Annotated in this window: 53 protein-coding genes and 1 pseudogene (2 of these 54 only partly in view); 39 read left to right on the forward strand and 15 right to left on the reverse strand. The window is 70.8% G+C overall.

The features are described from left to right. The 9 genes from ACIRP7_RS22190 to ACIRP7_RS22230 form a co-directional block, all read left to right on the forward strand. Window positions 1-785: the 3' portion of an aldehyde dehydrogenase family protein gene (locus tag ACIRP7_RS22190; protein WP_403662100.1), read on the forward strand. The gene continues 706 nt to the left of window position 1, outside the view; only the last 785 of its 1,491 coding nucleotides appear in the window; the start codon falls outside the window, past its left edge; its stop codon occupies window positions 783-785. 21 nt (window positions 786-806) lie between these two features. Then, window positions 807-2,381 (forward strand): AMP-binding protein, encoded by a 1,575-nt coding sequence (locus ACIRP7_RS22195; RefSeq protein WP_403662103.1) that lies wholly within the window; start codon window positions 807-809, stop codon window positions 2,379-2,381. A gap of 4 nt (window positions 2,382-2,385) precedes the next feature. Then, complete coding sequence (locus tag ACIRP7_RS22200; protein WP_403662106.1) at window positions 2,386-3,537, forward strand: thiolase family protein; 1,152 nt, start codon at window positions 2,386-2,388, stop codon at window positions 3,535-3,537. Further along, on the forward strand, window positions 3,534-3,929 hold the full coding sequence (locus tag ACIRP7_RS22205; RefSeq protein ID WP_403662110.1) for a Zn-ribbon domain-containing OB-fold protein: 396 nt from the start codon (window positions 3,534-3,536) through the stop codon (window positions 3,927-3,929). Before ACIRP7_RS22200 ends, ACIRP7_RS22205 begins: the two co-directional genes overlap by 4 nt. Window positions 3,930-4,165: 236 nt before the next feature. Next, the gene (locus ACIRP7_RS22210) at window positions 4,166-6,529 is read left to right on the forward strand and encodes a nitrate- and nitrite sensing domain-containing protein (RefSeq protein ID WP_403662113.1); all 2,364 of its coding nucleotides are present in this window, start codon (window positions 4,166-4,168) and stop codon (window positions 6,527-6,529) included. An 8-nt stretch (window positions 6,530-6,537) separates the two neighbouring features. Further along, the gene (locus tag ACIRP7_RS22215; RefSeq protein ID WP_393598879.1) at window positions 6,538-6,966 is read left to right on the forward strand and encodes a roadblock/LC7 domain-containing protein; all 429 of its coding nucleotides are present in this window, start codon (window positions 6,538-6,540) and stop codon (window positions 6,964-6,966) included. Between the two features lie 17 nt (window positions 6,967-6,983). Then, window positions 6,984-7,352 (forward strand): DUF742 domain-containing protein, encoded by a 369-nt coding sequence (locus ACIRP7_RS22220; RefSeq protein WP_403662699.1) that lies wholly within the window; start codon window positions 6,984-6,986, stop codon window positions 7,350-7,352. Continuing rightward, the gene (locus ACIRP7_RS22225) at window positions 7,333-7,929 is read left to right on the forward strand and encodes an ATP/GTP-binding protein (RefSeq protein WP_062039416.1); all 597 of its coding nucleotides are present in this window, start codon (window positions 7,333-7,335) and stop codon (window positions 7,927-7,929) included. Before ACIRP7_RS22220 ends, ACIRP7_RS22225 begins: the two co-directional genes overlap by 20 nt. 85 nt (window positions 7,930-8,014) lie before the next feature. Continuing rightward, window positions 8,015-8,806, forward strand: a complete 792-nt coding sequence (locus tag ACIRP7_RS22230) for a FadR/GntR family transcriptional regulator (protein ID WP_403662116.1) — start codon at window positions 8,015-8,017, stop codon at window positions 8,804-8,806. Between the two features lie 25 nt (window positions 8,807-8,831). Here the strand turns inward: ACIRP7_RS22230 and ACIRP7_RS22235 are convergent, their stop codons facing one another. From ACIRP7_RS22235 to ACIRP7_RS22245, 3 genes are read right to left on the reverse strand one after another with little or no spacing between them, the layout of a single operon-like run. Beyond that, complete coding sequence (locus ACIRP7_RS22235; protein ID WP_403662119.1) at window positions 8,832-9,857, reverse strand: TIGR03617 family F420-dependent LLM class oxidoreductase; 1,026 nt, start codon at window positions 9,855-9,857, stop codon at window positions 8,832-8,834. Continuing rightward, window positions 9,854-11,032, reverse strand: a complete 1,179-nt coding sequence (locus ACIRP7_RS22240; protein ID WP_403662122.1) for an acyl-CoA dehydrogenase family protein — start codon at window positions 11,030-11,032, stop codon at window positions 9,854-9,856. Before ACIRP7_RS22240 ends, ACIRP7_RS22235 begins: the two co-directional genes overlap by 4 nt. A 3-nt stretch (window positions 11,033-11,035) precedes the next feature. Next, window positions 11,036-11,821: an enoyl-CoA hydratase/isomerase family protein gene (locus ACIRP7_RS22245; protein WP_403662125.1), complete on the reverse strand. Its 786-nt coding sequence runs from the start codon at window positions 11,819-11,821 to the stop codon at window positions 11,036-11,038. A 100-nt stretch (window positions 11,822-11,921) separates the two neighbouring features. Between ACIRP7_RS22245 and ACIRP7_RS22250 the strand changes: the two genes are divergently transcribed. The 4 genes from ACIRP7_RS22250 (at window position 11,922) to ACIRP7_RS22265 (ending at window position 15,953) form a co-directional block, all read left to right on the forward strand. Beyond that, entirely contained in the window at window positions 11,922-12,827 is a 906-nt protein-coding gene (locus ACIRP7_RS22250; protein WP_403662128.1) for a crotonase/enoyl-CoA hydratase family protein, read from the forward strand. Between the two features lie 130 nt (window positions 12,828-12,957). Further along, the gene (locus tag ACIRP7_RS22255) at window positions 12,958-13,962 is read left to right on the forward strand and encodes a GMC family oxidoreductase (RefSeq protein ID WP_403662131.1); all 1,005 of its coding nucleotides are present in this window, start codon (window positions 12,958-12,960) and stop codon (window positions 13,960-13,962) included. Beyond that, window positions 13,962-14,423 (forward strand): GMC oxidoreductase, encoded by a 462-nt coding sequence (locus ACIRP7_RS22260; protein WP_403662133.1) that lies wholly within the window; start codon window positions 13,962-13,964, stop codon window positions 14,421-14,423. The genes ACIRP7_RS22255 and ACIRP7_RS22260 overlap by 1 nt, the downstream gene beginning before the upstream one ends. Before the next feature lie 114 nt (window positions 14,424-14,537). After that, window positions 14,538-15,953: a family 1 glycosylhydrolase gene (locus ACIRP7_RS22265; protein ID WP_403662136.1), complete on the forward strand. Its 1,416-nt coding sequence runs from the start codon at window positions 14,538-14,540 to the stop codon at window positions 15,951-15,953. A gap of 13 nt (window positions 15,954-15,966) precedes the next feature. Here ACIRP7_RS22265 and ACIRP7_RS22270 read toward each other — a convergent pair whose 3' ends face one another. Both ACIRP7_RS22270 and ACIRP7_RS22275 read right to left on the reverse strand, forming a co-directional pair. Further along, window positions 15,967-16,467 carry a MaoC family dehydratase gene (locus ACIRP7_RS22270; protein ID WP_403662139.1) on the reverse strand — a complete coding sequence of 167 codons (501 nt, stop codon included), beginning with the start codon at window positions 16,465-16,467 and terminating at the stop codon, window positions 15,967-15,969. A 27-nt stretch (window positions 16,468-16,494) separates the two neighbouring features. Then, window positions 16,495-17,316 carry an enoyl-CoA hydratase/isomerase family protein gene (locus tag ACIRP7_RS22275; protein WP_403662142.1) on the reverse strand — a complete coding sequence of 274 codons (822 nt, stop codon included), beginning with the start codon at window positions 17,314-17,316 and terminating at the stop codon, window positions 16,495-16,497. A 109-nt stretch (window positions 17,317-17,425) separates the two neighbouring features. Here ACIRP7_RS22275 and ACIRP7_RS22280 point away from each other — a divergent pair, with 109 nt between their 5' ends. From ACIRP7_RS22280 to ACIRP7_RS22295, 4 genes are read left to right on the forward strand one after another with little or no spacing between them, the layout of a single operon-like run. Beyond that, window positions 17,426-18,550: an acyl-CoA dehydrogenase family protein gene (locus ACIRP7_RS22280; RefSeq protein WP_403662145.1), complete on the forward strand. Its 1,125-nt coding sequence runs from the start codon at window positions 17,426-17,428 to the stop codon at window positions 18,548-18,550. 20 nt (window positions 18,551-18,570) lie between these two features. Further along, a complete protein-coding gene (locus ACIRP7_RS22285; protein ID WP_403662148.1) occupies window positions 18,571-19,749 on the forward strand; it encodes an acyl-CoA dehydrogenase family protein in 1,179 nt (392 codons plus the stop codon). After that, window positions 19,746-20,258 carry a nuclear transport factor 2 family protein gene (locus ACIRP7_RS22290; protein WP_403662151.1) on the forward strand — a complete coding sequence of 171 codons (513 nt, stop codon included), beginning with the start codon at window positions 19,746-19,748 and terminating at the stop codon, window positions 20,256-20,258. The genes ACIRP7_RS22285 and ACIRP7_RS22290 overlap by 4 nt, the downstream gene beginning before the upstream one ends. Beyond that, window positions 20,258-21,013 (forward strand): SDR family NAD(P)-dependent oxidoreductase, encoded by a 756-nt coding sequence (locus ACIRP7_RS22295; RefSeq protein WP_403662154.1) that lies wholly within the window; start codon window positions 20,258-20,260, stop codon window positions 21,011-21,013. Before ACIRP7_RS22290 ends, ACIRP7_RS22295 begins: the two co-directional genes overlap by 1 nt. A 107-nt stretch (window positions 21,014-21,120) precedes the next feature. On the opposite strand, the gene ACIRP7_RS22300 is transcribed toward ACIRP7_RS22295, so the two are convergent. Beyond that, window positions 21,121-22,332, reverse strand: coding sequence for a CaiB/BaiF CoA transferase family protein (locus tag ACIRP7_RS22300; protein WP_403662157.1), 1,212 nt, complete (start codon window positions 22,330-22,332; stop codon window positions 21,121-21,123). 145 nt (window positions 22,333-22,477) lie between these two features. On the opposite strand from ACIRP7_RS22300, the gene ACIRP7_RS22305 reads away from it, so the two are divergent. Genes ACIRP7_RS22305 through ACIRP7_RS22330 form a run of 6 tightly spaced genes read left to right on the forward strand, consistent with a single transcriptional unit; the run spans window position 22,478 to window position 27,379 of the window. Then, window positions 22,478-22,969, forward strand: coding sequence for a PaaI family thioesterase (locus ACIRP7_RS22305; protein ID WP_352385531.1), 492 nt, complete (start codon window positions 22,478-22,480; stop codon window positions 22,967-22,969). Between the two features lie 4 nt (window positions 22,970-22,973). Further along, window positions 22,974-23,834, forward strand: a complete 861-nt coding sequence (locus ACIRP7_RS22310; protein WP_403662160.1) for an enoyl-CoA hydratase-related protein — start codon at window positions 22,974-22,976, stop codon at window positions 23,832-23,834. Window positions 23,835-23,865: 31 nt separating this feature from the next. Beyond that, entirely contained in the window at window positions 23,866-24,318 is a 453-nt protein-coding gene (locus ACIRP7_RS22315) for a MaoC family dehydratase N-terminal domain-containing protein (protein ID WP_403662163.1), read from the forward strand. Beyond that, window positions 24,315-24,737, forward strand: coding sequence for a MaoC/PaaZ C-terminal domain-containing protein (locus tag ACIRP7_RS22320; RefSeq protein WP_403662166.1), 423 nt, complete (start codon window positions 24,315-24,317; stop codon window positions 24,735-24,737). Before ACIRP7_RS22315 ends, ACIRP7_RS22320 begins: the two co-directional genes overlap by 4 nt. Window positions 24,738-24,741: 4 nt before the next feature. Beyond that, on the forward strand, window positions 24,742-26,259 hold the full coding sequence (locus ACIRP7_RS22325; protein ID WP_403662169.1) for a class I adenylate-forming enzyme family protein: 1,518 nt from the start codon (window positions 24,742-24,744) through the stop codon (window positions 26,257-26,259). Then, window positions 26,249-27,379 (forward strand): serine hydrolase domain-containing protein, encoded by a 1,131-nt coding sequence (locus ACIRP7_RS22330; RefSeq protein ID WP_403662171.1) that lies wholly within the window; start codon window positions 26,249-26,251, stop codon window positions 27,377-27,379. Before ACIRP7_RS22325 ends, ACIRP7_RS22330 begins: the two co-directional genes overlap by 11 nt. Before the next feature lie 351 nt (window positions 27,380-27,730). On the opposite strand, the gene ACIRP7_RS22335 is transcribed toward ACIRP7_RS22330, so the two are convergent. Next, window positions 27,731-28,912: an amidohydrolase family protein gene (locus tag ACIRP7_RS22335; RefSeq protein ID WP_403662174.1), complete on the reverse strand. Its 1,182-nt coding sequence runs from the start codon at window positions 28,910-28,912 to the stop codon at window positions 27,731-27,733. Window positions 28,913-29,046: 134 nt separating this feature from the next. Next, window positions 29,047-29,850: a FadR/GntR family transcriptional regulator gene (locus tag ACIRP7_RS22340; protein WP_403662176.1), complete on the reverse strand. Its 804-nt coding sequence runs from the start codon at window positions 29,848-29,850 to the stop codon at window positions 29,047-29,049. Window positions 29,851-30,028: 178 nt separating this feature from the next. Between ACIRP7_RS22340 and ACIRP7_RS22345 the strand changes: the two genes are divergently transcribed. After that, entirely contained in the window at window positions 30,029-30,868 is an 840-nt protein-coding gene (locus tag ACIRP7_RS22345; RefSeq protein WP_403662179.1) for an enoyl-CoA hydratase-related protein, read from the forward strand. Next, window positions 30,865-31,455, forward strand: a complete 591-nt coding sequence (locus tag ACIRP7_RS22350; RefSeq protein ID WP_403662182.1) for a DUF2889 domain-containing protein — start codon at window positions 30,865-30,867, stop codon at window positions 31,453-31,455. The genes ACIRP7_RS22345 and ACIRP7_RS22350 overlap by 4 nt, the downstream gene beginning before the upstream one ends. A gap of 316 nt (window positions 31,456-31,771) precedes the next feature. Here the strand turns inward: ACIRP7_RS22350 and ACIRP7_RS22355 are convergent, their stop codons facing one another. Next, window positions 31,772-32,524 (reverse strand): DeoR/GlpR family DNA-binding transcription regulator, encoded by a 753-nt coding sequence (locus ACIRP7_RS22355; RefSeq protein WP_352385551.1) that lies wholly within the window; start codon window positions 32,522-32,524, stop codon window positions 31,772-31,774. Between the two features lie 366 nt (window positions 32,525-32,890). Here ACIRP7_RS22355 and ACIRP7_RS22360 point away from each other — a divergent pair, with 366 nt between their 5' ends. From ACIRP7_RS22360 to ACIRP7_RS22375, 4 genes are all read left to right on the forward strand, one after another. Beyond that, entirely contained in the window at window positions 32,891-34,168 is a 1,278-nt protein-coding gene (locus tag ACIRP7_RS22360) for an ABC transporter substrate-binding protein (protein WP_403662185.1), read from the forward strand. A gap of 124 nt (window positions 34,169-34,292) precedes the next feature. Next, window positions 34,293-35,177, forward strand: coding sequence for a carbohydrate ABC transporter permease (locus ACIRP7_RS22365; protein WP_403662701.1), 885 nt, complete (start codon window positions 34,293-34,295; stop codon window positions 35,175-35,177). Beyond that, complete coding sequence (locus tag ACIRP7_RS22370) at window positions 35,174-36,043, forward strand: carbohydrate ABC transporter permease (RefSeq protein ID WP_403662188.1); 870 nt, start codon at window positions 35,174-35,176, stop codon at window positions 36,041-36,043. The genes ACIRP7_RS22365 and ACIRP7_RS22370 overlap by 4 nt, the downstream gene beginning before the upstream one ends. A gap of 30 nt (window positions 36,044-36,073) precedes the next feature. Continuing rightward, window positions 36,074-37,042 (forward strand): alkaline phosphatase family protein, encoded by a 969-nt coding sequence (locus tag ACIRP7_RS22375; RefSeq protein ID WP_403662191.1) that lies wholly within the window; start codon window positions 36,074-36,076, stop codon window positions 37,040-37,042. Between the two features lie 333 nt (window positions 37,043-37,375). Here the strand turns inward: ACIRP7_RS22375 and ACIRP7_RS22380 are convergent, their stop codons facing one another. Beyond that, the gene (locus tag ACIRP7_RS22380) at window positions 37,376-38,329 is read right to left on the reverse strand and encodes a tetratricopeptide repeat protein (protein ID WP_403662703.1); all 954 of its coding nucleotides are present in this window, start codon (window positions 38,327-38,329) and stop codon (window positions 37,376-37,378) included. Between the two features lie 128 nt (window positions 38,330-38,457). Between ACIRP7_RS22380 and ACIRP7_RS22385 the strand changes: the two are divergent. Beyond that, window positions 38,458-38,634 (forward strand): annotated as a pseudogene (locus ACIRP7_RS22385) (IS5/IS1182 family transposase); the annotation flags it as partial. Window positions 38,635-38,660: 26 nt separating this feature from the next. Here ACIRP7_RS22385 and ACIRP7_RS22390 read toward each other — a convergent pair. The 3 genes from ACIRP7_RS22390 to ACIRP7_RS22400 form a co-directional block, all read right to left on the reverse strand. Then, a complete protein-coding gene (locus ACIRP7_RS22390; protein ID WP_403662193.1) occupies window positions 38,661-39,860 on the reverse strand; it encodes a flotillin family protein in 1,200 nt (399 codons plus the stop codon). Between the two features lie 13 nt (window positions 39,861-39,873). After that, entirely contained in the window at window positions 39,874-40,125 is a 252-nt protein-coding gene (locus ACIRP7_RS22395; RefSeq protein WP_069760059.1) for a hypothetical protein, read from the reverse strand. A 472-nt stretch (window positions 40,126-40,597) separates the two neighbouring features. Next, window positions 40,598-41,857: an acyl-CoA dehydrogenase family protein gene (locus ACIRP7_RS22400; RefSeq protein WP_403662196.1), complete on the reverse strand. Its 1,260-nt coding sequence runs from the start codon at window positions 41,855-41,857 to the stop codon at window positions 40,598-40,600. Between the two features lie 80 nt (window positions 41,858-41,937). Between ACIRP7_RS22400 and fabG the strand changes: the two genes are divergently transcribed. From fabG to ACIRP7_RS22425, 5 genes are read left to right on the forward strand one after another with little or no spacing between them, the layout of a single operon-like run. Then, the gene (fabG, locus tag ACIRP7_RS22405) at window positions 41,938-42,684 is read left to right on the forward strand and encodes a 3-oxoacyl-ACP reductase FabG (protein WP_403662199.1); all 747 of its coding nucleotides are present in this window, start codon (window positions 41,938-41,940) and stop codon (window positions 42,682-42,684) included. 23 nt (window positions 42,685-42,707) lie between these two features. After that, entirely contained in the window at window positions 42,708-43,958 is a 1,251-nt protein-coding gene (locus tag ACIRP7_RS22410) for an acetyl-CoA C-acetyltransferase (protein WP_403662202.1), read from the forward strand. A gap of 1 nt (window position 43,959) precedes the next feature. Beyond that, window positions 43,960-45,396: an OB-fold domain-containing protein gene (locus ACIRP7_RS22415; protein WP_403662205.1), complete on the forward strand. Its 1,437-nt coding sequence runs from the start codon at window positions 43,960-43,962 to the stop codon at window positions 45,394-45,396. Beyond that, complete coding sequence (locus tag ACIRP7_RS22420; protein ID WP_403662208.1) at window positions 45,396-46,604, forward strand: acetyl-CoA acetyltransferase; 1,209 nt, start codon at window positions 45,396-45,398, stop codon at window positions 46,602-46,604. Before ACIRP7_RS22415 ends, ACIRP7_RS22420 begins: the two co-directional genes overlap by 1 nt. A gap of 15 nt (window positions 46,605-46,619) precedes the next feature. After that, window positions 46,620-47,414, forward strand: coding sequence for an SDR family NAD(P)-dependent oxidoreductase (locus ACIRP7_RS22425; RefSeq protein WP_403662211.1), 795 nt, complete (start codon window positions 46,620-46,622; stop codon window positions 47,412-47,414). Between the two features lie 75 nt (window positions 47,415-47,489). On the opposite strand, the gene ACIRP7_RS22430 is transcribed toward ACIRP7_RS22425, so the two are convergent. Then, the gene (locus tag ACIRP7_RS22430; protein WP_403662214.1) at window positions 47,490-50,174 is read right to left on the reverse strand and encodes an ATP-binding cassette domain-containing protein; all 2,685 of its coding nucleotides are present in this window, start codon (window positions 50,172-50,174) and stop codon (window positions 47,490-47,492) included. Between the two features lie 128 nt (window positions 50,175-50,302). On the opposite strand from ACIRP7_RS22430, the gene ACIRP7_RS22435 reads away from it, so the two are divergent. From ACIRP7_RS22435 to ACIRP7_RS22450, 4 genes are read left to right on the forward strand one after another with little or no spacing between them, the layout of a single operon-like run. After that, window positions 50,303-51,547 carry an ABC transporter substrate-binding protein gene (locus ACIRP7_RS22435; protein ID WP_403662217.1) on the forward strand — a complete coding sequence of 415 codons (1,245 nt, stop codon included), beginning with the start codon at window positions 50,303-50,305 and terminating at the stop codon, window positions 51,545-51,547. An 11-nt stretch (window positions 51,548-51,558) separates the two neighbouring features. After that, window positions 51,559-52,284: an ABC transporter ATP-binding protein gene (locus tag ACIRP7_RS22440; protein ID WP_403662220.1), complete on the forward strand. Its 726-nt coding sequence runs from the start codon at window positions 51,559-51,561 to the stop codon at window positions 52,282-52,284. Between the two features lie 10 nt (window positions 52,285-52,294). Then, the gene (locus tag ACIRP7_RS22445) at window positions 52,295-53,635 is read left to right on the forward strand and encodes a hypothetical protein (RefSeq protein ID WP_403662223.1); all 1,341 of its coding nucleotides are present in this window, start codon (window positions 52,295-52,297) and stop codon (window positions 53,633-53,635) included. After that, entirely contained in the window at window positions 53,635-55,011 is a 1,377-nt protein-coding gene (locus ACIRP7_RS22450; RefSeq protein WP_403662226.1) for an acyl-CoA reductase, read from the forward strand. Before ACIRP7_RS22445 ends, ACIRP7_RS22450 begins: the two co-directional genes overlap by 1 nt. Window positions 55,012-55,496: 485 nt before the next feature. Here the strand turns inward: ACIRP7_RS22450 and ACIRP7_RS22455 are convergent, their stop codons facing one another. Next, on the reverse strand, window positions 55,497-56,248 hold the 3' portion of the coding sequence (locus ACIRP7_RS22455; protein WP_403662229.1) for a LacI family DNA-binding transcriptional regulator. Its footprint extends 298 nt past the window's final position; 752 of the gene's 1,050 nt are visible here — the last part of the coding sequence; the start codon falls outside the window, past its right edge; its stop codon occupies window positions 55,497-55,499.

Here is a 56,248-nt window from a genome sequence, read left to right on the forward strand (position 1 = left end):
TCGACAAGATCTCCTTCACCGGCGGCCCGGCCACCGCGCGCCGCATCATGGCCGACGCGGCCCTGAGTCTCAAGCCGGTCGTCTTCGAGCTCGGCGGCAAGTCCGCCAACCTGCTCTTCGCCGACACCGACCTCGACTCGGTCGTGCCGTACTGCGCCGCCTTCGCCATGAGCAACACGGGCCAGGGCTGCGCACTGCCCACCCGGCTGCTGGTGGAGCGCTCGGTCTACGACGAGGTCATCGCCCGGGTCACGGGGGTGATCGCCCACCTGCCGGTCGGCGACCCGCTCGACCCGACGACGTACATCGGACCCCTCATCAACGAAGCCGCCCGCGACCGCGTCCAGGGCATGGTCGCCAAGGCGGTCGAGGACGGTGCGGGCCGGCTCGTGTACGGCGGCGAACGCATCGACTCGGACGGCTACTTCGTCTCTCCGACGGTCTTCGCGGACGTCGACAACCGCAGCGACCTGGCCCAGCAGGAGGTCTTCGGACCGGTCCTGGCCATCACCCCGTTCGACACCGAGGACCAGGCCGTCGCCCTGGCCAACGACAGTGAGTACGGCCTGTCCGCCTACATCCAGTCCCGTGACACCGCGCGCGTCAACCGCCTGGTGCCGCGACTGAAGGCAGGGACGGTCTACGTCAACCCCGGTCCGAATCCGATCACTTCGCCCGCCACACCGTTCGGCGGCGTCGGCATGAGCGGGTTCGGGCGGGAAGGCGGCAAGGCCGGTCTGGACGAGTTCATCAACGTGAAGGGCGTCGGCATCGGCCGCGTCTGACCGACCATGGGGAGCATTCTAGTGAATCCCGCCCGCCGCCTGACATTCGGCGACATCATCCGCGAGCACCGAAGGTCCTTCCCCGACAAGGTCGCCCTCGTCGACGGTGATGTCCGCCTGACCTGGCCCCAGTTGGACGAGCGCACCAACCGGCTCGCAGGCGCCCTCGCGGACGCGGGCGTCGGCTCCGGCGACCGCATCCTGTGGCTGGGCCAGAACTCCTTCCGGATCTGGGAGCTGCTCGGCGCCGCCGCGAAGGTGGGCGCCATGGTCTGCCCCGGCTACTGGCGCTGGGCAGCCCCCGAGATGGCCTTCGCCGTCGAGGACTTCGACCCCAAGGTCGTCGTCTGGCAGGACGAGGAGATCGGCGACACGGTCGCCAAGGCGCGGGCCGAACTCGGCAGCGACCACCGGGCGTTGTGGCTGCGCCACGACGCGGAAGGACCCGGCTCGTACGAGTCCTTCCTGGCGGCCGGTTCAGCCGAGGACCCTGTCGCCGACGTCGACCCGGACTCCGCGCTCCTGGTCATCTACACCGCCGCGATCTCCGGCCGGCAGTCCGGCTCGATGCTCTCGCACCGCAACCTGCTCGCCATGGGCGCGAGCGCCGCCTGGATGGGGGACATCGGCACGGAGACCTCCTTCCTCGGCGCCGGGCCCATGTTCCACATCGGCAACTACCAGTTCTGGGGCGTCCCTGCCTTCGTCCACGGCGGCAAGAACGTGGTCGTCCGCCGCGTGGTCGCCGAGGAACTGCTCCCGCTGCTGGCGGGCGAGAAGTGCACGCACGCCTACCTGATGCCCCCGACCATCGCGCAGCTCGTCGCGCTGAACCGCGAGGCCGGCCACGACCTGTCCCACCTGCGGGCGAGCGTCGCCGCACAGCTGTGGCAGGGCACCGTCCCCACCGACGAGAGCCGCTTCACCCGCAACGGCGGCGGTATGGGCCGCGGTTACGGGCAGACCGAGGTGACCGGCTTCGCGGTGACCGGCGCCTACGGCGGCACCGGCACCGGCAACGCGGGCCGCCCCGGCCCCTTCACCGCCGTACGCATCCTGGACGGCACCGGCACCGAGTGCGCGGTCGGCGAGGCGGGCGAGATCTGTGTCCGCGGTGACCTCGTGCACCTCGGCTACTGGAACCGGCCCGAGATCAACGAGGAACGCTTCCGCTTCGGCTGGTGGCACACCACCGACCTCGGCAGGCGCGAGGCCGACGGCACGATCAGCTTCCTCGGGACGACGACCCGCATGCTCAAGTCCGCGGCCGAGAACATCTTCCCGGCCGAGGTGGAGAACTGCATCGAGTCCCACCCCGCGGTCAAGGAGGCGGCCGTGATCGGCGTGCCCAACGAGCGCTGGGCGCAGGACGTCAAGGCCGTGGTCGTGCTCCAGCCGGGCGCGGAGCCGGTCACGGCGGAGGACGTCATCGAGCACTGCCGGGCGCGGATCGCCTCGTACAAGAAGCCGAAGACGGTCGAGTTCGTCGACGCACTGCCGCGCACCAAGGACTACGCCAAGGACTACGAGACGCTCGACGAGCGCTTCGGCGGGGGCGGCTATCCCGGCGGCGACCAGCTCGGCGCGGGGCGGTGACCCGGTGAACGACCGCCAACCCGTCGTCGTCGGTGTGCACGCCACCGAACAGGCGCTGACGCTGCCCGACCGCGACGCCATGGACCTAGCCCTCGAAGCGGTACGCGGCGCGATCGCGGACGCCGGACTGACCCCGGCCGACGTCGATGGCGCCCAGGTCGACTGGCCCGGCCCCGGCGGCGTACCGGGCGAAGGCAGCTCCTGGGCACGCATGCTCGGCCGCGACCTGCGCTGGACCAGCGACTCGATGCTCGACAACGCCGGCTCGCGGGGCCTGCTGAAGGCGGCCGCCGCCATCAGCGCCGGATACGCGGACACCGTCGTCGTCGGCGGCTGCAAGCTGGTCTCGCGCGGAGCCGGTCCCGTCGGGGCCGGGGTGCCGCTGGAGTTCGCCGACGTGTGGGGCAGCTACGTCGTCGCCCAGTTCGCGCTGGTGGCGGCACGGCACATGCACGAGTACGGCACGACCTCCCGGCAGCTCGCCGAGGTCGCCGCCACCATCCGCAACAACGGCACCACCAATCCGGAGGCGATGATGTACGGCCGCGGCCCGTACACCGCCGACGACGTCCTCGCCTCCCGGATGGTGGCCACACCCTTCCACCTGCTGGACTGCTGCATCGTCGGCGAAGGCGGCGCCGCCCTCGTGGTCACCACCGCCGAACGGGCCCGCGACCTGCCGCACCCGCCCGTCGCCGTTCTCGGCGGCGGCATGGAGTACCACCAGGCCGCGTACGCCAATCCGGCCCTGCACCGGGAAGTCGGTCAGCTCGGCCGCGACGCCGCCACCCGCGCCTACGCCATGGCCGGCGTCGGCCCGCACGACGTGGACGTGTTCTCCCTGTACGACCCCAACTCCTTCGAGATCATCCGGCAGTTGGAGGCACTGGGCCTGTGCGGCGAGGGCGAGGGCGGACCACTGGCGGCCAGCGGTGCCATCGCCGTGGGCGGCAAACATCCCGTCAATCCCGACGGGGGCTGCCTGTCGTACGCCTGGAACGGGACGCAGCAGATGACGCTCAAAGTCGTCGAGGCCGTACGGCAGTTGCGCGGCACCGCAGTGCACCAGGTCGAGGGTGCCGAGCTCGCGGTCGTCGGGAACGCCGGGTCCGGGGCGCAGCACTACGAGATGAGCCTGCTGGGGAGAGCGCGATGAGCCGTCCCATACCCGTCCCCACCGAACTGTCCGAACCGTTCTGGGACGCGGCCCGGCGCGGTGAGCTGGTCGTCCCCTATTGCCCGAGCTGTGAGCTGCGCTTCTTCGTCCCGGAGCCCGCCTGCCCCGGGTGCATGGCGCCCAACTGGCATTACGTGCCGAGCGCGGGCCGGGGGACCGTCTACTCGGTGACCGTGGTGCACCGCGCACCCGGTCCGGGCTTCGACACGCCCTTCGCGCTCGCCGTGATCGACCTCGACGACGGCGGCACCCTGCTCTCCCACGTCGACGCCGGCGATCCGCACACCGTTGCCATCGGCATGCGGGTACGCGTCGACTTCCGGCCCCTGACGAACAGGATCACGCTGCCGTACTTCGTGCCGGAACACTGACCGGGCCGGTTGACCCACTCTTGTGAAAACTTAGTGAGCTAAGTGTATTTAGATAGCGGTATCCGGCGATAGCATGGCGCGTCATCGTGCGGGCCCAACGGAGCGGCCTGTCACTTGGAGCATCGCTGGGGACCTCAGTGGCAGTGCACGCGCGTGCGTCGAAGAGACAAGGCCCAAGGGGCGGCGGAGCCCGGCGACAGCCCTCACTCCGCACCGTCCTGCTCATCCTGGCTCTGGTGCCCAGCGTGACCCTCGTGGCCCTGTGGCTGGCGAGTTCCGCACAGCTCTACACGGACTGGCAGAGGCAGAAGGACCGCAACGCGGCCTCCAACGCGGCGGCACGTCCGATCATGGCGGCCTTCTTCGACCTCCAGGAGGAACGTCGGCTCAGCGGCGCGGATTTGGCCGACCCCGAGGGCTACCGGAAGGCGTTGCGCGCGCAGCGCGTCCGCACCGACGCCGACGTCACCGCCGTCCAGGAACTGCCCGACAGCAACTGGAGCGCCCCGGACGACATCCGCGCCAAGGTCGTCCAAGTGGGCAGCAACCTGCGGAAACTGGCCGACTACCGGGCGGCGGTGGACCAGCGGACCGCCTCGCAGCAGCAGACGTTCGACCGCTATACGGATCTCATCTCCGGCCAGTTGAACGTGTTCACCACCCTGAGCCACGTGGGGCTGCCCAACATCGACTACCTCGCCCGGCCGGCCATCGACTCGGTCTGGGGCATGGAGATGATCTCGCGGGAGAACGCCCTGTTCACCCGCGGCTCGGTGACCGGGCGGCTCACCGGCGCCGAACGTGGGCAGCTCGCCGGCTGGATCGGCTCTCAGCGCTTCCTCTACGACAACAAGATCGTGCCTCTCGTCCCGGACGATCAGGCCACGCTCTACCGGAAGTTGATGGCGGGCGGCGCGTGGAAGCAGAAGACGACGGCCGAGCAGAAAGTCCTGTCCGGCACCGGCACGGACACCGGCTCCGGCGCGGACACGTTCTCCAAGGGACTCGGCACGACGTGGAGCGACAGCGTCGGTCCGGTCACCGCCCAGCTCCAACAGCTCAACACCACCTACTCGGTGACCCTGACAGCGGCCACCGAGAAGGAACTGGACGCGATGGTGCGGCGGCTGATCGTCACCAGTGTGATGGGCGCGGTGGCGGTCCTTCTGGTCGTCCTGATCAGCGCGCTGCTCACCCGGACACTGCGCCGCCGGATCTCCGCACTGCGCGTCGCCGCCCTGGATCTGCAGACCCGCATGCCGGCCGTGGTCGAACGCCTGCGCAGCGGAGACGTCGTCGACCTGGACGCCGAACTCCCCGCCATCCAGCACGGTGACGACGAACTGGGCCAGCTGGGCCAGGCGCTGAACCTCGCCCGCCACAGCGCGCTGGACACGACGATGGCCCAGGTCTCGCAGTTCCGCGGCTTCGAGAAGCTCCTCCAGCGCATCGCCCGGCGCACCCAGCTGCTCATCGGACTCCAGATGAAGAAACTCAGCGAACTGGAGCGCCGGCACGAGGATCCCGAGGTCCTTGAAGGCCTCTTCGACCTCGACCATCTGACCGCCCGGCTGCGGCGCTACGAGGAGAACCTGGTGATCCTCGGCGGCGGCCAGCCGCAGCGGCGCTGGCGCAAGCCCGTCCTGCTCCTGGACGTGCTGCGCTCCGCGCAGAGCGAGGTGCAGGACTACCGCCGGATCCAGATCGACGTCGAGGACCGGGTGTGGCTGGCCGAGCGCGCGGTCGGCCTGGTGATCCACGTGCTGGCCGAACTCATGGAGAACGCGGTGGGCTTCTCCAGGCCGCCGACACCCGTGGAGGTGTACGCCGCCCGGGTGGGCCGCGGCCTCGCGGTGGAGATCGAGGACCGCGGCGTGGGCATGGACCCCGAGCAGTACGACGAGGCCAACCGGCTGATGACCGAGCCGCCCCGCATGGACGTCATGTCCCGGGCGGACGACGTCAGGCTCGGCCTCTACGTGGTGGCCCGGCTGGCGCGTGCCCTCGACATCCAGGTCGAACTGCGGCCCTCCTCCTTCGGCGGTACCCGGGTCGTCGTCCTCATCCCCGACGAACTCGTCGTCGAGGCCGCCGGACCGACCGGGCCGGCACCCGAAACAGCCGACACCGCATGGCCGCCACCCCCCGAGGCGGCCGCCGCGGACGCGCCCGGCTCGGAGCACAGGACGGCCCCGGACGTGGACACCCTGGTGACCGGCCGCGTCGGCCGGCCCGCAGCCGCGGTCCCCCTGGGCGATGTGTGGACCCCGCCGCCGCGCCCCCACCCGGTCCCGCGGACGGCCGCCGCGCCCGAGGGGAGCGGCACCCTGCGCGTGGATGTCGCGCCGGACGTGCGACCGCTGCCCAAACGGGTGCGCCTGGCCAGTCTCGCCGACGAACTCCGGGACCCGAACGCCGGCCTGGGTGCCCGGCCGGCCGACGAGCAGACATCGGCCCGGCGACCCGCACCCACCCGCTCCGGCGCGACGATCGGTGCCTTCCAGCGCCAGTCCCGGATGGTCCGGCGTGACGTTCCCCCGACCGACCACGAACCCACCGACGTGCTGCCGCAGCGTAGACGCATCCCGACGGAAGACTGACCATGACAATGCGAACGACCGCCACCCATCCGGACCTCGACTGGTTGCTGGACGGCCTGGTCGAACAGGTTCCGGGCACGCACCACGCCATCGTGCTGTCCGACGACGGGCTGGTGGTCAGCCAGTCCCGCACCATCGCCCGCGGCGACGCCGAGCGCCTCGCCGCCATCGCCACCGGCCAGCAGTCCCTGGCCCGCGGGGTCGGGCAGCTGTTCGGCGGTGGTTCGGTGCACCAGGTCATCGTCGAGCTGGCCGAGCTGTGGCTGTTCATCTCCGCCGCAGGGCGCGGCACTCATCTGGCCGTCGTGGCGTCCCAGGAAGTGGACGCCGAGTTGATGGCCGTGGCCATGCACACCCTGATGCAGCAGGTGGGCCAGCGCATGAGCACCGAGACGCGCTTCGGTGCGCCCGCCGACGAGCGCGGTGTACGTGAGTGAGCCACTGGATGGACGACCTGGAAGCAGGGGACGCGGAGGAGCTGTCGGTCAGGCCTTACACGATCACCCAGGGCCGTACGGCACCCGCGCGCGACGACCTCACCCTGATCACGCTTGTGACGACCGTCGAACCGGCACCGGGCCGGGCCGGTCTGCGCGGCCTGCAGCCCGAGCACCGCTCGATTCTCCAGCAGTGCCGTGCACCGGCGGCGGTGGCCGAGATCGCCGCTGAACTGAACCTGCCCGTGGCGGTGACGAAGATCCTGATCGACGACCTGGTGGCGCTGGGCAGGGCGACAACCCGCCCGCCGATCGCCGTAGCGGTAGGGAACACAATGGACATGACACTTCTTCGGGCGGTGAGGGATGGCCTTCGCAGACTCTGACCCCGCGGGCCGGGCCTACGACGGCTCGGCACCCGCGGCGGTCAAGATCCTTGTGGCCGGTGGCTTCGGTGTGGGAAAGACGACCCTGGTCGGGGCGGTGAGCGAGGTGGCGCCGCTGCGCACCGAGGAGTACCTGACCGTCGCGAGCGTGGGCGTCGACGACGTCGAGGGCGTCGAGCGGAAGGCCACCACCACGGTGGCCATGGACTTCGGCCGCATCATGGTCAACCCCCGACTGGTGGTCTACCTCTTCGGGACGCCCGGCCAGGAGCGCTTCTGGTTCATGTGGAACGACCTCGTGCACGGCGCGCTCGGTGCGGTGGTCATCGCCGACACCCGGCGGCTGGAGTCCAGTTTCGCGTCCATCGACTTCTTCGAGAGCCGAGGCATCCCCTTCGTGATCGGCGTCAACTGCTTCCACGGCCACCAGGAACGCAGCGAGCGGGAGATCCGCGAAGCGCTCGACCTGGACCCGGAAGTCCCCCTGGTGATGGGGGACATGCGACAGCGGGCGGTCGGCCGCGACCTCCTGCTTGCGCTGGCCGAACATCTCATTGCCGCGAACTCGGTAACCTAGTTGAATCAGTTATCTAGTAGAGTGAACCGTCTACCCGGTGCTCGGGCCATGTCCCGCACCTGTGGGTCGGACGGAGGTGGGCCCGGTGACGAGCACGACGGGGCGGCAGGGCGGTGGCGGTGGGGGCGTGAACGGTGTCAAGGTCCGCGTCCCCAAGATGGCCGAGCTGGTGGCGGCACAGCTGCGCCGCAAGATCGTGCGCGGAGAGCTGGCCGAGGGCGAGGCGCTCCCGGCCGAGTCGGCGCTGATGGCGGAGTTCGCGGTCTCCCGGCCGACGCTGCGCGAGGCGTTCCGGGTGCTGGAGTCGGAGTCGCTCATCAGCGTGCGCCGGGGCGCCCGGGGCGGGGCTCGCGTGCAGACCCCGGAAGGCACGGTCGCGGCCCGGTACGCCGGCGTGGTCCTCGAATACCGGGGCACGACCCTCAAGGACGTCTACGACGCCCGTACGGTCATCGAGGCGCCGTGCGCCGGGCTGCTGGCCGAGCGGCGCACGGACGGGGACCTCGAGCGGCTGCGGGCCGCCGTCACCGAGGCGGAGCGGCTCATGGACAACCCCTCGGCGTTCATCCGCGCCCACATGGAGTTCCACGCCCTCGTCGTCGAGCTCGCGGGCAACGAGACGCTGAGCGTCCTCAACGGCATGGTCCGGAACATCATCGACCAGGCGAACTGGTCCCACGTCGACCTCGACGCCGGCACCCCCGAGAACGTACGGGCCAACCGTCGGGGCTTCCGGGCGCACGGCGCGCTCGTCGAACTGGTCGCCGCGCGCCGGACCGAGGCCGCCGAGGAGCTGTGGCGCGTGCACCTGCAGGAGGCCGAGGACTATCTGCTGCAGAGCAGGTCCATGACCACCGTCCTGGACCTGCTCGGCTGACATCCCCCATCGGCTCGGTCGAGCGTCACTCGGGGGTGCGCAGCTCCTGCACGATGGGCTCCCACACCTCGGCGTCGATCTCGTACGCCGTGTAGAAGGACACCCGGTCCACCAGTGCCCCGTACCGGCGCCGGATCTCGCCCGCGACCCGCTCCGGTTCCGCCACGACCGCGAAGGTGTGCAGCACCTCGTCGTCGACGAGGCGGCTCATCGCCTCCCACTTGTCCTCGCGCCGGGACGTCGACAACGCGTGCAGCTCGTCGCCGAGTTCGCCCCAGCCGTGCAGCTCCAGCACCCCACGGTAGGCGGGTGTGCTGCCGTAGAAGGCGATCTGGGCACGGGTGCCGTCGATCGCACGGGTCATCTCCTCCTCCGTGCGGCCGGTCGCGGTCAGCAGCAGATGGGAGACGGCGAAGTCGGCCCGCGTACGGCCGGACGTGGCGAGCCCCTCCTCCACGGTCGGCAGGGTCACCTCCCGCAGATACCGCTCGGTGGTGAAGCCGTGCGCAAGGAGCCCGTCGGCGACCTCGCCCGCCACCTTGGTCATCGCCTGGCCGACCGCGGCCACGAACACCTTGGGCGCGCCGCCGGGAGCGGGCGGAGGAGAGAAGAAGGGCGACATCAGAGTGTGCGAGTAGAAGTCGCCGCGGAAGTCGAGCTTCTCGCCCTCGTTCCAGGCGGCCCAGATCGCGTGCAGTGCGCTCACGTACTCCCGCATACGGGCCGCGGGCCGGCTCCAGGGCATGTCGAAGCGCCGCTCGATGTGCGGCTTGATCTGGCTGCCGAGACCGAGCGAGAACCGTCCGCCCGCGTAGGTCTGCAGATCATGCGCGGTATACGCGAGCTGCATGGGGGAGCGGGCGAACGCGACGGCGATGGCCGTACCCACCTCGAGGCGGTCGGTGTGCTCGGCCGCCAGCACCAGCGGCAGGAAGGGGTCGTGCTTGGACTCCGACGCCCACAGGCCGTCGTAGCCGGCCTTCTCGTGGTGCCGGGCCTCCTCCACGACCTCCGTGGTGCTCCACACATTGAGCTTGCCGTCGACCTTCATGCCGCTCCCTTGTCCTTGTCCATTCCGCTGTCCAAACCGATTCGCCGTGCGAGCAGCTCCCGGTGGTACGCCGGATCGCCGAACAGCAGTTGTGACGTCTTGGCCCGCTTCAGATAGAGGTGGGCCGGGTGCTCCCAGGTGAAGCCGATGCCGCCGTGCACCTGGATGTTCTCCTCCGCCGCCTGCACACACGCGTCGGAGCAGAACGCCTTGGCCAGGCTGGCCACGGCGGGCAGCTCCGCGTCTGCGTTCTGGGGATTCTCGGCGTCTTCCGCGGCGAGCAGGGCGTAGTGGGCGGCGGCGCGCGCCGACTCCACCTCCAGGAGGACGTCGGCGAGCAGATGCTTGACGGCCTGGAAGGAGCCGATGGGCCGTCCGAACTGGTGGCGCACCCTGGCGTACTCCACTGCCATGTCGAGCGCGCGGGAAGCCACCCCGACCTGCTCGGCGGCCAACGCCACGGCGGCCCGGTCGAGCACCTCCGAAACCAGGTCCCATCCGTCGCCGTGCGTACGCAGCCGGGTCGCCGGTACGTCCCGGTAGTCGAGGCGGGCCTGGCGGCGGGTCGGGTCCATGGTGGGCAGCGGTGCACGGGTCAGGCCGGGCGCGTCGCCCTCCACGCAGAACACCCCGATACCGTCGTCGGTGGCGTTCTCGATGCGGGCAACGGTGAGGACGACATCGGCGGTGGCACCGTCCAGGACGAACATCTTGTGTCCGCTCAGCAGCCAACTCCCGTTGCTCTCGCGGGCGGTGAGCCGGACCCCCGCCGCGTCCCAGCGGGCCGAGTCCTCGGTCAGCGCCAGGGTCCCGACGAGTTCACCTGAGGACAGACCCGGCAACAGGCGCTTGCGGGCCTCCTCGTCGGCGCAGCGCAGCAGCGTGGTCGTCGCCAGCACGGCCGAGGACAGGAACGGTGCGCACAGCAGCGCACGGCCCATCTCCTCCATCACCACGCCCACTTCGACCGGCCCGCACCCGGCACCGCCGTACTCCTCGGGGACCGCCAGTCCCTGCAGCCCGAGCTCCGTCCCCATCCGGCGCCACAGCGCCGGGTCGAAGCCCTCGGGCGTCTCCATCAGGCGCCGCGTCTCGGTCTCGGGCGATGTGTGGGCCAGGAACGCCCGTACGGTGCGCCCCAGTTCCTCCTGCTCCTCGCTGAACGCGAAGTCCATGCCTCAGCCCTCCCCGGCGGTCCGGCGACGGTCGCGGGACGCGATGATCTTCTCCACGACGGCGATGTGGTCCGGCGAGTGCATGGTCTCCTGCTCGGCGAGCAGGGCGGGTTCCAGCACGGTGGCGAGCGCCTGCTCCAGGTGCAGGTTCACCGCGCGCTTGGTCTCCCGCAGCGCCTGCGCGGGCAGAGCGGCCAGCCGTCCGGCGAGGTCCATGGCCTCGTCCAGGAGCTTGTCCTTGGGCACGGCACGGTTGGCGATGCCCAGCCGGACCGCCTCCTCGGTGCTCACCCGGTCGCCGAGGAACAGCAGTTCCTTCGCGCGGGTCAGTCCGACGAGCAGGGGGAGGACGAGCGCACCGCCGTCGCCGGCGACGAGTCCGACCTGGACGTGGGGGTCCGCGACATAGGCGTCGTCGGCCATCAGGACCAGGTCGCTCAGCAACGCCAGGCTGCATCCAAGCCCCACCGCGGGCCCGTTGACGGCCGCGATCACCGGCAGCGGGCAGCGCACCATGCCGGTGATGATCCGCCGGGCCTCCTCGACGTTCCGCTCCCGGAAGGCGCGGTCGCGCTGGACCCGGGTCATGATGTCGAAGTTGCCCCCGGCGCTGAACGCCCGGCCGCGCCCGGTGAGGACGACCACCCGGGCCTCCGGGTCGGCGGCGAGCGAGTCCCACAGCGACGCGAGACCCGCGTGCAGCTCCTCGCTCATCGCGTTGAGCTGGTCGGGCCGGTTCAGCTCGATCAGCCGGACCGGCCCGACGGCCGTCACCAAGAGGTCCGTCATCTCCACCGCCATCAGTCGTCATCGAACGGGTCAGTAGAGTTGAATGCTATAACTAATTAAGCTTTCTGGAAACGGCTCGCTGGAGTGACGGAGGACGCGTATGCCCGTGCAGGAGTACGAGACCCTGCGGGCCGAGGTGGCGGACCGGATCCTCACCGTCACCCTCAACCGGCCCGAGAAACTCAACGCCTTCAACCCCCGGATGATGGCCGATCTGCTGGACGTCCTGGACGCGGCCGACGCCGACGACGACGTACGCGTGATCGTGGTGACCGGCGCCGGGCGCGGCTTCTGCGCGGGCGCCGACGTCAGTTCCGGCGGCTCCTCCTTCGACCACCGCAAGGCGGGCGCCTGGCACCGGGACACCGGCGGCCGGGTCGCCCTGCGGATCTTCTCCAGCACCAAGCCGGTGATCGCGGCGATCAACGGCCCGGCCGCGGGCGTCGGGGCGAGCATGACCCTGCCCATGGACATCCGCCTGGCGTCGACCTCGGCGAAGTTCGGCTTCGTCTTCGCCCGCCGCGGCATCGTGCCGGAATCGGCGGCGAGCTGGTTCCTGCCCCGGGCCGTCGGCATGCAGCAGGCCATGGAATGGGTGGCCACGGGCCGTGTCTTCGGCCCGGACGAGGCACTCGCGGCCGGGCTGATCCGTTCCGTGCACCCGCCGGAGGAACTGCTGCCGGCAGCGTACGCACTTGCCCGGGAGATCGCCGACAACACCTCCGCGATCTCCGTCGCCCTCTCCCGGCAGATGATGTGGCGCATGCTCGGCGAGCCCCACCCGATGGCCGCCCACCGGCTCGACTCCCGGATCATGAGCCAGATCGGCGGCGGCCCGGACCCCGTGGAGGGCGTCCAGTCGTTCCTCGCGAAACGGCCGCCCGAGTTCCCGGGCCGGGTCAGCAAGGACATGCCACCCTTGTACCCCTGGTGGCAGGAGGACGAGTTCCGCCCCTTCGACGTCGACGAGCAGGCACCAGCACCGGCGCCGGACGCCCAGAGATGACGACCTTCGACTACATCGTGGTGGGCGCCGGTTCCGCCGGCTGTGTGCTCGCGAACCGTCTCTCCGGGGACCCGACAACGTCCGTGCCGCTGTCGAGGCGGGCGGCCGGGACGCCACTCCGCTGATCAGGATGCCCAAGGGTTTCGGCACGCTGCTGGGTGATCCCCGGTTCGCCTGGCACTGTCCGGTCGAGCCGGTGGGCCCCAGTCGCCGCGTCGAGCACTGGGTCCGTGGCCGGACGCTCGGCGGATCCAGCTCGGTCAACGGAATGGTCTACAACCGCGGCGACCGCGCCGACTACGACGAGCTGGAGCGGCTCGGCAACCCCGGCTGGGGCTGGGACACCATGCTGCCGGTCTTCCGGCGGATCGAGGACAACGCGCTCGGCGCCTCCCGGGCCCGGGGAGCGGGCGGCCCGCTGCACGTCTCCACCGCGCCGCAGCCGGAGCCGCTCTGCGAGGAGGCGATCGCCGCCGGGACCGGACTCGGCCGGCGCCGCACCGACGACCTGAACGCGAGCGACGACGAACGCATCGGCTACGCCATGGCCACCATCAAGAAGGGACAGCGCTTCAGCGCCGCCCGCGCCTTCCTGCACCCCGCCGAGCACCGGCTCAATCTGACCGTGGCGGTGGACACCGTCGTGACGCGCGTCCTCGCCGAGCACGGCAGAGCCGTCGGCGCGCACACCCGCAGCAAGGGCCGGGAGACCGACTTCCGGGCCCGGCGCGAGGTGATCCTCTCCGTCGGCGGCATCGCCACGCCCACGATCCTCCAGCTGTCCGGCATCGGCCCCGCCGAGACGCTGAAGTCGGCGGGCGTCGACGTCCTGGTCGACAGCCCGCTCGTGGGCGGCCGGATGCGCGAGCACGGCTGTTTCGTCGTCCAGTACCGGCTGAAGGACGACCTCGGCTACAACAAGGCCCTGAGCACCCCGCTGCGACAGGCCCTGTCGGGAGCGAGATACCTGGCCACCCGCCGCGGCCCCCTGGCCGCGCCCGCCTTCGACGTCATCGCCTTCTTCAAGACCCGCCCAGAACTCGCCCGACCGGACGCCCAGCTGCTGATCGCGCCGGTGTCCCTGCTGCCCGACGTCCCCGGCAAGGAGACCGGCGTGAACGCGAGCCCGGTGTGATGGGCCCCGGCTACATCCTGCGCCCCACCGCCGAGGGCGGCCTCCACATCACGTCCGCCGACCCCGACGCCCCTCTCACGATCACACCGAACCACTACGGCTCCGACCACGACCGCACGGTGGGAACCGCCCTCTTCCGGCGCATGCGGCAACTCTTCGAGACCGAGCCGATCGCCGACCGGATCACGGCCGAGACGCTGCCGGGCCGGGGCGTCCGCGACGACCAGGACATCATCGACGCCGGTCTCGACCAGGGACGCTGCGGCTACCACGCCATCGGCACCTGCGCCATGGGCCCGGACGAGGACGACGTCGTCGACGGCCGGCTGCGGGTGCGCGGGATCGAGGGCCTGCGGGTCGTCGACTGCTCGGTCATGCCGACCATGGTGTCCGGAAATCTGAACGCACCGATCATGGCCATGGCCTGGCGGGCGGCCGACCCCGTCCTGGGGACGGTCTGATCCCGTATCGGGAGATCTGGCCGAAACATTGTCGTGGTCTGTTTGACCTGTTAGCGTCCGGTCGGCGGACATTCAGCTGAATGCGCTAAACCATTCACCGCCTGGACGGTAACCATGAGCGATGGTTTCCTGCACGAATCCCTTCGCTGTGTCGACTGGGGGGTCGCCACCGCGGACACCATCGCGGCGCCACCGCCGCCCGCGCCGGAACGCGGCGGACACTTCCGGCAGTGGACCGAGGACCTCCGGCAGCTGACCGGCGTCGTCGCCGACACCCACCGCATGGTCGCCGGATGGCCGCAGCTCCAGCCCGACGGGCCGGGCAGCTGGGACCAGGGCGCCCTGGACCGCTGTGACCGCGCGCTCGACGCACTCCTCGCGCGCGGCACCCGGCCCGCTCTCACCCTGCTCGACCGCTCACTGCCGCCATGGCTGGACGCGGCCGGCGGCTGGCTCGCCCGCGACACCGCCGAGCACTTCGCCGCCTACGCCGCCGAGCTGGGCCGCCGTCTCGGCGACCGGGTGGAACGCTGGATCACCTCCACCGACCTCGCCGGTCCCACGCTCGCCGACCACGTGGCCGGAATGTATCCCCCGAACCGGGGCGCGGGCCGGGCCGGACTGCCCACGGTCCACCACATCCTGCTCGCCAACGGTCTCGCCACCCAGGCGCTGAGAGCCACCGGCGCGCGGGGCCGGATCGGCACCACGGTCACCCTCGTGGGCGGCTACCCCGCCACCGACGACCCCTACGACCGTCTCGCCCTGGAACGCCTGGAGAGCTGGACCAACCGTCTCTTCCTCGACCCCCTGCTGCTCGGCGAACACATGGTGACCGAGGACGGCGACTCACCGGTCGAGGACACCGGCTGCGTACGCCCGGGCGACCTGGAGACCATCACCACCGAGCAGGACCTGCTGGGCCTGTCCTGGCACACCCCGTTCCGCGTCACCGCGCCGGAGAACCTGCCGCGCGTGCTGCCGACGAGAACCTGTCAGAGCGCCCTCAACGAGGTGAACCGCCTGCTCGTGGGCCTCGGCTTCGCGATCGTTCCGTTCGACGACGTGGAGACCACCGCCTACGGCTGGCCGATCATCCCCGAAGGGCTCGCCGACGCCGTCGCCGGCCTCTGCGAGCTGTACGGCGACGCGCTGCCGCCGTTGTCCGTCATCGACAACGGCATGGGCGACCTGGACCTCGTCGACGCCACGGGACACAGCGACGACGACCGGCGCCGGGCCCTGCTGCGCGCCCGCCTCTCCTGGCTGGCCGGACTCACCGCGGCCGGTGTGGAGGTGTGCGGCTACGAGTACTGGTCGGTGCTGGACAACCTGGAGGCCAAGTTCCGGTACACCCGCCTGTACACGATGGCGGTCCCGGACCACGAGGCCCCGCCGCGTCCCACGATCCCCTCCGACTGGCTGCACCACGGTGCCTTCGCCGGCGCTCCCGTACCCGAAGCGGGGCGGCCCACCGGCCTGAGCCTGGTACCGACCGCGCCCCCGGCTCAGGACGGCACAACCTCCTAGCCCGGCTCCGCTCTCAGGATGCCGGAGCCTCGTAGTCCCTGCCGCGGATCAGCCGCACCGGCGTGTAGACGAGGACGTCCGCGTCCCGCTGGTTGCGTACCGTGATCCGGCTGGTCACCACGCCCCGTCCCGGCTTGCTGGAGGGCCGGGACCCCGTGGTCTCCACGACGGCGTACAGGGTGTCGCCGACGTACACCGGACCCAGCACGTCTAGCTCCATGTGCAGGAAGGCGAGGCCCGTGCCGTGCAGCACGTTCGTCTGCAGGACGAGCCCTTCGGCGATGCAGTACGTCAGTCCGCCCGGGACCAGTCGCCCGCTGTAGCCGCCGTCCGCGGCGTGCGAGGCGTCCCAGAAGAGGGGCTCGGTGAAGCCGCCCCAGGTGACGAAGTTGACCAGATCGGTCTCGGTGATGGTGCGGCGGGCGGTCCGGAAGACCTGCCCGACCGGCATCTCCTCATAGGTCAACCCCTTCACCAGCAGGGGCACTTCGGTGATGGTCCGGTCCGGCGTCATGATCGGTTCCTCTCGTACGGTCGGTGGTCACAGGTCGAGCGGGTGCTTGCCGCCGACGCCCTCGAAGTCCGCGGGCCGCTTCTCGCGGTGTGCGGCGAGTCCCTCGACGACCTCGTGCCCGCCGAACCCGAAGAACTCCAGCCCGAGCGAGGCCTCGAAGATCGGCTGGGCGGTGCGGTACCAGTGGTTGAGGGACCGCTTGGTCCAGCTGATCGCGCTGGCCGGTCCGGCGGCCAGGGCGGTCGCCACTCGCAGGGCCTCGGCGTGCACGTCGGCGTCGTCCACGCACTTCGACACCAGCCCGATCCGCTCGGCCTCCTCGCCGGTGAGCGTCTCGCAGGTCAGCAGGTAGTACTTGGCCTTGGCCATGCCGCACAGCAAGGGCCAGCAGATGGCGGCATGGTCACCGGCCGCGACCCCGAGCCGGGTGTGCCCGTCGACGATCTTCGCCGTGCGGGCCGCGATCGAGATGTCCGCGAGCATGCCGATGACCAGGCCCGCCCCGACCGCGGGGCCGTGGATCGCGGAGACCACCGGCTTGGAGCAGTTGAGTACCCCGTAGACCATGTCCCGGGCCTCCCGCATCACCCGGGCGCGCACCGCGTAGTCCTCCGTCATGGCTTCGATCGAGTCGAAGGTCCCGCCCGCCGAGAACGCCCGGCCCGCCCCCTGGACGAGCACCGCGCGGACTTCCTCGTCCCGGTCCACGACGGACCAGATGTCGGCGAGCTCACCGTGCATACGCGGATCCACGGCGTTGAGGTTCGGGGCGTCGAGCACGATCCGCAGCACCCCGGGCGCAGGCCGCTCGAAGGTCAGGCTCGTGAACGGGGCGTAGGGATCGGTCACGTCGCGCTCCTGGTGTATTCAGTGTGGATACTATAATTATCTAACTGTATCGAGAGGTGGGCGGCAAGCAGGCCGCACGTGACGTTGCACCGAGGACAGGAAGCTCGGCATGGATCTCACCTTCAGCGAGGAACAGGACGAACTGCGCAAGGTCGTCCGCTCGTTCCTCGCCAAGCACTCCGACGAGGCGACCGTGCGCCGCCTTGCCGCCGACCCGACCGGGCACGCCCCCGTCGTCTGGCGGCGGATGGCCGGCGAACTCGGCCTCCAGGGGCTCGCCGTCCCGGAGGAGTACGGCGGCTCGGGCTTCGGCTACGTCGATCTGGGCATCGTCTTCGAGGAGGCGGGCCGCGCGCTGCTCGGCGGCCCGTACTTCGCGACGGTCGCCCTGGCCGCGGAGGCGTTGCTGCGCTGCGCCGACGAGCAGGCGCGAGGCGACCTCCTTCCGGGCATCGCGTCCGGCGAGACAGTGGCCACCCTCGCTCTCACCGAGGACAGCGGCCGCTGGGACGAGCAGGGCATCGGGCTCACCGCCGCCCATGACGAGGCGGGCGGCTGGCGGCTGACCGGCGCGAAGACCTACGTCCCCGACGGACACCTCGCCGACCTGCTCCTGGTCGGCGCACGCACGCCCTCTGGCATCAGCCTCCTGGCCGTCGAGACCGCCGACGCACCGGGCCTCACCCGCACCCCCCTCCCCACCCTCGACCAGACCCGCAAACAGGCCCGGGTGGAGTTCGCGGACACCCCCGCCCGCCTCCTGGGCCCCGAGGGCGCGGCCTGGCCCGCTCTCGAACGCACCCTCGCCACGGCCGCCGTACTCCTGTCCGCCGAACAGGTCGGGGGAGCCGCGGCCGCCCTGGACGCCGCTGTGGAGTACGCCAAGATCCGCGAGCAGTACGGCCGGCCCATCGGCTCGTTCCAGGGGATCAAGCACAAGTGCGCCGACATGCTCATGGAGATCGAGTCCGCCCGCTCGGCCGCGTACGGCGGGCTATGGGCGCTGGACGCGGGCGACGAGACGGAGATCGCGGTGGCCGCCGCCCTCGCGCAGGCCTTCTGCTCGGAGGCGTTCACCAAGGTCGCCGCCGACAACATCCAGGTCCACGGCGGCATCGGCTTCACCTGGGAACACCCCGCGCACCTGTACTTCAAGCGGGCCAAGAGTTCCGAGGTGCTGCTCGGCACACCGTCGTACCACCGGGAACTGCTCGCCGCCCGGCTCGGCATCTGAGACCTCAGGGAGAAGCTGACATGGAGCTGGACTTCGGGCCCGCGGTACGCGACTTCCGCGAGGAGGTGCGGGACTGGCTGGCGGACCACCTCGTGGGGGAGTTCGCCGAGCACCGGGGCGTGGGCGGCCCCACCGACGGCGCGGCCTGGGAGGTCCGCCTCGCCTGGGACCGTGAACTGTCCGCAGGCGGCTGGCTGGGCGTCGGCTGGCCCCAGGAGTACGGCGGGCGCGGGCTCGGACTCCTGGAGGAGATCGTCTTCGAGTACGAGTACGCGCGCGTGAACGCCCCGTACCGGGCCACCGTCAACGCCCTCGACCTGCTCGGCCCGATGCTCCTCAAGGTGGGCAGCGAGACGCAGAAGAAGCGCTTCCTGCCGCCGATCCTCGCCGTCGAGGAACTGTGGGGCCAGGGCTTCAGCGAACCCGGCGCCGGCTCCGACCTGGCGTCCGTGCGCACCCGGGCCGAACGCGACGGCGACGAGTGGGTGGTCAGCGGACAGAAGGTGTGGACGTCGTTCGGCATCCACGCCGACTGGATCTACGTCCTCACCCGCACCGACCCGGGGTCCGCGCGGCACAAGGGCCTGAGCATGCTGCTGGTGCCCACGGACCAGCCCGGCGTGGAGATCCGCCCCATCCGCAACCTCGCCGGCCAGGACGAGTTCGCCGAGATCTTCCTCTCCGACGCGCGCACCGGCGCCGACATGGTCGTCGGCGAGGTCGGCCAGGGCTGGCGCACCGCCATGGCCACGCTCGGCATCGAGCGCGGCACCACTCTGCTGCCCCAGCAGCTCGCCTTCGAGCGGGAGGCCGAGGCGCTGATCGACCTGGCCCGGGAGCGGGGCGCGCTCGACGATCCGATGCTGCGCCGCCGTATCGTCGACGCCTGGATCTCCGTACGCATCATGCGCACCACCAACCTGCGCACCATCGCCGAACTGACCGCCGGCCGCACGCCGGGCGCCCAGGCCACCACCGCCAAGCTGTACGCCTCGACCAGGCACCAGCAACTCGGCCAGCTGGCCACGGAGTTGGCGGGCCCTGCCGGACAGATCGTCGGCGAGGACTACGCGCTGGACCGCCGGCAGCGCTCCTTCCTCCTCGCCCTCGCGGAGACGATCTACGGCGGGTCGAGCGAGATCCAGCGCAACATCATCGGGGAGCAGGTCCTCGGTCTGCCGAAGGAGCCGCGCCCGTGACGCCGATCGAGGAACGTCTCGACCGCATCGAGTCGCAGCTCGCCATCCAGCAACTGCCCATCCGCTACGCCCTCGCCGTGGACGGCCGCGACCTCGACGCCTGGGTCGGCTGCTTCCGGCCCGACGTGGACATGGGGCGCCACGGCCGCGGGCGGGCTGTCCTGCGGCAGCACATCGAACCCGCGGTGCGCGGCTTTTACCGGTCGGTCCATCAGATCTGCGGTCACCGCGTGGAGTTCACCGGCCGCGACACGGCGACCGGCGCGGTGTACTGCAGGGCCGAGCACGAGGTGGGGGACCGGTGGATCGTGATGGCGATCTGCTACTGGGACGACTACGCGCGCGTGGACGGTGACTGGTACTTCTCCCGGCGCCGCGAGCGGCACTGGTACGCGGCTGACGTGACCGAGCGCCCCCAGGCCGTGGGATTCAAGGGCTGGGAGGGCGCAGGAGAACCGGCGCTGCCCGAGGCCTTCCCCTCCTGGTCCGGCTTCTGGAAGGAGACGTGATGGCACGGTTGTCAGGGAAGACGGCGCTGGTCACCGGCGGCGGGCAGGGCGTGGGCCGCGGCATCGCGCTCGCGCTCGCGGCCGAGGGGGCGGCCGTGGTGATCACCGGCCGAACCGAAGCCAAGCTGAAGGACACGGCCGGGGAGATCCTCGAACGCGGCGGCCGGGCGTACACCGTGGTCGGGGACGTGGGGGAGCGGGACGACGTCGACCGCATGGTGGCCGAGACGGTAGGGGAATTCGGCGGCCTGGACGTGCTCGTGAACAACGCGCAGTCCTCGGTGCAGCGCCGACTGGCGGACACGTCGTACGACGATGTCGAACTCACCTATCGCAGCGGCCCGTTGGCCGCCTTCCACGCGATGCAGGCCGCCCTGCCCCACCTCAAGGAGAGCCGTGGCAGCGTGGTGAACCTCGGTTCCTCGGCCGCCGTGCAGGGCGAGGCGACCTTCGCGGCGTACGCGATGGCCAAGGAGGCGATCCGCGGCCTGAGCCGGGTCGCCGCGCGGGAGTGGGGCGCGTACGGGATCCGCGTGAACGTCATCTGCCCAGCCGCGCTGAGTCCGGCGGCGGAGGAGTACTTCGCCGCCCATCCAGAAAGGGCCGAACAGGTGCGGGCGGGCATTCCGCTGGGGCGGATGGGCGATCCGGAGACGGACATCGGGCGGGCGGTGGTCGCTCTGGTCAGTGACGACATGGCCTATCTGACCGGAGCGACGCTGATGCTGGAGGGTGGGCGCACGCTGATCGGGTGAGGCAGGAGTTCTTGCTCCCGCCACCCCTGCCCGTCCCGTCCCCGGGGCTGGTGAGGGGAGGGGACGGGGCAGCGGGGGCGAAAACCTCCCAGGCGTACCCACCCACCTCACACAACCCCCCGGCCCCGCAGCTCCGCCAGCTGATCCCCCGTCACGTCGGCCAGCTCGGCCAGCACTTCGGCCGTGTGCTCACCCAGCGCCGGCGGCGGGGCGTACCCCTCGACCGGCGTCGCCGTGAACCGAATGGGGTTGGCGAGCATCGGGAGGGGCCCGGAGGTCGGGTCCTCGACCTCGATCAGCATTCCCCGGTGCTGTATCTGCGGATCGGCGAAGACCTCGGGCATCTCGTTGTACGGGCCCGCGGGCACGTCGTGTGCGTCCAGTACGGTCAGCCACTCGTCCCGGGTACGGGTGCGCAGGATCGCCGCCAGCACCGGCAGGATCTCCTCGCGGTGGGCGATCCGGGCGGAGGTCGTGGCGAACCGTTCGTCCTGGAGGAGATCGCCGCGGCCGGCCGCCGCGCAGAACGCGGCGAACTGCTTGTCGTTGCCCGCGACCAGGAAGATCGGCCTGTCCTTGCAGGGGAAGGCCTGCGAGGGGATCCCGCCGTAGCCGCCGTTGCCGCGCCGCTGCGGAACCTCGCCGGAGACCAGGTAGTTCATCGCGAAGTGGGACAGCGAGGCCAGGCCGCAGTCCAGCAGGGACAGGTCGATGAACTGGCCCTCGCCGGTGAGGTCCCGGTGGCGCAGTGCCGCGAGGACGGCCGTGGAGGCGTAGAGACCCGTGAGGATGTCGATCATGCTGACGCCGACCTTCATCGGTTCCTCGGGGTGCCCGGAGACGCTCATCATCCCGGACATGGCCTGGAAGATGCCGTCGTAGCCGGGGCGGTCGGCGTACGGGCCGGTCTGGCCGAAGCCGGTGACCGAGAGGTAGACGAGGCGCGGGTTGAGTGCGCGCAGGCTCTCGTGGTCGAGGCCGTACTTGGCCAGCGTGCCCGTCCGGAAGTTCTCGACGAGCACGTCCGAGCGTGCGGCGAGGGCGCGGATCAGCTCCTGTCCCTCGGTGGAGGCGTGGTTGACGGTGACCGACCGCTTGTTGCGGTTGGCGGCGAGGTAGAAGGCGGCGGTGTCGGTCCGGTCGCCCTCGGGCCCGGGGGCGAAGGGAGGGCCGTACGTCCGGGAATCGTCGCCCGATCCGGGCCGTTCGACCTTGATCACCTCGGCGCCGAGGTCGGCCAGCATCTGGGTGGCCAGCGGCGCGGCGAGGATGCGGGACAGATCGAGCACGCGGATCCCGGCCAGTGCGGTCGACGGCATCTGGGTCTCCCTCTGTTCACGGACGGCTAATCAGTTATATAAATAATACATCTAGGGGTCGGCTGCGGCCCTCGTGATTGCCTCATCTGTTCAATTCATGTAACTATATGGATCGGCCGCCAGGCCGGGACCGGAGGGCGGGCTGATGACCGTCGCGGCGAGGACCCTCACCGATCAGGAACAGCGCGAACGCCGGGCCTGGTTCCGGGCCCGCTGGGAACGCGGGGTCGCCTTCAACCGGCGCTGCCGCATCCGGGTGACACGCTGGGAAGCGGACGGGGTCGAGATCGTGCTCCCCTACGCCGAGTCCCTCTCCGCCCACGAAGACGTCTTCCACGGCGGCGTCATCTCGGCGCTCATCGACACCGCCGGGGCCGGAGCCGTGATCGCCGGGCACGACTTCACCAAGGGCAGCCGGCTCAGCACCGTGTCGATGTCGGTGCAGTACCTCGCACCCGCCCGCGGCCGGGAGGCGATCGCCTACGCGCGCTGTGTACGGCGGGGCGGCCGGGTGCACTTCGCCGACGTCGACGTGCGGGCCGACGGACGCATCTGCGCCCGCGGGCAGGTGGTGGTGACCATCTCCGGGGAACGGCCCGGCGTCGGCGACCCGATCGAACCGCTGGACGAGGAGTGACGTGATGCCCGAGGAAACCGTGGTGGCCCCCGAGGACCTGGACCTGGTCCTGTACGAGGTGGACGAGGACGGCGTCGCCACCGTCACCCTCAACCGGCCCGAGCGCAAGAACGCGTGGAGCCTGCCGATGGAGCGCCGCTTCTTCGCGCTCCTCGACCATGCCGCACAGGACCCCGCCGTCCGAGTGGTGATCATCACCGGGGCGGGCCGGGCCTTCTGCCCGGGGATGGACATGCAGCGCCTGGAGCAGAACTCGCAGCCGGGGGAGTCCCTCAACCTCCAGGCCCGCGTCCCCATGTACAGCAGGCGGAACATGCCCAAGCCGATGATCGCCGCCGTCAACGGCGCCTGCGCGGGCATCGGCCTGGTCCAGGCCCTCATCTGCGACGTCCGCTTCGCCGTCCGCGGCGCCCGCTTCACCACCGCCTTCACCCGCCGCGGCCTGGCCGGCGAGTACAACCTGCCGTACGTCCTGCCGCGCGTCATCGGCCTGGAGAACGCCCTCGACCTGCTGCTCTCCGGCCGCGTGTTCGACGCCGACGAGGCCAAGGAGCTCGGCCTGGTCAGCCGAGTCGTGGAACCCGGGGATCTGCTCGACGCGGCCCGCGCCTACGCCCGGGACATCGCCCGCAACTGCTCCCCGCGCGCCATGGCCGTCGTACGCCACCAGGTGTACGGCGACCTCGACCGCCCCTTCACCGACGCCCTCGCCCGCTCCTACTCCGCCATGGAGTTCTTCGCGGGCTCGCCCGACTTCCGCGAGGGCGTGTCGAGCTTCGTGGAGAAGCGGGAGCCCAAGTTCGAGGGACTGCCGCCGGACTTCGACCCGGACGAGGCCACGCGCGACGCGTTTCTGCCGTACTGATCTGCCGTACTGATTCGAGGAGCACACGCGGATGACAGGGCAACCCTTCCCCGTCGAGGCCGGGCACATCATGATGTTCGCCCGCGCCATCGGCGACGAGAACCAGGCGTACCAGGGCGCGTCGGCGCTCGCACCGCCCACCTTCACCATGGCGAGCGCCCACTACGACCCCGACTACCACCTGCGCCCCAAGCCGGAGCAGGAGTGGTTCGGGTCGGGGCGTGACGCCGGAGTCATGGCCGAGGGCGCCGGCGGGCTCCACGCCGAGCAGCACTTCGAGTACCACCGCCCGGTGCGCGCCGGCGAGACCCTCTACGCGCACCTCTCCACCGGCCGCAGCTGGGAGAAGCAGGGCCGCACCGGCCGCCTGCTCTTCAGCGAGCGCATCACCGAGTACCGGGACGCCGACGGCGAACCGGTCGTCAGCGCCGTGACCGTGGCCGTCGTCCCCGAGGGCCCGGCGACCCCGAAGGACGCCCGATGAGCCTGAGCCCCGACGACATCAAGGTCGGCGAGACACGCGAGAGCGTCCTCGTCGACGACCTCAAGCGCACCCGGATCGTGCAGTACGCGGGCGCCTCCGGCGACTTCAACCCCCTGCACACCGACGAGAAGTTCGCCGTCGAGGCCGCGGGATATCCCGGCGTGTTCGCCCACGGCATGCTGACGATGGGCATGACCGGCCGGGTCCTGACCGACTGGGTCGGCACCGAGGCACTGCTGCGCTACGGCGTGCGCTTCAAGGCCCAGGTCTGGCCCGGCGACACCCTCACCGCCACGGCCACCGTCGAGTCGATCGAGGACACGCCGACCGGCCCGGTCGCCCACTTCACCCTGCGTACCGTCAACCAGGACGGCGCCGAGGTCGTCAGCGGCACCGCGGCGGCCCGCCTGGAGCCCTGAGCCGATGGCCGCCGCGCAGGAAGGGATGCAGGCGGCCACCTGGACCGCCATGGTGAGCCGCGCCTACGACCATGCCCGCCCCGCCGTTCGGTTCGGTGACCTGACCTGGACCGGACGCGAACTCCTCGACCGTGCGGCCGGTGCGGCCGACTGGCTGGACACCCTCGGCCTGGAGCCCGGCGAACCGGTGCCCGCCCTGGTCGCCACCTCCGCCGACGCCCTCGCGCTGGTGATCGGCGGCGCCGGATCCGGCCACCCGCTCGCACCGCTCGGCGTTCGCATGACGGCGTACGAGATCGCCGCCGTGGTCAAGGAGACGCGGGGTCATGTGCTGCTGGCCCAGCCCGAGTTCGCCGACCTCGGCAGGCGGGTCGCCGAACTCGCCGGTCGCCGGATCGCCGTCGTGCCCGAACTTCGCGTGGGCTCAAGGGATTTGGTGGCAGACCCCGACGACCTCGCCACCGTCCTGCACACCTCCGGAACGACGGGCCTGCCCAAGCCCGTCCCCATGAGCCAACGGCGCCTGGCCGCCCGAGCCCGCGTGAACGGCCGGCTGTGCGCCCTCGCCCCCGACAGCTTCTACGGCGGCAGCGCGCCCTTCCACCACATCGCGGGCCTGGGCAACATCGCCGTCGCCCTCGCCGCCGGCGCGCTGATCACCGGCCTGCCCCGCTTCACCGTCGAGGGCTGGACCCTGCTGCGGGACCTCGGCACCACGCACACCAGCATGGTCCCCGCGATGCTGGAGACCCTGCTGGCGGCCGGACAGGCCCGCCACGAGACGCTGCGGACCCTCCAGTACGGCGGCGCGCCCGTCCGCCCCGGCACCCTGCGCCGCACGTACGAGGCGATGCCCGGCGTCCGCATGCTCAACATGTTCGGACAGACCGAGGGATCACCGATCAGCGTGCTCACCCCGGAGGACCACCGGGAGGCGGTGGCCGGACGCACCGAGCTGCTGCGGTCGGTGGGGCGGCCCGCACCCGGAGTGGAGATCAGGGTCCACGACCCCGGCCCGGACGGCGTCGGCGAGATCCACGCCCGCGCCGAGCACCTCTTCCGGATCGACGCCGAGGGCTGGCTGCACAGCGGCGACCTGGGCCGCGTGGCGGAGGACGGGTATCTCTACCTGCTCGGCCGACGCACCGACATGATCATCCGTGGTGGCGAGAACGTCCACCCGCTGGAGGTGGAGACCGTCCTGTCCGCGCACCCCGGCGTGGCGGACGTCGCGGTCACCGGCGTCCCCGACGAGCGGCTCGGCCAGACCGTCGTCGCCTTCGTCGTCCCCGCAGATCCCGACGCCCCACCGCAGCCCGCGGCCCTGAGAAGCCACACTCGCGCCCGGCTGTCCGGGTTCAAGGTCCCCGTCCGCTGGTGGTTCGTGGACGACCTGCCCCGCAACGCGAACGGCAAGGTCGTACGGCGAAGCCTTCGGGAACCCACCGCGCCCGCCGCGCCCACCGCGCCCGCCGCGCCCGCCGCGCCCGCCGCGCTCGAAGGAGAGACACGTGACGCTTGACCACTCGGTCGTCGCCCCGCAGACCGTCGGCGTCGACCCGCACCGGCTGGACGTTCTGCTGCGCCGGATCCGTCTGGAGGTCGAGCACGGGCCGCTGCCGTCCGCGCAGGTCGCCGTGGCCAGGGACGGAAGACTGGTCGCCTTCGAGGCCTGGGGGGACGCCGAACCGGCCACGCGATACGTCCTGCAGTCCGTCGGGCGGTCGATCGTCGCGGGCGCGGTGTGGAAGCTGATCGGCGAGGGCCTGCTGGACGTGACCGAGCAAGTCGCCGCGATCATCCCGGAGTTCGCGCCCAACGGGAAGGAGGAGGTGACGGTCGAGCAGGTGCTCACCCACACCGCGGGCTTCCCCTTCGCACCGCTCGGGTACCCGAAGATGCTCGACCGCGAGCAGCGCCTGGCCGCCTTCGGCCGCTGGCGGCTCGACTACCCGCCGGGCAGCCGCTTCCAGTTCCACCTCACCTCGGCGGCCTGGCTGATCGCCGAGATCGTGGAGCGGCGCACGGGCCTGGCCTTCGCCGACTACCTGCGCGAGCGGATCGCCGAACCGCTCGGCCTGTCCTCGCTCGAACTCGGCGTCCCGGTGGACCGGCAGCCCGGCACCGTCGCCCCGATGACCGCCACCGACCGCACGAGCGACGAGCAGGAGCCCGACCCCTGGGGCCCCTGGTACCTGTCCGACCCGCGGGTGCTGGCGGCGGGCGAGCCCAGTCACGCCCTGGTCGCCACGGCCGCCGACGTGGCCCTGTACTTCCAGGCGCTGGAACACTCGGGGCTGTGGAAGCCGGAGGCGGTGGCGGAGGGCACCCGGATCCGGCTGACGGACCACCCGCACGGGGAGCAGATCTACGGGGGCGGCTCCAACCGCCGTACCAGCATGGGCCTGTTCGTCACCGTGGCCGGCCCGGACGCGGGCAGCAACCTGCCCTCCACCGGTTCGCCCGCCCTCTTCGGCAGCGCCGGAGCCGCCTACCAACTCGGCTTCCTGGACCCGGAGACCGGGCTGTCCTTCGCCTGCCTGAGCAACGGCTACCCCCTCGCAGGCTACGACCACTCACGGCGCGGCACGGCACTGCTCACCAACATCGCGAACCTCGCGGCGGACCTCACGGACCAGTAGTGCGAGGGTGCGTGCCGTGGTCCCGGCCCCACCACCGGACAAAGGCGATGCCGACGAGAAGGCCGAGCGCGTAACGGGTCGCCCGACCGTGCCGGTCCGTGGAGCGGCGGGTGCGATGCGGCTCGGACTCGCGTGGGAGCCCTCGGCGAGTTCGCGGCGCTCTGCGAGGTGCATCACCGCGCCTTCGCCGGTACCGTGCCGCTGTCCTGTTTCGGGGCGGCCTGGCGGCAGTACCGGACCCCCGGGTTCAGCGGGGTGACCATCGACCGCTCCACAGCCGCTGCCCCCCGGACAGTCTTGAGCCCGGTACCGAATGCCGGTACCGGGCTCCTCGCTTCTCTCCCGCGACGCTCAGCGGCTGATCAGCTGCTGGGCGTTGTTGTACATGATGTCGTCCTGGGCGGACTCGTCGAGCTCGGCGATGAGCTTGCGGAAGTCGGCCGGGTTGGCCAGGCCCTCCGCGTGCGGGAAGTCGGAGCCCATGACGATGGACTCGTGGTAGCCGAGGCGCTTGACGACGTTCACGATGTCGTCCTCCGGATAGGGCACCACACGGACGTGCTTGCGGAAGACCTGGCTGGGGCGCTCGTCCAACTGCCCGCCGATCCAGGGGCCGTTGCGGCCCATGCCGCGGCTCTTGTCCATGTGGCGCACGAAGTGCGGCACCCACTCGGAGCCGAACTCGGACACCAGGACGTTGATGTCGGGGAAGCGGCCGAAGAGGTTGTCGAAGATCAGCGCCGACAGCGTCTCCTCGACGGGACGCTGGCCGTAGGTGTTCTGCCACTGCCAGGCCGACATCCGGAAGTGGATGGGGTTGGGGTCGTAGCCCCAGGAGGGCGCCACCTGCGAGTTGTAGTAGAACTCGCTGATGTGGTAGCAGACGCTGGCCTTGGCGTCGTTGACCAGCTTCCAGAACGGGTCGAAGTACGGGTCACCGGGCGAGCGGCCGTACACCGGGCCGGTGGGCAGCAGGATGAAGCGCGCGCCCTGGTTCAGGACGAACTCCAACTCCTTGACCGCGCTGGGCAGATCGCGCAGTGACAGCAGCGCGGGGGCGTAGATGCGGTTCTGGTGGTTGAAGCCCCAGACCTCGTTCATGTACCGGTTGAAGGAGTGGTAGTTGGCGTAGAGCGGCTCCACGCCCTTCACGTACTCCTCGGCGACCAGCGCCCAGCCGCCCGGGTAGATGATCGTCTGGTCCAGCCCCTGCTCGTCCATGACGCGCAGCCGGGACTCGCGGTTCTGGTACGACTCGTGCATCGGCTCGAACTGGTACGTCTCCTCGGGATTGCCCGAGGCCATCGCCTTGAGCATCTCCTTGAGCGAACCGGGACGGTAGACCTGCCCGAACTCCGGTTCCAGGCATACGACGATGCGGTCCCCGGCGAGGATCACCTCCCGCCCGTCCGGCAGGGTCACCGGGGCGACCGCCGAACCGAGGAACTCCTTCGGAAGGTAGCGCGTGAAGGAGTCCCGCTCCTCGTACATGTGCTGGTCGCAGTCGAAGATGGGCTTGCGCTGTTCGGCCATGGCGTCGCCTCCGGGCCCCGGGAACTATTCAGTACGCCTTCTATAATTATCTAACTGATTAGAGAGCGCAAGAGGGGAGCGAGGGCCGACCTGTGGCGGGGAGCGGAGGCGGGCCTGTCGCGAGGTGGGGCCGGTCAGTCGAGGAGTTCGAGCACCGTCTTGGGGCCGGCGGCGTTCACGACGTCGTCCGCGCCGGCGATGTGCCGCTGCCACAGCTTCTCGGCCTCGTCCGCCTTGCCGGACTCGATCAGGCCGACCATCCGCACATGCGCCCGGTGCCCCTTGATGGCCTGCGTCTTCTGTGCCTCGGCATCGGCCGCGCCCGCCGTGTACGAGGCGTTGGCCCGGTCGATGATGTTGCGCAGCATGCCGCACAGCAGGATCAGAGTCTGGTTGCCGGTGAGTTCGATCAGCAGGGCGTGGAAGGCGTCCTGCGCGTCGACGAGTGCGAGCGGGTCGTCGAGGACGGCCTTCTCGGCCGCCACCGCGTCGCGCAGCTGCTTGATGTCGTCCGGCGTGTGCTTGGTGGCGAGCTGGCGGGCGCAGGGCGGCTCGATGAGGGCCGCGGCACGGTAGATGTCGCCCAGCGTGGCGCCGCGGTACTCAAGGATCAGGCCGGCGAAGCGGGCGGCGACGTCCGAGTCCGGAGCGCTCACCCGGGCCCCGCCGTGGGCGCCGCGGCGCACCGTGATCAGGGACTCCGACTCCAGCACCCGGAACGCCTCGCGCAGCGTGGGCCGCGAGATGCCGAACTGCTCCATCAGGCCCGACTCCGGGGGCAGCGCGTCGCCGGGCTTCAGCTCGCCGCGTACGATCTGGCGACGCAGGTGTGCGGCGACCAGCTCGGCGGTCTTCGGCACCCGCACCTGACGTCCGACACGGCTGCGGGCGGGGACGGGCACGGTCGCCGTTTCTGCGGTGCGGGCTGCCTCGGCCACGGTGGGCTCCTCGTATAGCTAAATGAATCGTCTTAGTGCATCGAGGGTACCAGGTCAAGCCGTCGGTGATCTTCTTTGTGCGCCATCTGATCTGGTGCACTCGTGGTCTGTTGGTATATAGATGATTCATCTATCTATAAAGCCGGTCCAGCCGACGGATACCGCGGGAGTGACCTCGATGACCGAGAACCCGGCCCCGGAGATCCTCACCGATCTCACCGACGACGGGGTCATGCTGCTGACCCTGAACCGGCCCGAGCGGCACAACGCCTGGACGCTCGAGATGGAACTGCTCTACAACGAACTGTTCGACCGGGCGGAGCACGATCCACGGGTGCGGGCCGTCGTGCTCACCGGCGCCGGGCGCAGCTTCTGCCCGGGAATGGACATGAGCGTCCTGGACGCCGCCTCGTCGGGCGCCCGCCCCTGGCCGACCGGCCGGCTGCCCCCGCGCACCCGGCCCATGTCCTTCCCGAAGCCCGTGGTGGCGGCCGTGAACGGCGCCTGCGCCGGCATCGGGTTCAACCAGGCGCTGATGTGCGACGTCCGGTTCGCCGTACCGCACGCCAAGTTCGCCGCCGCCTTCAGCGCGCGCGGACTGGTGGCCGAGGACGGCGTGTCCTGGATCCTGCCCCGACTCATCGGCTACGGCAACGCCGCCGACCTGCTGCTGTCCTCGCGCCGGATCACCGGCACGGAGGCCCTGGCGATGGGGCTGGTCAACCGCCTGGTCGAACCGGCGGAACTGCTCCCGGCGGCACTCGCGTACGCGACCGAACTGGCCCGCTCGGCCAGCCCGTACGCGATGTCCCTCATCAAACGGCAGCTCGCCGACGACCAGGCGAGGACCTTCACCGAGAGCCGCGACCACGCGGCCGCCCTGCTGGCCACGGCGAAAGGCGCCCCGGACTACCGCGAGGGCGTGCGCAGCTTCATCGAACGCAGGCAGCCGGAGTTCGCGGGGCTGGGGGAGACTCCGGCCGTGGCCCCGGCCCTGTCGCAGGAGGCGTCGTCATGACACGTTCCGAACTCCCGCTGCACCGCCGCACCATCACCGTCACCGCCTACGCGGAGGGCGGCGACGAGATCTCGGTCGAGGCGGAACTGAGTGATGTGCGCCCCTGGGCGGAGCCGTCGGCCGGCGTCGTCCACCGGATGACGCTGGCCGTGGGCGTACGTCTGGCCGACATGGTCATCGTGCACGCCGACGCACAGATGGGGACCTTCCCGCACGCCGAGTGCCCGTTGATCACCCCGGTGTTCGACAGCCTGACCGGGCTCAGTGTCGCCGCCGGGTACAACCGGGCGATCCAGGAGCGGTTCCGTGGGGTGTCCGGCTGCTCGCACCTGCACGAACTGGCCCGCGTCCTGGGCCCCGCGGTCGTGCAGGCGGCCATCTCGGCGAACGCGGGCCTGCGGTACGCCGGTGAGCAGTCCCAGGACCCGCGCTCCACGTCAGGCGTGCTGAACAGCTGCCACGTCTGGGCACCGAACGGAGTGGGCCTGCGCAAGCTGGACGCGGGCTGGGTCCCAGGCACCGGGCCGCGTCCGGTGCCGCTGCTCAGGACCTTCGAGCACCGTGGACCGGGGACGTCCGGCGCCTGAATGCCCGGGAAGGCCCGCGGACGTCTCGCCCACCGAGGCGCGCTGACGACTCGGGTGCCGGGGAAGCCAGGGATCGGGATGGGCGGCTTTCCGCACCGGGCCGCGTCCGGTGCCGCTGCTCAGGACCTTCGAGCACCGTGGACCGGGGGCGTCCGGCGCCTGAATGCCCGGGAAGGCCCGCGGTCGTCTCGCCCACCGAGGCGCGCTGACGACTCGGGTGCCGGGGAAGCCAGGGATCGGGGTGCACGGCTCTCCACTCCGGCCGGGCCTGGCGGGCACACTGCTGCTCGGTACCCGCCCGCGGGGCGCGGCAGTCTCATACCTCGACCACCTCGACTCCCGCCTCCCGCAGACGACTACCGGTCTTCTCGTCCACCGGGGCGTTGGTCACCACGACGTCGAGTTCCTCGGGACCGCACACCCGGGCCATTCCGGTGCCTGGGAACTTGCCCGCGTCCGCCACCAGGACCACCTGGGCGCTGGCGGCGATCATCGCCCGCTTGACGGGCACCTCGACGGCGGTGGTGTCCAGCACCTGTCCGTCCGGGCGGACCCCGCTGGTGCCGAGGAACAACCGGTCGGCGTGGACCTGCCGCAGATTGTCCTCGGTGAGGAAGCCGACCAGCGAGCGGTAGTCGCGCCGGACCACGCCGCCCAGCAGGATCAGCTGGACGTCCTTGTCGTCCTGGAGTTCCTCGTAGACGGCGAGGTTGCTGGTGATCACGGTCAGCGAGCGGCCGTGCAGATGGCGGGCCACCCGGTGGGCCGTGGTGCCGATGTCGAGCAACACGGTCTCGCCGTCCCTGACGAGGTCGGCGCACCAGGCGGCCAGCGCGTCCTTCGCCTCGACCCGGACGCCGGCCACGTCGGCGAACGGGTCGTCCTCGCCCATCACGGGCGCGGCACCGCCGTACACCCGTTTGAGCAGTCCCTCGTCCTCCAGTTGTACGAGGTCCCGTCGGATCGTGGCCTGACTCGCCCCGACCTTCTCGGCCAGGGCGACCACTGAGAGGGGCCCGTCCGCGCGTAGGGCGCGAAGGATCAGCTGATGTCTCCGGTCAGCGAGCATGCCGCTGACCATACTCGCGAACTCTTCAAACTCAAGCAAAGTCACGCATGAATGTCTCGATACTCGCTTGACCCTTGTCAAAGTCGCGCACCGGGTGCACTCTCTTGCTCAATTCAAGCGAGGTCCGGACCCCACTCCGGTCGGCCGAAGCGGATGAAGGCGTACTCCGCCGTCACGGACGCGTCGGCACCGTCTGAGAGGACCAGCTCACACGCCCCGGGTGGCTGAAGGGTTCCCACCACGCCGATGCTCTTCAGCCACCCGGCCCTCCCGTCGCACTCCCTCCACGGCCCATGACTCACAGGTCCTGCCGGGCATGCCCGACATGGCCGACGCGCAGAACCCGCCCAGAACTAGGAGAAGATCGTGGATCTTTCCCGCAGACGATTCCTGCAGGCCGCCGCCCTGACGGCCGCCGCGGCCGGCGCCACCGCGGCATGCGGCGGCTCAGGATCGAGCGGCACCAAGGACGGCAAGGACCTGACCCTCTGGTACTGGGGAGGCGCGCTCAGCGACAAGGTGGTCGCCGAAGCCAAGACGCACTTCAGCAGCCAGATCAAGCTGACCACCGACTCCATCGGCGGCGACTTCAAGCAGAAGCTCACCACCACCCTCGCGGCGGGTGCCGCCGTCCCGGACATCACCGGCATCAAGGGGGAGGACATCGCCTCCTTCCTGCCCAACGGCAACCGTTTCCTGGACCTGAACGACCTGGGCTTCAAGAGCCTCGCTCCCCAGTACCTGGGGTGGAAGACCGAGCTCGCCAAGACCACCGACGGCAAGCAGATCGGTTTCCCCATCGACATCGGCCCCACCGCGCTCTACTACCGCGCGGACCTGTTCGACAAGGCAGGGCTGCCCTCCGACCCGGCCAAGGTCGCCGCCGCGACCAAGACGTGGGACGACTACTTCGCGCTCGGCGCCGAGCTGAAGAAGGCGCTGCCGGGCACCTACCTGATCAACAACCTCGGCACGGTGTTCAACATCGCGGTGGGGCAGGGGACGAAGCGGTTCATCGACAAGAACAACCACTTCATCGGCGACCAGGACCACATACGTGCCGCCTGGGATCTCGCCGTCCGCCCCTACCAGCTCGGTCTCGACGGCAAGATCAACGACAACACCCACAACGCCGCCCTCAGTAAGGGCACGCTCACCACCGAACTCGGCGCTGCCTGGCACGCGTTGGACATCGAGCAGGCGGCCCCCAACACCAAGGGCAAGTGGCATGTCAGCCCGAACCCGGGCGGGCCGGCCAACCAGGGCGGCTCCTACCTGGCCCTGCCCAAGCAGTGCCGCAATCCCGAAGAGGCATTCAAGATCATCAGCTGGATCCTGAGCCCGGCCAACGACGCCCGCGGCTTCACCGACGCCGCCATCTTCCCGGCCTGCCCTGCCGCTTACGCGATGCCGGCCATGACAGGTCCGGACGCCTTCTTCGGCGGACAGAAGATCATCGAGGTCTTCGGCCCGGCCGCCAAGGCCATCCCGAACAGCTACGAGGCGCCCGCCGACGCCGCCGTCATGGCCCCCTACCTGACCGAGCTGACCAACATCGAGGCCAAGGGCAAGAAGCCCGACGACGCCTGGAAGGACGCGGTCAGCCAGGCCAAGCAGATCGGCCGGCGGCAGGGAGTGAGCTGACATGTCGTCACCTCCGGTCACCGGCCCCGCCGCGGTGCCCGCACACCGCGGCGGGCCGGGCCCGAGCCGGTTCCGCCCGCGGCGCACCCCGCCCCCGGGTGCCGTACGGGTCAGGCGCCGCGGGGTGCTGTCCCACTGGCGGCAGTACCTGGCGATCTCACCGTTCTACCTGGTCTTCCTCGCCTTCTCGTTCTTCCCGGTCCTCTACTCGCTGTATCTGGCCTTCCAGCGCTGGGACGGCATCGGCACGATGCACTTCGTGGGCCTGCAGGAGTTCCGCTTCCTGTGGGAGGACCCCGTCTTCTGGCTGTCGATCCGCAACACCCTGGTGATCTGGGTCCTGTCCACCGTGCCCACGCTCGTCGGCGCCCTGGTGCTGGCGACGCTGCTGCACTCGGTGCGCCGGTTCAAGGGCTTCTACCGCATCGCCCTCTACGTGCCGAACGTCACCTCGATCGTCGCCGTGGCGATCTTCTTCGGCGCGGTCTTCAGCAACAACTTCGGCCTGGTCAACGCGATCCTGGACACGGTCGGCATCTCACCCGTCCCGTGGCTGAGCGACCCGTGGCTGATCAAACTCGTCATCGCGCTGCTGATGACCTGGATGTGGACCGGCTACAACATGATCATATACCTGGCCGGGCTCCAGACCATCCCGAAGGAGATCTACGAGGCGGCCAAGCTGGACGGCGCCGGCGCAGTCCGCACCTTCTTCCAGATCACCATGCCGATCATGCGGCCCATCATTCTGTTCACCGTCATCATCTCGACCATCAACGGCCTGCAGAGCTTCAGCGAACCCCAGATCCTCTTCGCCAGCGAGGCCGCCAACCCCAGCCTCGGCGGCCCCGGCCAGGCGGGCCTGACCACGCTGCTGTACTTCTACCAGTCGGCCTTCGTCAACAACGACTACGGCTACGGCGCGGCCATCGTGTGGGCCTTCTTCGTGCTGATCATCGTGCTGGTCCTCATCAACTGGCGCATCGTGCAACGAGGGAGGAAGCCATGACGGCAGCGGGTACGACGCCGAGGGCGACGGACACGCGACGGTCCCGGCGCCCCAGGGGCCTGAGCGCGCACATCATCCTGATCCTGGCGGTCCTGATCTCGGTCTTCCCGTTCGTGTGGACGATCATCATGGCGACCAACACCACCCAGGACATCTACAAGAGTCCGCCGAAGCTGTCCTTCGGCTCCCATCTGCTGGAGAACATCCGGCACATGCTCAAGACCATCGACTTCTTCGGGTCGATGCTCAACACCGTCGTCGTCGCGTCCGTCACCACCGTCCTGGTGCTGCTCATCGACTCCCTGGCGGCTTTCGCCTTCGCCAAGTTCGACTTCCCCGGACGCAGGGTGCTCTTCGCCGCGCTGCTGGGGTTCATGATGCTGCCGTTGCAGCTGGGTATCCTCCCGCAGTTCATCCTCGTCTCCAAGATCGGCTGGGTCGGCACGCTCAGGGCACTCGCCCCGCCCGCCCTCGCCAACGCCTTCGGCATCTTCTGGCTGCGCCAGTACATCCAGAGCGGCGTACCCGACGAACTCCTCGACGCCGCACGCATCGACGGCGCCGGGTTCCTCCGCCAGTACTGGAACATCACGCTGCCCATGATCAAGCCGGGGCTGTCGTTCCTCGCCATCTACGCCTTCGTCAACGCCTGGAACGACTACATCTGGCCGCTCGTCGTGCTCACCAAGCCCGGCCACGTCACCCTTCAGGTGGCGCTCGCCCAGCTCAATGTCGCCCACAACACCGACTACAGCATGGTCATGGCCGGTGTGCTCATGGCCTCCGTCCCGATGCTCGTCGTCTTCTCGATCTTCGCCCGAGGCTTCATCGCGGGCGCGACCGAAGGTGCCGTGCAGGGCAGTTGAAGCCGTTGCAGGTATCGAGAGAGGTGAGGAATGACGGATGGACATCCTCCGCAGCGGCTGGTGCCCGGTCACAGCGCTGACGAGGGAAGGGCGGACGGCCTGAAGCGCGGCAAGGTGCTCGTGGTGGGCCTGGACGGAGTGCGCTTCGACCGGCTGACTCGCTCGCCATCCACGGCCCCCGTGCTGCACCGACTCATGGCGGCGGGCGCCCACGGCACCAGTCTGCTCCCCTACGGCGAAGTGGACGGGCAGGCGGAGGACGGACCGTCGACCAGCATGGCCTACACCGACTCCGGGCCCGGCTGGTCGAGCGTGCTGACCGGGGTGTGGCCCGACCGTCACGGAGTGACCGGCAACGACTTCACCGGCGCCGACTACTCCCGCTACCCCGACTTCCTCAGCCGTGCCGTCGCCGCCCGGCCCGGTCTGCGTACGGCGGCGGTGGTGTCGTGGCCCGACCTGCTCGACCGCGGCACGCTCGGCCCGGCCATCGCCCGGCGGGTACTGCACGACGGCGAGGCGCAGGGCTACGAAGCCGCGGACCGCCTCGCCGCCGACACCGCCGTGCGCTGGCTCACGGACGGCGACCCGGACGTCGTGTTCGTGTACTTCGGCGCCGCCGACGAAGCCGGCCATGCGACGGGCCCCCTCAGCCCGGCCTACGACCACGCCGTCCTTGCCGTGGACGCCCACCTCGGGCGGCTGCTGGACGCGATCGACTCCCGACACTCCCACCCCGGCCGTGGTGACGAGCACTGGACGGTGCTCGTCACCACGGACCACGGCCACCTCGACACCGGCGGCCACGGCGGCGACACCCGTGCCGAACGAGAGGTCTTCGTCATCCTCACCGAGCCGGGCGTACCGGGCGGCACCCTGCTGGACGCCCCGCGCCTCATCGACCTGGCCCCCACCGTCCTGGACCGCCTCGGCGTCCCGATCGACCCCGCATGGCGACTGCAGGGCCGCGTCCTGCCCGGGCCCAGCGAGGGCGCCTGATCCGTCGTGCGTCCAGTACGAGGGACCTCCCAAGGGCGCCTTCTGCTTGTCCTCGTAGGACAGAAAGCCCCGGCTCCGGCAGAACGCGTCGTTTGGTTGTCCTCTGGCGACGACTCACGGTCCGTGGACAGCAGGAAGAACCGGCCGTGGGGGCAGTGCCCCATCGCTGGTGATCGCCGCGGGCGAGACTGGCTTCGGCCGCGTCCTGCTCGTCGTCACCTTCCCGCTCACACGGATGCTGCAGTTCGTCGGCGCCATCGGTTCACGGCCCGCTCCGCCGCACCCGCCTCCACCACCACGGCAAGTCGGCGATCCTCGACGGACTGCACGCCGCTACGCCTGGGTCGGAATTTCCTTACGGATGCGGTGGGCCTCGGCAACGAGGCTCCGAGGCAGCTTCGGCCCTGCACACGCGTAGTCGATCAGCAGGTTCCGGTAGGTGGCGCTCGCAAGCTCGGGTGCCAGGGCGATCAGGGATCTCAGGTCGTCCGGCGAGCCGGAAACCCGTGTGCGGTAGGCGGCGCCCGCCGCGCGCAGGGAGACTTCGTGGGGCTCGTATTCCAGGCCCTGTTCGACGAGACTCGCGGCTGCGGCGAAGTCGCCCTGCTCGGCACGCACGTCCGCCAGGTCCAGGTAGAGGGACCAGTTGGTGGGGTCCAGGAGCAAGGCGCATTCGAAGGCCCCAGCAGCCTGGTCCAGGTCGCCCGTCACGCGCCAGGTGGCCGCTCGAGCGACCGCCGTCCACATGACTCGACTGACGGCATCGGCGCGGTCGCACAAAGCGAAGGACAGTTCGTAACGGCCGCAGGCCCGTGGCAGCCTGGCCATGGCTGCCAGCGACTCCGGTACGGGATGCCGTTCGGACACGACGTCGAGGGCATGGAACCAGGGCGCGAACCGCTTCCGCATCTCGTCGGTGTTCAGGTCGTGGCCGTAGTCCAACGTCCGCAGACACGCCTCGGCCAGCGCCTCGGCATTCACAGCGTCGAGAAAGCGCGCGTCGCCGAACCAGGGTGCGGCGCCCCATGCCACATCGGGCCGCGCACCGGTGACCGAACCAAGGGCCATCACCGCGTCGTCCATGTTCCCTTCGAGGAAGAAGAAGTACGCCTGCGCCAGCACAGCGCTCAAGGAACTGTCCTCTTCGAGGCTCTCTTTCAGTTCCGAGCGTCGGTCCTGCCACAACTCCGCGAGGGCCGCATAGGGCTCCGGAGCCGCGGGGGCCGAGGCTATCGCCCCCACCAGAAGCTCCACTGCGCTCGCCGGGCTTCCGCCACAGTGCGCCATCACACCAGCGAGACCGAGTCCCGCCGCCACTGACCGATTCGACATCGCCAGAGAATACTCGTGGCCGAGTCGGCGCAAGCGCACAGGATGCTCGAGAGGCTGACGAGCGATAACGACGGCCTTCGCACCGGGCATGGGCGGAATCCGGTACGAAGGCCGCCGTCGGGCAGACGAGCATGATCGACGACGGCGGCTTTCCGGGTACCGGATTGGTGATGCCGCACCACCGACACAAACAACTCCGGGCCTGCGTCGAGCACCTCTGCGACTGCCGCCTCAAGGGCGACGGAGTGCCTCACGCCTGATCGCAAGATCAGTTACGGCGCAACCGTCAGTCGACGTCGACCCGGCCGTCGTCGCCCTTGTCGTCCTTCCGGGCGTGCAACTGGAGCAGGCCGTTGCCGCTGCCGTTGGCGCTGCTGTCCGTGGGGCGGCGGCCGTCGGGGGAGTCCTGGCCGTTCAGGTTCTGCCGGACCGAGTCCAGGATCGTCAGGCCCTGGGACACCAGGCCGGCGGCGATCTCGCCGAGCCCGTCCGCGCCGTTGAGGACGTTGACGTTGGCGCCCGCGAGACCGCCGGCGGCCTCCTTCACGATCTGCGGGAGCTGGTCGATCAGCATCCGGTCGAGCGCGACCCGGTCGTAGGAGGCCGCGGCCTCCGCCTGGATCTTCATCCGCTGGGCGTCGGCGGCGGCGAGCACCCTGATCCGTTCGGCCTCGGCCTCGGCGGGCTTCACGATCTCGGCCACCAGCTGCTGCTGGCGCAGTTTCGCCTGGCGCAGGGCCAGGTCCGTCTGCGCGTCGAGGACCTCCTGCTGGGCGTGGGCCTGTGCCAGCGGTCCGGCCTGCGCGGCCTTGGCCTGCGCCCGTTCCACCTCGGCCGAGTACTCCGCCTTGACGACGGCGGTCTGCCGGGCGTACTCGGCCTGGTTGCGGGCCGCCACCTGCTCCGCCTCGACCGAGGCCTGCGTGGCCTGGGCCTGGGCGATCTGGGCCTGCCGCTGGATGGCCGCCTTGTGCGGCGCGGACATGGCCTCGATGTAGCCGACGTCGCCGTCGTCGATCGACTGGATCTGCAGCGAGTCCACGATCAGGCCGATCTTCGCCATCTCGGTCTTCGAGGTGTCCAGGACCTCCGCGGCGAGCTTCTGCCGCTCGGTGACGATCTCCTCGACGGTCATCGAGCCGATGATGGCCCGCAGGTGACCGGCGAAGATCCGGCCGGTCAGCACGGACATCTGGTCCTGGTCGGAGAGGAACCGCTGGCCGGCGTTGATGATGCTCTCGTGGTCGTTGCCGACCTTGAAGGCGATGACGGCGCGGACGTGCAGCGAGATGCCCTGCCGGGTCACACAGGTCTCGGTGACCTCGGACTCGCACATCGACAGGGTCAGGAAACGGGTCTTTCGGAAGATCGGGAGCACGAACTTGCCGTGCCCCGTCACCACTCGGAACGGCGCGCCCCCCAGTCCCCGCCGGCCCCCCGAGATCAGCATTGCCTCGTCGGGAGCGGGAACGCGGTAACCGAACATTGTCTACTACTCCTCAATCGGCGCCGGCAGGGTCGCCGCCGAGCGCGTCCAATGGATCCGCCCACTCGATGACACCGACCTCGCGACAGCCACGCGACTCGATCACGAGCACGGTCGCTCCGGTGGGCAGGGGATCCTCGGACCAGGCGAGGAAGGTCTCGGATCCGCCTCTGACGCGCACGAGGATCTCGCCGGGACCCGCGGATCCGCGCGTTCCGATGAGTACTGTCCCCGTGCAGCCGATCACGGCCTCGTCCTGCGGCATCGCGGCCGTCCTCCATCGTCTGGCCCCAGGATTCAGACGATAGACCCCCTGGGGCCAGAGGCCCAACGGGCATGACGAACCGGGCCACCACGCTCCGCTTGCCCGGCCTCGGACGCGGTCCACCGCCAGCAGCGGGGGACACCCCCGCCGCGGTCCACGGTCGGCAGCCGCCACGGTCCCCGACGCGGTCCACCGCCAGCAGCGGGGGACACCCCCGCCGCGGTCCACGGTCGGCAGCCGCCACAGTCCCCGACGCGGTCCACCGCCGGCAGCCGCCACAGCCCCTGAGGCGGTCCACCGCCAGCAGCGGGGACAGTCCCCCACACGCGGTCTACCGCCGGCAGCGGGGACAACCCCCGACGCGGCCCACCGCCGGCAACCGCCAGAGCCCCCGACGCGGTCTACCGCCAGCAGCGGGGGCAGTCCCCCACGTGGTCCACCGCCGACAGCCGGCACAGCCCCCGCCCGGCTTCTAACCCGCCGCTCCTCGCGGCTCGCGCGGCAGCCCCAGGACCTTCTCCGCGAGGATGTTCCGCTGCACCTGGGACGTGCCCGCGTAGATCGTGCCCGAGCGGGCGATCAGGTACGTCGCCGACCAGGACGCCGACGAGTTCGCCGCGCCGGGGTCGTCGGTGCGGTAGGTGCGCAGGGGCGGGCGGCCGACCGGCACCTGGCCGTGCAGGCCCATGATGTCCATCGCCAGATCGGTGATCTTGGTGTGGTACTCGCTCCAGTACAGCTTGGCGATCGACGACTCGGGGCCGGGCTCGGCGCCCTTGAGCCAGCCGGTGAGGATGCGGTAGCCGAGATAGCGCATGATCTCGACCTTGGACCAGCACCAGGCGATCCGCTGCCGGATCACCGGGTCCTGGTCCTTGCCGTACAGCCGTGCCAGCTCGACGAGGCGTTCCACCTCCGCCTTGAAGAGGATCGGGTTGGTCGCCGCCTCCTCCCCGCGTTCCACGCCCAGCAGGCTCTGGGCGACCGTCCAGCCGTTGTCGACGCCGCCGACGACGAGGTCGGCGCGGGTGCGGGCGCCGTTGAAGAAGACCTCGTTGAAGTGCAGCTGTCCGCTCATCATGCGGAAGGGCCGCACCTCGACGCCGGGCTGGTCGAGCGGGACGAGCAGGAAGGAGATGCCCCGATGGCGGGAGGCGTCGGGGTTCGTGCGGGCCAGGACGAAGATCCAGTCACAGTGATGGGCACCCGAGGTCCACACCTTCTGGCCGTCGATCACCCACTCCTCGCCGTCACGCACCGCACGCGTCCTCAGGGAGGCGAGATCCGAGCCCGCGTCCGGCTCCGAGTACCCCTGGCACCAGGTGTCCTCGCCGCTGAGGATGCGGGGCAGGAAGTGGGCCTTCTGCTCGTCCGTGCCCCAGCGCAGCAGCGTGTTCGCCAGCATCTTCACGCCGAAGGTGTCCTGCGGCAGTCCGAACGGCACGCCGGCCAGCGCCAGTTCCTCCATCAGCACCACCTGGTGGAGCTTGGTGAGGCCGCGGCCGCCGTACTCCTCGGGCCAGGTGAGCGAGAGGTAGCGCCGCTCGGCGAGCAGCCGGCGCCAGGCGCGGGCGAAGGCCCAGGCCGGCTCCTCGTCGAGGGCGCCGATGCCCTTCCAGTCCGGCGGCAGTGTCTCGGCGAGGAACGCCCTGACCTCGGTGCGGAACGCCTCGGTCTCCGGGGGATAGCTGATGTCCACCTGCGTACTCTCCTCGTCCGGTCCCGTGCGCACAGCACCTTCGCTGTATTGATTGTTTCAGCATAATAGGTTATCTATTTAAGAGGAATAGCGTCGAGCCAGGGCGGGCTGACATGGGACTGCTGGACGGCCGCAACGCGGTGATCACCGGCGGCGCACAGGGCATCGGCTTCGAGATCGCCGGAGTCCTCGGCGCCGAGGGGGCGTCCGTCGTCCTCGGCGACATCAACGAGGACGCGGCGGCGGAAGCCGCCGAACGCCTCGCCAAGAACGGCGTGGCAGCCACCTCCCTGCGCTGCGACGTCACCGACGAGGACGAGGTCGCCGCCCTCGTCGCCCACTGCACCGACAGCTTCGGACCGGTCGGCGTCATGGTCAACAACGCCGGGATCACCCGGGACGCGACCCTGCGCAAGATGGCTCTCGCCGACTTCCGCGCCGTCGTCGACGTGCACCTGACCGGCGCGTGGAACGGCACCCGGTACGCCGCCGAGGCGATGCGCGCGCACGGTCGGGGCGGCAGCATCGTCAACATCTCCTCCATCGCCGGCAAGGTCGGCAACTTCGGCCAGACCAACTACAGCGCGGCCAAGGCAGGACTCGTCGGCCTCACCAAGGCCTCCGCCAAGGAACTGGCGAAGGCGGGCATCCGTGTCAACGCCGTCCAGCCGGGCCTTATCCGTACCGCCATGACCGAGGCGATGCCTCCGGCCGCCTGGGACGCGAAGCTCGCGGAGATCCCCATGGGACGTGCCGGAGAGCCCGCCGAGGTCGCCCAGGTCGTCCTCTTCCTCGCCTCCGACCTGGCGAGCTACGTCACCGGAGCCGTGGTCGAAGTGACCGGCGGCCGGTACATGTGACCCCTGATGAAAGGCAAGTGCTGATGCCCGCCCTCCTGCGTGACGCGGTGATCTGCGAGCCCCTGCGTACCCCCGTCGGCGGCTACGGCGGCGTCTTCCGCGACGTGACGGCGGCCGAGCTCGCCGCCACGGTCGTCCGCGCCGTGCTGGAACGTACCGGCATACCGCCCGCAGCCGTGGACGACGTCCTGCTGGGCCAGTGTTACCCCAACGGCGAGGCCCCGGCCATCGGCCGCGTGGCCGCCCTGGACGCCGGTCTTCCCGTTGAGGTGCCGGGACTGCAGATCGACCGCCGCTGCGGCTCGGGTCTGCAGGCGATCATCACCGCGGCGATGCAGGTCCAGACCGGTGCGAGCGATCTCGTGCTGGCCGGGGGCGTCGAGTCCATGAGCCAGGCCGAGTTCTACACGACCGGTGTGCGGTGGGGCGTACGCGGCGCGGGCACCACCCTGCACGACCGGCTGGCGCGCGGGCGCGTCACGTCCGGAGGGGTCAACCACCCCGTCCCCGGGGGCATGTTGGAGACCGCCGAGAACCTCCGGCGCGAGTACGCCATCCCCCGCGAGGAACAGGACCAACTCGCCCTGCGCTCCCACGAGAAGGCCGTCGCGGCCCAGCGGGAGGGCCGGTTCACCGACGAGATCGTGCCCGTCACCGTACGCAACCGCAAGGGCGAGACGGTCGTCGACACCGACGAACACCCTCGCCCCGGCTCCTCGTTGGAGAAGCTCGCGTCGCTGCGTCCCGTGCTCGGCCGCCAGGACCCGGAGGCCACCGTCACGGCGGGCAACGCCAGCGGTCAGAACGACGGCGCCGCGCTCTGCGTCGTGACCCACCCCGAGCGCGCCGCCGAACTCGGTCTGCGACCGCTGGGCCGCCTGGTCTCCTGGGCCGTCGTCGGCGTACCGCCCGAGACGATGGGCATCGGCCCGGTGCCAGCCACCGCCCGGGCGCTGGAGCGAGCCGGACTGAAGCTCGCCGACATCGATCTCATCGAACTCAACGAGGCCTTCGCCGCCCAGGTACTGGCCTGCACCCGCGAATGGGACCTGACCGAGACCGACTTCGAGCGGTTCAACGTCAACGGCTCCGGCATCTCGCTGGGCCACCCCGTCGGCGCCACCGGCGGCCGCATCCTCGCCACCCTGCTGCGCGAACTGGACCGCCGTCAGGCCCGCTACGGCCTGGAGACCATGTGCCTCGGCGGGGGCCAGGGCCTGGCCGCGGTCTTCGAACGGCCGACCGACGAAACCCACGCTCACGGAGGACGCTGACATGCCCGGACTGATCGCATACGGCGCCTACGTGCCGTACCACCGCCTCGCGAGGACGGATGTCGCAGCCGCCCTGGGCGGCAAGGGGGGCAAGGGAACCCGCGCGGTCGCGGGCTACGACGAGGACACCACGTCCATGGCCGTCGAGGCGGCCCGCGGCGCCCTGGACCGTGACGGCCTGCGTGCCCGTGTCAGCCAGCTCTTCCTCGCCACCGCCGCACCCGCCTACCTCGACAAGACCAACGCCACCGCCGTCCACGCAGCCCTCGGCCTCGACCAGCACGTGCTCGCCGCCGACATGGCAGGCTCGGTGCGTTCGGGCCTCGGCGCCCTGGTCACGGCCGCCCGCTCGCCGGTCCCGACCTTGACGGTCCTGTCCGACCTGCGCACCGGCCTGCCCGGCGGCAGCGACGAGGTCGCGGGCGGCGACGGCGCCGCGGCGTTCGTCTTCGGCGGACACCGCAACGGGGCCCCCGTCATCGCGGAACTGCTCGCCCACGACACGGTCAGCGACGAGATCCTCGACCGCTGGCGGCTGCCGGGCGCGCCCGTCTCCCGGGTCTGGGAGGAGCGCTTCGCCGAGGAGATCTACGTGTCCCTCGCGGACAAGGCGCTCACCGCGGCCCTCGACCACGCGGCGGTCGACATCGGCTCGATCGACCACTTCGTGGTCGCCGGGCTGCACGCGCGCGCGTGCGCGGCGGTCCGGCGCACCGCCGGGGTCCGTCCCGAGGCGGTGACCGCGGACCTGGCCGGAGTGATCGGCAACGCCGGTACCGCCCAGCCCGGACTGCTCCTGGCCGACGTCCTCGACCGGGCCCGGCCCGGCGAGCTCATCGCCCTCGTCGTGCTCGGCGACGGCGCCGGAGTCCTCCTGCTGCGCACCACCGACGCGCTCCCCGCGCACCGCGCGGCCCGCCCGGTCGCCGCGCAGATCGCGCAGGGCAGCGCCCCCATGCCGTACGCCACCTACCTCTCCTGGCGCGGTCTCCTCGACCGCGAACCGCCCCGCCGACCGGACCCCGAGCCGCCCTACGCCCCGCCCGCACACCGCCGCACCGCGTGGAAGTACGGCTTCGTCGCCTCCCGTTGCGAGAAGTGCGCCACCCGGCATCTGCCGCCGGACCGGGTGTGCACCTCGTGTCGGAGCGTCGACGCCATGACCGACGAGCCGATGGCACACGTGCGCGGCACGGTGGCCACGTTCACCGTCGACCGCCTGGCGGCCACGCCGAGTCCGCCGATGCTTGTTGTGGTCGTCGACTACGACGGCGGCGGCCGGTTCCGTTGCCAGCTGACCGACGCCACCGAGGCGGACGCCGTCATCGGGGCCCGGGTCGAGATGACGTTCCGGCGCACGGTCACCGCGTCCGGCGTCCACAACTACTTCTGGAAGGCCCGGCCGGTGCGCACGGGCGAGACCGAGGGGACACACTGATGGGCTCGCACGGAATCAGGGACCGGGTCGCGATCGTCGGCATGGGCTGCACGCCCTTCGGCGAGCACTGGACCCGCTCGGCGGACGACCTGCTGATCGACGCCGTCGGCGAGGCGGTCACCTCGGCCGGCATCACCCTCGACGACATCGACGCGTACTGGTTCGGCACCCAGGCGTCCGGCGTGTCCGGGCTGACCCTGAGCCGGGCGCTCCACCTGCCCAACAAGCCGGTCACCCGCGTCGAGAACATGTGCGCGACCGGCTCCGAGGCCCTGCGCAACGCCTGCTACGCCGTCGCCTCCGGGGCGTACGACGTGGCGATGGCCGTCGGTGTGGAGAAGCTCAAGGACTCCGGCATGTCCGGGCTTTCCGGTACGGCCATCCCGGGCGCGGGAGACGACAGCCGCGGGGAGATCACCGCCCCGGCGAACTTCTCCCTCCTGGCCCCCGCCTACGCCGCCAAGTACGGCCTGGCGGAGGAGGACATGAAGGACGTCATCACCCGCATCGCCTGGAAGAACCACGTCAACGGGGCCCGCAACCCGCGCGCACAGTTCCGCAAGGAGGTGCCGCTGGAGCGCATCCGGTCGGCCCCGATCGTCGCGGGCATGCTCGGCGTGTTCGACTGCTCGGGCGTCTCGGACGGCTCGGCGGCGGCGATCGTCGTACGCGCCGAGGACGCCTACAAATACACCGACAAGCCGATCTTCGTGAAGGCGCTGTCCTTCGTCGCCGGTCCGGCGGACGGGCTCCTCGACCCGGAGTACGACTTCACCACCTTCCCCGAGGTCGTCGCCTCCGCACGAGAGGCCTACCGGCAGGCGGGCATCACCGACCCGCGCGCCGAGCTCGCCCTCGCCGAGGTCCACGACTGCTTCACGCCCACGGAGTTGGTGCTGATGGAGGATCTCGGATTCTCCGAGCGCGGTCAGGGCTGGAAGGACGTCACCAGCGGGGCGTTCGATCTGGACGGCTCGCTGCCGGTCAACCCCGACGGCGGCCTGAAGGCCTTCGGCCACCCCATCGGCGCCTCCGGCCTGCGCATGATGTTCGAGGCGTGGTTGCAACTACGGGGCGAGGCACCGGCCGAGCGGACGGTGAAGTCCGTGGCCGAAGGACGCTCGCTCGCCCTGACCCACAACCTCGGCGGCGGACCCGGCGAGTGTGTCTCGTTCGTATCGGTCGTCGGCAGTCAACTCACCGAATAGAGAAGGCGGTTCGCCATGACGCGACTCCAGGACAAGATCGCCGTCGTCACCGGGGCCGCGTCCGGCATCGGCGCGGCCACCGCACGGCGCCTTGCGGTCGAAGGGGCCCACACGGTCGTGGCCGACCTGAACTCAGAGGGTGCCAAGGCGGTGACGGAGGAGATCCGCGCCGCCGGCGGCTCCGCTACGGCGGTCCCGGTCGACCTCGGCGACATCGAGAGCGTACGGGCCATGGTGGCCGCCGCGGTCGAGACGTACGGCGGTCTCGACGTCCTGCACAACAACGCGGCGGCCACCCACCTGGCCGCCCGTCAGGACCTCGCCGTCCTTGAGGCCGATCCGGCGGTCTGGGACGACACGATGCGCATCAACCTGCGCGGGACCATGGTCGCCATCCAGGCCGCCGTCCCGCACATGATCGCGCGCGGCGGCGGCTCGATCATCAACACCTCGTCAGGGGCCGGGCTTTCGGGCGATCTGCGCAACCCGGCGTACGGCGCCTCGAAGGCCGCCCTCATCAACCTCACGCAGTACGTCGCCACCCAGTACGGCAAGCAGGGCGTGCGCTGCAACGCCATCGCGCCCGGGTTCATCGTCACCCCGGCCAGCTCCGGTTCGGCGCACGGGGCGATCCGGGACGCGATGCTGCGCCATCACCTCACCCCGCGCCTGGGGCGCCCCGAGGACGTCGCCTCCGCGGTCGTCTTCCTCGCCTCGGACGAGTCGGCCTTCATCACGGGGCACACCCTGCGGGTGGACGGCGGGCTGCTGTCCCACCAGCCGTATGTCGCGGATCTGCGCGACGCCTGACACGGTTCCTGTCGCTACCGCCGGAGGCGCTGAGATCAGCGCCTCCGGTTCTCGGCGTCGCCCGGGACGGGACGCTCAGGCCAGTGCCTCGGGCTCCAGGTCGCCCAGGTAGGCCGCCCGTACCGCCGGATCGCGCCGGACCTCCTCCGGCGTACCGGCGCAGATCCGGCGGCCGAAGTCCAGGACGACGACCTGGTCGCAGACGCTCATCACCATGTCGACGTCGTGCTCGACGAGCAGCACCCCCATGCCCCAGTCCTCGGCGAGCCGCCGTACCAGGTGGGCCAACTCCCGGGTCTCGTCGTCCGACAGGCCGGCCGCCGGTTCGTCGAGGAGCAGTACGGACGGCGAGGCCGCCACCGCGCGGGCGATGGCCAGCAGCCGGCGCTCGCCGTACGACAGGTCGCCCACCGGCCGGTCCAGACTGTCCTGGAGACCGAACTCCCGTACCGCGACCAGGACATGGGCGGGCAGCGGGCGGCTGCCGGGGCGGACCAGGTCCGTGAGGTAGGCCCACCGGCCCGGCCGGTCGCAGGCCGCGTACAGGTTGTCCAGGACGGTCATGTCCTCGAACAGCTCCAGGGACTGGAAGGACCGGCTCAGACCGGCGGCGGCCCGCCGGTGGACCGGCAGCCGGGTCGCGTCCCGGTCCCCGAGGCGCACACTGCCCGACGCGGCCCGGGTGAAGCCGGTGACCGCGTCGATGGCGGAGGTCTTTCCGGCGCCGTTGGGACCGATGAGCCCCACGACCTGGCCCGGCCCGACGTCGAATGAGAGCCCGTCGACGGCGACGACACCGCCGTAGCGGACGGTGAGGTCCCGTACCTGGAGGGGGAGCGGGGCGGCGCGGGTCACGGTCGGGGCGGCCGACGGCTCGTTCTTCGGGACGGTCGCAGGCCGCTTCGGGGGCAGCTTGCGCCCCCGTGTGCCGAGCCCCTTCGCGATGCCGTCCTGGTTGCCCACCAGCGTCAGCACCAGGATGATCCCGCCGATCAGCGGCATCCAGTCGCTGAGTCCGGGCAGCACGAGGTCCCCGAACCGGGCGCCCACCGTGCCCGCGGCGAAGGTCGCGCCGAACAGCGGTCCGACGAGGAAACCGACACCGCCGATGACCGCGAGGCCGAGCGCGGTGATGGAGTTGAAGCTCGCGAAGTCGGACAGGACGACCGAGGTCGAGCGGAAGCCGGTGAGCACTCCGGCGAGCGCGGCGATGGCCGCGGACAGCCCGAAGGCGTAGAGCTTGGCGGCGCGGACGTCGATGCCGAGGGCGGCGGCGGCCCGTTCGTTCGCCCGTACGGCGATCAGCCGGCGGCCGGTCCGGCTGCGCCGCACGTTGGCGACCACGAGCGTGGCGGCGACGAACAGCACGAGCACCACGGCGGCGTACCGCTGCGGATGGTCGACGCCGGAGATGCTGATCCCGAAGAGGGTCTGCTTGCCCACCGCGATGCCGTCGCTGCCCGGGGTCGTCGACAGATCGGTGTTCTGGAAGACCATCGCCTCCAGCGTGGTGCCGAGGCCGAGCGTGATGATCGCGAGATTGACACCGCGGGTGCGGACCGCGGGGAGTGCGAACAGCAGGCCGATCGGCACGGTGCCCAACACCCCCGCCAGCAGGGCGAGTTCGAAGGGCCATCCCCAGTCGGCCGCCGCGTGTCCGGCGAGGAAGGCGCCGGTTCCGGCCAGGGCGTAGGCCGCGAGGGAGACCTGTCCCGCGTACCCGGTGACCACGACGATCGACAGGATGATCAGTGACAGCACCAGGGTGGTGGTGATCGCGTCGGCCCACAGCGGCGTCGCCAGGCTCACCAGCGACAGTCCGGCCACGACGGCGAGCGCCAACGGCAGGGGGCGGACCCTCCCGGTGCCGAGACCCGGCAGCCGGTCCAGGAACGTGCCGCGCAGGGGCAGCGCCCGGCCGCGCGCGACCAGCACCAGGGCGATGAAGAGGAAGGGCACCGAGGCGGCGAGCCCGGTGACGTCGGAGCCGAAGCGGGTCAGTTCGGACTGCACGACGCCGATGACCAGGCCGCCCGCCAGCGTGACGGGGAACGAGGAGAATTTGCCGACCAGGGCGGCGGCCAGGGCACTGAGCAGGAGCGTGGTCAGTCCGGTCACCGACAGACCGATGACCGGCACGATCAGGATGGCCGTCAGGCCCGCGAGGGCCGAGCCCAGGGCCCAGTTGCCGGTGGCGATCAGGTCGGGTGACCAGCCGAGCGAGGCGGCCGCGCCCTCGTTCTCGGCGACCGCGCTGGTGCCCAGGCCGAACAGGGTGCGCTTGTAGAGGAGATGCAGGAGCACGGTCGCGGCGACCGCGATGCCGATCAGCCACATGCGGTCCTCGGAGACCGTCGCCCCGGCGATCGTGAGCAGCTTGGTGGGCAGCTTGCCCGGCACCAGCTCCAGACCGTCGCCGTAGCGCTTGACGGCGATCGCGGTGAGCACGATGAAGACCGCCAGGGTGCCGACCAGACGGGCCAGCGAGGACGCGGTGCGCAGCGGGCGCAGCACCAGCAGGTGGGTGAGCACGCCCAGTACGGCGGAGGCGAGCACGCCGCACGCGGTGGCGGGCCAGTACGGCACGCCGTGCTGGGCGGCGAGCTCCCACTGGACATAGGCCCCGGCCATACCGATCGCGCCGTGCGCGAAGTTCAGGACGCCGGAACCCCGGTAGACCAGCACGATGCCGTGCGCTGTGAGTGCGTAGAGGGCGCCGAGCCCGAGGCCGAGCAGCGCGAAACGCAGGACGTCGTCCATCGAGAAACCTCCCGAGGCAGGGGCGAGACAGTGTATTCATTTAAATAATTGTGCCGAGAGTACTTCACTAACCAGAAAACAGACCCCATGCTGTTCGCCATCTCGACGACGAGCCCAGCGGAGGAACCATGAACCACTCACGCCGACGCAGAACCGCCGCAGCGAGCTGCCTCGCGGTCACCGGAGTACTGCTCGCCGCCGGTTGCGGGGGAGAGGCGTCCGGCAGTTCGAAGGAGGAGACCTCCGCCCTGAAGGGCACACCGGTCAAGGTGATGGTCTGGGCGCCGGAGGACACCCAGGGCAGCGCCCAGCCCGGAGTCCGGCTCACCGCCCAGGCGTACGAGAAGTGGATCAACGCCAACGGCGGGATCAAGGGCGCTCCGCTGAAGGTCCTCACCTGCAACGAGAAGGGCAACCCCGACGAGGCCGAGAAGTGCGCCCAGCAGGCGGTCGCAGAGAAGGTGGTCGCGGTGGTGGGCTCCTACAGCCTCGCCGGTGACCGCTACATGCCCATCCTGCAGAAGGCCGGCATCCCGTACATCGGCGGCACCGGAGTATCGGCGGCCGAGTTCTCCAACCCGCTGTCGTTCCCGGTCAACGGCGGCACCCCGGTGATCTTCGCGGCCCACGGCCGGCAACTGGTGCAGAACGGCTGCAAGAAGATCTCCGGCGTGCGCTACGACGTGGCCGCCGCCGCCGTCGTCTCGCAGTTCCTCACCGTCGGCGCGGTCTCCGCCGGAGCGCCGGCGCCCAAGGACATCAAGGTGCCGCTCACCGCCACGGACCTCGCCCCGCAGGTCGCCGCCGCGACCAAGGGCAGCGACTGTGTGAGCGTCATCATGGGCACCGCCTCGGGCCTGTTCGTGAAGTCGTACGTGCAGTCGGGCGCCAAGACGAAGCTCGGCAGCGTCGTCGGCAACCTGACCCCGCAGCTCGCCGAGAGCACCGGCGGATCCGGCGGCCCGCTGGAGGGCGCCGCGATCACCGGCTACTTCCCGCCGACCTCCGACGCAGCCTGGAAGGACTTCCTCGCGGCCACCGACGGCGACAAGGACATCGACACCAGCAACGGGGCCAACGAGACGACCTGGGTGGCCTTCAAGGTCTTCACCGAGGCCGCCAAGAAGCTCCCGACGATCACGGCGAAGGCCCTGGTGCAGGAGCTCGACACCTCCCCGGGCATCGACACCGGCGGACTGACCCCGCCGCTGAGCTGGAAGACGTCCACGGCCCTGCCGATCAAGGGCCTCAACCGCATCCACAACACCACCGCCACCGAACTGACCATCCGCGACGGGAAGATCGAGTGGGCCAAGCCCGGATCGACGTTCGTCGACGTCCGCAAGGTCCTGACGGCCCTGCCGTCCAGCTGAGGAGCAGGCCCGTGCCGGACACCGACGTACCCCTGATCGAAGCACGCTCCCTGTCCGCCGGATACGGCAGTCAGCCCGTCGTCCGCGATCTCGACCTGGAGGTCCGGCCCGGCGAGGTCGTCGCCCTGCTCGGCCCCAACGGGGCGGGCAAGACCACGACCCTCCGGGCGCTCTCCGGCAGCCTCGCCCCGATGGGCGGCGAAGTGCGCTGGTTGGGCGAACCCGGCCGGACACCGCTGCACCGCCGGGCCCGCCAGGGCCTGGCGTACGTCGGTGAGCGGGCGGTCTTCACCCGGCTCGACACCGCGGACAACCTGCGGGTCGGCCGGGTGAGGTCCCAGCAGGCGCTGGAACTCTTCCCCGAGCTCGAAAAGCGCCTCACCACCGGCGCGGGCATGCTGTCCGGCGGCGAGCAGCAGATGCTGTCGCTGGCCCGCGCCCTGTGCCGCGCGCCCAAGCTGCTCCTCGCGGACGAACTCTCGCTCGGTCTGGCCCCGCTCGTGGTCGACCGCCTCCTGCGCGCGGTACGCGAGGCGGCCGACCGCGGCCTCGGCGCACTGCTGGTCGAACAGCACGTGCGCAAGGTGCTGGACATAGCCGACCGCGTGTACGTCCTGCACCGCGGCCGGGTCACCATGACCGGCACCCCGACGGAACTGCGCGGCAACCTCGACGCGATCGAGTCGTCGTACCTCGCGCAGACCGCAGCGGAAAAGACCACGTACGCAACCGATTGAGGTGAACGCTGTGCCAGGCGCACGCGAGCAGATCCGATCCCTCGTCCTCTCCGGCGACACCTTCGACCAACCCGCCGACGAACTGGGGGAGTTGCAGCTGGAGGCCGCCCGGGAGACCTTCACCGCCCACCGTGAGCGGGTTCCGCTGCTGCGCACCCGGGCGGCGGAGACCGGCGTGGAGGAGGTCACCGGCCTCGACGACCTCGTGCCGCTGCTCTTCTCGCACACCAGCTACAAGTCCTACCCCGTCTCCCTCATCACCGCCGGCCGCTGGGACCGGCTGCTGCGCTGGTACACGACCGTGTCGGCGGTCGAACCCGGCGACGTCGACATGGACGGCGTCCGTGACATCGACGAGTGGACCGACCGCATCACGGCCGCCGGCCACCGCCCGTACATCACCAGCGGCACCTCGGGGAAGGTCTCCTTCCTCAACTGCGACGCCAGTGACCTGAGTTTCCTGCACGACATCCTGGAGAACCTCACCTGCTGGCCCGACCCCCTGCCCCCGAAACCCACCCGCCGCGGCTACCTGCTGGCACCGGCGAACGGCCCGATGCGCTCCATCGACGGCTTCCGCTGGCACGCCGACGTCTTCGCGCAACCCGGCGAGACCCGGTTGCTCACCGAGGACGCGATGCGGGTGTCCGAGCTGATGAGCAGCGCGCTGCTGCGCCGCCGGATCGCGGAGGGCACCGCCACCCCACAGGAGATCAGCTCCTTCGAGACCGCCTCCGAGTCCCGTGAGGGGGAACTGGGCGCGGCCATGACCGCGATCGTCGACGACATCGCCGCCCACCGCGACGAGCCGTTGCTGATCGCGGGCATGAACAACCAGCAGTTCACCCTCATCCAGGCCCTGCGTGCCCGGGGCGTGCCCGACGGCAGCCTGCACCCGGACACGCTGGTGCTCAGCGGCGGCGGCAACAAGGGCCGCGCCCTGCCCGACGACTACCAGCAGCAGCTCACCGCCTTCTACGACGGTGTGCGCCGCGTCCGCAGCTACGGCATGACCGAGCTCCAGGGCTCCTGCCTCGCCTGCGAGCAGGGCAACTACCACGTGCCGCCCTGGGTGATCCCGCTGGTGCTCGACGAGCCCGGCGAGAGACTCCTCAACCCCGAACACGGTGTCGTGGAGGGACGGTTCGCCTTCCTCGACGTCTCCCTGGAGGGCCGCTGGGGCGGGCTCATCAGCGGCGACCGGGTCTTCGTGGACTTCTCGCCGTGCGCCTGCGGCCGCCCGGGCCCGGCGGTCCTGCCGGACATCCGGCGCTACGGCGACCTCGGCGGCGACGACAAGATCACCTGCGCCGCGACACTCGACTCCTATGTGCGGGGGATGATCCACTGATGAGCGGCACGACACTCGGCGACACCACGGCCGTCGTCCACATGGTCAGGGGCGAGGTCGACAACAGCACCCCCGTCGACCTCGGCCGGTTCGCCGCACCGGCCCTCGACCTGGACCGCCTCGTGTGGCCCCGCACCGAACCCGGCCCCGCCTTCCACGTGCCCGTGGCGGAGATCGTCGACCTGCTGGTGGAGACCGGCGAGGCCCTCAAGGCGGACCGCGCGGGCCTGCTCGCCGAAGCCCTGGAACGGATGGTCCCGGTCAGCCCGCTGCCCGCGGAGGTGCTGGAGCGCGCCTACGCCGTGCTGTGGCGCAGCTTCCAACGCCCCGGCCTGTACGCCCAGATCGACCACGAGCTCGGCGGCGCGGACGTGCTCGACGGCTGGCGCGAGGTCCGCCTGCCCGACGACCGGATCGCGGCCACCCGTGCGTTCCCGCCCCGCCTGGTGCACATCATCGCGGGCAACGCGCCCGGAGTCGCGGCGATGTCCGTCGTGCGAGGCGCGCTCACCAAGGGCGTCAACCTTCTGAAACTGCCCTCGAACGACCTGTTCACCGCGACCGCGATCCTGCGCACCATGGCCGCGGTCGCCCCCGGGCACCCGGTGGTGCGGTCGTTCTCCGCGGTGTACTGGCGCGGCGGCGACGAGGCGGTGGAGAGCGTGCTGTTCCGCCCGCAGTTCTTCGACAAACTGGTCGCCTGGGGCGGCGAGTCCACCATCCGCAGCGCACTGAAGTACGTCGGCCCCGGATTCGAACTCGTCTCCTTCGACCCCAAGACCTCCATCTCGATGATCGGCCGCGAGGCGTTCGCGTCCGAGGAGAGCCTGGCCCGGGCGGCCGACGCGGGCGCCGCCGACGCCACGTTCTTCAACCAGCAGGCCTGCGTGGCCAGCCGCTTCCAGTTCGTCGAGGGATCCTGGGACGACGCCGACCGCTACGCGGCCCTTCTGTGCGAACGCCTCGGCGTGGCAAGGGAGTTCAGCTCGGCCGGCGGCCCGCGGGTCGCCGCGGAACTGCGCGAGGAGATCGACGTCCTGCGCTCCATGGAACCCGAGTACCGGGTGTGGGGCGGCTATGACGGCCGGGGCCTGGTCATCCGCTCACCGGAACCGGTGGACTTCCACCCCGACGGGAAGATCGTCGACGTGGTCCCGGTCGCCGCCCTGTCCGACGCCGTCGCCCACGCCGGCGTCGCCACCCAGACGGTCGGCGTGTACCCCGACACCCGCAAGGCGGATCTGCGCGACGCCCTGGCCTGTGCCGGGGTGCAGCGCGTGGTCTCCCTCGGCAGGGCGGGCGGCATGCCGCCCGGCCTCTCCCACGACGGCTTCTACCCCCTGCAACGGCTCATGCGCTGGGTGAACGACGAGTGACGGCTTGCGGCGCGCGGCGAACAGCGCCCCGCGATACACCCGGACCGCGAGCCCGGTCACGCGGAACAACGCGGCCACCGGCGCGGGTCTGACCTAGCGCGGGACGAAGCGCTCCGGACGGCCGAGGGACCGTCATCGGTGGGGCGTCGATCCGGTGGCGAGGGCGCCGCCAGCGCTGACACCGGCGATCCGCCGAGGTAGGGGAGTGTCTGCCCGGCGGCCCGTCGCCGGGCTTCGATCGGCGGTCAGACGTCGAGCACCAGCCGGGGGCCGAACCCCCCCACCACCTGGGCGGCCGTCGCGCTCATGACCCGACGCCTCACCCGTCGCAAAAGCCCGCCCCGTTGAACGGCGCGATGTCACCCCGTACTACCGTCGTCGGCCACGTCCTGGTCGGCCCGCGGCCCGCGGCCCGGTCTCGGCGAGCCGCCGCCAACCGGACCGAGCGCCCCCTCGCCGAGTGGACCTGCGCCCCCACCGCGGCCTCACCGCGATGGACGCCGTCCGCTGCTCTCCCGCACCACCAGTTCTGTCGCCACCTCCACCCGCGTCGTCTCCGGCTGCTCCCCGGACAGCAGCCGCAGCACCATGCGGGCCGCGAGCGCCGTCATGTCGGCCAGCGGAGTACGGACCGTCGTCAGGCGTGGGGTCACCCAGTCCGCGAACGGCAGATCGTCGAAGCCGACCACGCTGACGTCGGCCGGGATGCGCAGGCCCAGTTCGGCGGCGGCCCGGTAGGTGCCCAGGGCCTGGTGGTCGCTGCCGGCGAAGATCGCCGTAGGACGGTCGGGCAACGCCAGGAGCTCCAGGGCGTGCTGGTGCGCGAGGTTGTGGGTGAAGTCGCCGTAGCGCACCAGCTCGGCGTCGAAGGGAAGACCGGCCTCGGCCAGCGCCGAGCGGTAGCCGTCGACCCGTGCCCGGGAGGTGAGCCGGCGCTCCGGACCGCTGATGATCGCGATGCGCCGGTGGCCCAGCTCGATGAGATGGCGGGTCGCGGCCAGCCCGCCGGGCCAGTTGGTCGCGCCCACCCACGGCGTGCCCGGCGCGGGTTCGTCGATCGGCATCACCAGCGCGAAGGGGATGCCGAGCCGGCTCAGCTCCTCGTGCTGCTCCGCCGTCAGTTCGGGCACCACGAGAATCGCTCCGCGCGTGGAGCGGGTGGCCAGCGAGTCCAGCCACTGACGGGCGCGCTTGGTCCGGCCGTGGGTGGAGGAGACGACCAGCCCCATGCCCGCGT

Source organism: Streptomyces sp. NPDC102270 (assembly GCF_044766405.1).
Taxonomy (GTDB): Bacteria; Actinomycetota; Actinomycetes; order Streptomycetales; family Streptomycetaceae; genus Streptomyces.

Bases quoted from the DNA above. Each gene is read 5' to 3' on its own strand.
- ACIRP7_RS22205 (WP_403662110.1), top strand. From the start codon at position 3,534: ATGAGCCGTCCCATACCCGTCCCCACCGAACTGTCCGAACCGTTCTGG.
- ACIRP7_RS22215 (WP_393598879.1), top strand. From the start codon at position 6,538: ATGCGAACGACCGCCACCCATCCGGACCTCGACTGGTTGCTGGACGGC.
- ACIRP7_RS22225 (WP_062039416.1), top strand. From the start codon at position 7,333: ATGGCCTTCGCAGACTCTGACCCCGCGGGCCGGGCCTACGACGGCTCG.
- ACIRP7_RS22235 (WP_403662119.1), bottom strand. From the start codon at position 9,857: ATGAAGGTCGACGGCAAGCTCAATGTGTGGAGCACCACGGAGGTCGTG.
- ACIRP7_RS22240 (WP_403662122.1), bottom strand. From the start codon at position 11,032: ATGGACTTCGCGTTCAGCGAGGAGCAGGAGGAACTGGGGCGCACCGTA.
- ACIRP7_RS22245 (WP_403662125.1), bottom strand. From the start codon at position 11,821: ATGACGGACCTCTTGGTGACGGCCGTCGGGCCGGTCCGGCTGATCGAG.
- ACIRP7_RS22250 (WP_403662128.1), top strand. From the start codon at position 11,922: ATGCCCGTGCAGGAGTACGAGACCCTGCGGGCCGAGGTGGCGGACCGG.
- ACIRP7_RS22255 (WP_403662131.1), top strand. From the start codon at position 12,958: ATGCCCAAGGGTTTCGGCACGCTGCTGGGTGATCCCCGGTTCGCCTGG.
- ACIRP7_RS22260 (WP_403662133.1), top strand. From the start codon at position 13,962: ATGGGCCCCGGCTACATCCTGCGCCCCACCGCCGAGGGCGGCCTCCAC.
- ACIRP7_RS22265 (WP_403662136.1), top strand. From the start codon at position 14,538: ATGAGCGATGGTTTCCTGCACGAATCCCTTCGCTGTGTCGACTGGGGG.
- ACIRP7_RS22270 (WP_403662139.1), bottom strand. From the start codon at position 16,467: ATGACGCCGGACCGGACCATCACCGAAGTGCCCCTGCTGGTGAAGGGG.
- ACIRP7_RS22280 (WP_403662145.1), top strand. From the start codon at position 17,426: ATGGATCTCACCTTCAGCGAGGAACAGGACGAACTGCGCAAGGTCGTC.
- ACIRP7_RS22285 (WP_403662148.1), top strand. From the start codon at position 18,571: ATGGAGCTGGACTTCGGGCCCGCGGTACGCGACTTCCGCGAGGAGGTG.
- ACIRP7_RS22295 (WP_403662154.1), top strand. From the start codon at position 20,258: ATGGCACGGTTGTCAGGGAAGACGGCGCTGGTCACCGGCGGCGGGCAG.
- ACIRP7_RS22300 (WP_403662157.1), bottom strand. From the start codon at position 22,332: ATGCCGTCGACCGCACTGGCCGGGATCCGCGTGCTCGATCTGTCCCGC.
- ACIRP7_RS22305 (WP_352385531.1), top strand. From the start codon at position 22,478: ATGACCGTCGCGGCGAGGACCCTCACCGATCAGGAACAGCGCGAACGC.
- ACIRP7_RS22310 (WP_403662160.1), top strand. From the start codon at position 22,974: ATGCCCGAGGAAACCGTGGTGGCCCCCGAGGACCTGGACCTGGTCCTG.
- ACIRP7_RS22315 (WP_403662163.1), top strand. From the start codon at position 23,866: ATGACAGGGCAACCCTTCCCCGTCGAGGCCGGGCACATCATGATGTTC.
- ACIRP7_RS22320 (WP_403662166.1), top strand. From the start codon at position 24,315: ATGAGCCTGAGCCCCGACGACATCAAGGTCGGCGAGACACGCGAGAGC.
- ACIRP7_RS22325 (WP_403662169.1), top strand. From the start codon at position 24,742: ATGGCCGCCGCGCAGGAAGGGATGCAGGCGGCCACCTGGACCGCCATG.
- ACIRP7_RS22335 (WP_403662174.1), bottom strand. From the start codon at position 28,912: ATGGCCGAACAGCGCAAGCCCATCTTCGACTGCGACCAGCACATGTAC.
- ACIRP7_RS22345 (WP_403662179.1), top strand. From the start codon at position 30,029: ATGACCGAGAACCCGGCCCCGGAGATCCTCACCGATCTCACCGACGAC.
- ACIRP7_RS22350 (WP_403662182.1), top strand. From the start codon at position 30,865: ATGACACGTTCCGAACTCCCGCTGCACCGCCGCACCATCACCGTCACC.
- ACIRP7_RS22355 (WP_352385551.1), bottom strand. From the start codon at position 32,524: ATGCTCGCTGACCGGAGACATCAGCTGATCCTTCGCGCCCTACGCGCG.
- ACIRP7_RS22370 (WP_403662188.1), top strand. From the start codon at position 35,174: ATGACGGCAGCGGGTACGACGCCGAGGGCGACGGACACGCGACGGTCC.
- ACIRP7_RS22375 (WP_403662191.1), top strand. From the start codon at position 36,074: ATGACGGATGGACATCCTCCGCAGCGGCTGGTGCCCGGTCACAGCGCT.
- ACIRP7_RS22380 (WP_403662703.1), bottom strand. From the start codon at position 38,329: ATGGCGCACTGTGGCGGAAGCCCGGCGAGCGCAGTGGAGCTTCTGGTG.
- ACIRP7_RS22390 (WP_403662193.1), bottom strand. From the start codon at position 39,860: ATGTTCGGTTACCGCGTTCCCGCTCCCGACGAGGCAATGCTGATCTCG.
- ACIRP7_RS22395 (WP_069760059.1), bottom strand. From the start codon at position 40,125: ATGCCGCAGGACGAGGCCGTGATCGGCTGCACGGGGACAGTACTCATC.
- fabG (WP_403662199.1), top strand. From the start codon at position 41,938: ATGGGACTGCTGGACGGCCGCAACGCGGTGATCACCGGCGGCGCACAG.
- ACIRP7_RS22410 (WP_403662202.1), top strand. From the start codon at position 42,708: ATGCCCGCCCTCCTGCGTGACGCGGTGATCTGCGAGCCCCTGCGTACC.
- ACIRP7_RS22415 (WP_403662205.1), top strand. From the start codon at position 43,960: ATGCCCGGACTGATCGCATACGGCGCCTACGTGCCGTACCACCGCCTC.
- ACIRP7_RS22420 (WP_403662208.1), top strand. From the start codon at position 45,396: ATGGGCTCGCACGGAATCAGGGACCGGGTCGCGATCGTCGGCATGGGC.
- ACIRP7_RS22425 (WP_403662211.1), top strand. From the start codon at position 46,620: ATGACGCGACTCCAGGACAAGATCGCCGTCGTCACCGGGGCCGCGTCC.
- ACIRP7_RS22430 (WP_403662214.1), bottom strand. From the start codon at position 50,174: ATGGACGACGTCCTGCGTTTCGCGCTGCTCGGCCTCGGGCTCGGCGCC.
- ACIRP7_RS22435 (WP_403662217.1), top strand. From the start codon at position 50,303: ATGAACCACTCACGCCGACGCAGAACCGCCGCAGCGAGCTGCCTCGCG.
- ACIRP7_RS22450 (WP_403662226.1), top strand. From the start codon at position 53,635: ATGAGCGGCACGACACTCGGCGACACCACGGCCGTCGTCCACATGGTC.